Consider the following 55,625-nt stretch of genomic DNA (forward strand, 5'->3'; position numbering starts at 1 on the left):
CGTTCGGCGCGCGAGGACGAAGCTGCGCCGTCGCGCGCGCCGCACGCCGCCAGCAGCAGGCACAGCGCGATCAGGGAAAACCAGGCGACTAGCGTCTTCTTCATGGATCGATTCGGAGCAGGAGGGTCCCGGCCATTTTAGGCCGGGACCGCCGCAATTACTTGACCGATTTGTCGCAGTCGCTGATGTCGCTGGCGTCCAGGCTGGCGTAGGGGCGGAACGCCGGCACTTTCTGCGCCAGCGTGTCCTGCGCCTGGCGCAGCGTCGCCACCTGCGCGCAGATCTTCAGCGCTTCCTGCTTGAGCTTCTCGGCCTGCGCCTCGATGTGCTCGCCGACATGCTCGGTGTTGCCGCTGATGACCCCGGCCAGCGCGTCGCCGGCTGCCTTCACGCCCAGCGCCGCGCCTTGCTTGCCGACCTCCAGGCCCTGCATGCCGACCGCACCGAGTTGTTCGCGATAGCGAGCCAGCACGGCGTGCTGTTCAGCGTCGAGCGCGACCTGCTTGCCGTCGATCAGCAACTCGCCAGCGCGGGTGATGGTCGCCGGCGGTTGCCCGGACACCTTCAGGGTGATGTCGCCATTGTCGAAACTCAGGCTGCGCGCGCTGGGCGTGTTGCTGGTCGTCCTGTCCGACTGCGGGGTCGAGGGCTGGCAGGCGGCCAGGGCCAATAGCGCGATCAGGGCGATGCCGGCTAACGGCAGGGAACGATGCTGCATGGGTGAGTCCTCGGTCGAAGCGAGAAGGGAAGGCCGCGGCTCAGCGCGGCTTGGGCACGTTGACGCTGCCGCGCACGCCGCTGTGGTGGATGTCGCCGCTGCCGACCCGCTCCACGGTGAGGTTGCCACCGACGCCGTTGACTTCCAGGTCGCCGGAGCCGATCGATTGCAGCGCCACGCTGCCGGTCACGTCGCGCAGCTGCGCATCGCCGGAGCCGATGCTGCCGATCTGCACCGCGCCGCGCACGCCGTGCACGGTCAGGTCGCCGGAGCCGACGGTGCCGATCTTGACGTCGCCGCCGACCTGGCTCGCCTTGACGTCGCCCGAACCCAGCGTCGGCAGGCTGAGGCTGCCGATGTCGCGCAGTTCGATGTCGCCCGATCCCACCGTGGCGCTGACCGCGCCGCGCACGCCGTGCGCATGCAGGTCGCCGGAGCCGACCGTGGCGTCGAGCGAGGCCACGCCGCCGATGTCGGCATCGCCGGAGCCCAGGCGCAACTGCACGGGCAGGGAACTCGGCACGCTGCCGGCCAGGTCCAGGTAGGCGTAGCGGGTGCCCGAACTGATGCCGTGGATCTTGCCGTCGTGCTGCAGGGTCACGATCAGCGTGTCGCCTTCGCGGCGCTGGCGCACGGTCAGCTCCTTGAGCATGTCCGCATCGGAGGCGCAGGCGCGGCCGCGCAGCTCGAACGCGGCACCGCTGGCGCCGGTCAGCTTGAGGTTGTTCTGCTGCGCGTCGAAGATCACATTCTTGGCGCCCGCCAGGTCCAGTTTCAGGTTGCGCGGCTCGGAATGCCGGCATTCGTCGGCCAGGGCCAGGGCCGGTACCAGCAGCAGCGCGGACAGCAGCAAGGTCTTGCGCATCATCGTGAACTCCATATGCAAAGAGGGAATGGGGAAAGGGAGAACGCTGCGGATCAGGCTTCGTCGCGCCAGCGGCGCAGGTAGATCGCCGCGACGATGAAGGCCACGCCGATCGCCGCGCCGATCCAGATGTCGGCGCTCTGGAAGATGCGCCAGGCGTCGCTGAGTTGGATTGCGTTGGCCAGGTCCTGGGCACCGTCGATCTGCATTGGCGGCGCGCTCTCGCTGAGTACCGGCAGCCAGGTGCCGGGCAGCACGCTCAGCAGGCCGCGGTAGACCACCGTGTACCAGATCGCGTTGTGGTTCACGTGCAGCATCGGCAGGATGCCCATCATGCTCGCCATCACACAGCCCAGGACCGGGATCAGCACCGCCCACAGGAACGGCTTGGTGCGCGCCCAGGCCGAGCAGAACATCAGCCAGCCGATGGTCGGCAGCGACCACATTACGTAGATCGGCAGGTTCGACAGCACGCCGCCGATGATGCGCAGCGGATGCGAGTGGGTGAACACCGCGCTGCTCTGGCTGACGCCGTTGACCGATAGGGTCAGCGCGGTGACCAGCCACAGGCAGATGCCGATCAGCAGGCCGATCCCGATCGCCACGATCGGCGCCAGCAGCAGCGCCCAGGCGGCCTTGGACAGCACCGTGTTCACGTCCGACAGCGGCAGCGACTTCCAGAACAGCACGCTGCGGTCGCGGCGGTCGTCGTACAGCGAACCCAGCGCGTAGAAGAACACCACGAACCCCAGCACGACGCAGGCCAGGACCACGCCGGCCAGCAGGGTGCCGTCGCCGACCGCACCGATGATCTCGTACAGCTTCTCCGGTCCGCCGTCGATGTTGAAGCCGTTGCTGCTGTCGCCGCGACCGGCCACGGTGCCGATCAGCGCGAGTATCGCGTACAGCACGGTGATCACGCTGCCGGCGATGACCGGCGCCCACAGGAAACCGCCGCGGTGTTCCCAGAATTCGCGCTTGAGCAGCCACTTGAAGGTGGACAGCGGCGAGATGGACTTGGCGGGTGCGTTCATGCGTAGGTCCCCTTCATGATGGCGACGAACAGGTCGGCGAGGCCGGGGTTGCGGGTTTCGCCGAGCGCGGCCAGCTGCGCCTGCGGCACGCCGTCGTACAGGAACACGGTCTTGCCGAACGGAAGACCGCGCTCGTCGATCGGCTGCAGCGCGCGCGCCGCGTCGATGCGTTCGGCCGGCACCAGCAGTTCGGTGTAGCGGGTGGCCATGTGTTCCATGTCGGCGCTGAGCACGATGCGGCCGTCGCGGATGAACAGCACGTCGGTGAGGATGTGCTCGATCTCCTCGACCTGGTGGGTGGTGATGATGATGGTCTTCTGTTCGTCGAAGTAGTCCTCCAGCAGGCGCTGGTAGAACTCCTTGCGGTACAGGATGTCCAGGCCCAGGGTAGGTTCGTCGAGCACCAGCAGGCGCGCGTCGATGGCCATCACCAGCGCCAGGTGCAGCTGCACGATCATGCCCTTGGACATTTCGCGCACGCGCAGCTTTGGGGTGAGCTTGGTGTTGGCCAGGAAACGCTCGCACTTGGCGCGGTCGAAGCGCGGATGCACGCCGGCGACGAAGTCGATCGCCTCGCGCACCCGCATCCAGCGCGGCAGCACCGCCACGTCGGCGATGAAGCACACGTCGTTCATCAGCTCGTTGCGTTGCTTGCGCGGGTCCATGCCCAGTACGCGCAGTTCGCCCTCGACCGCGGTCAGGCCGAGCACCGCTTTCAAGGCGGTGGTCTTGCCGGCGCCGTTGGGACCGATCAGGCCGACGATGCGGCCCGGCGCGATCGCAAAGGAGGTGTCGGCCAGCGCCGGCTTGTGGTTGTAGGTCTTGCGCAGCGAGCGCGCGGAGACGACGGATTCGGATGCGGCGACAGCGGCAGTCATGGTGTTTTCCCCGGTGGCAACAAGTCTTCCAATGTCAGGCCCAGGCGCTGGATCCGTTCCAGCACCAGAGGCCACTCTTCGTTGAGAAAGCGGTCGCGTTCGCTGCCGCGCAGCTTCTTGGCCGCTTCCTCGGTCATGAACATGCCCAGCCCGCGGCGCTTCTCGACCAGGGCCTCGTCGGCCAGTTCCTGGTAGGCACGCGACACGGTGATCGGGTTGAGCTGGTATTCGGCGGCGACCTGGCGCACCGAGGGCAGCGCGTCGCCGGGCTTGATGATGCCGTCCAGCATCATCGCGATCACGCGATCCTTCAGCTGGCGGTAGATCGGAGCGCCATCGCTCCATTGGATATCGCTCATGGTCAGCTCCGTGGGCGCAGCGTGTGCGCGAAGGAGAAATAGGGCATCGACAGCGATGCGCGCATCCGCCGTACCGGCGCGGGCGCGGCGGGAGGGGCGCGGCTGTCTTCCTGCGGCTCGCTGGCGCCATAATCGGGCGACCGTCCCTGGCTACCTTGGGCGCCGACCCAGCTCACCGAGAACAGGGCGCCGACGATGACCATGGCCGGAAGGCTGCGCTGCATGCGTTGGAGGTTCATCATTTCCCCTGCTCTGGGTGAGTGGTGTTGTATTTAACTATAACACCGTCACACGTCATGTCAACACAGCGACCACCCCAACTCATGGCCTAGTGCCTGCGCGTTTCCCTTTCTCCTTACGGTGCCCCGATGAAACTATCCAAACGCTTGTTTTTCCTCGCGATCCTGGCCGCTGCCGGCACCGTCGGCAGTGCCTGGGCGGCGTCGCTGCTGGACCAGGACTACCGTCCGCTGGCCGGCAAGGACAAGGTGAATCTGAACAAGACCTACGGCGGCAAGGTGCTGCTGGTGGTCAATACCGCCAGCAAGTGCGGCTTCACCCCGCAATACGACGGCCTGGAGCAGCTGCAGCAGCGCTACGCCGCGCAGGGTTTCAGCGTGCTCGGTTTCCCGTCCAACGACTTCAAGGGGCAGGAGCCCGGTTCGGAGAAGCAGATCCAGGAATTCTGCACGCTGACCTACGGGGTCAAGTTCCCGATGTTCGAGAAGGTGCATGTGCTCGGCGCCGAGGCGACGCCGCTGTACCAGCAGCTGACCAAGGCCACCGGCGTGGCGCCGGGCTGGAACTTCCACAAGTATCTGATCGCGCGCGACGGACGCGTGGTCGCGCAGTTCCCCAGCAAGATCGCGCCGGACGATCCGGCCCTGCGTGCGGCCATCGAACGCGAACTGAAAGCGCAGTCGGGATCACATTGAATCCGGGTCGATATCGTTGCCGCGCATGCGACAATGCGGCCTCTGCGCCATGGCGGCGCCTCTAATTCACTTCCAGGAAAGTAGCGAATGAAGATGGGAATGCGCGGCGCCGTGGCGTCGCTGTTGATGGGGATGGCGATGGTGGCGGGCAGCGCGTCCGCGCAGGCCCCGGCTGCGGCCAAGCCGGCGGCGCTGAGCAGCGAGAAGCAGAAGGTCAGCTATGCGATCGGCATGGACGTGGCGCGCTCGTTCGAGCCCATCGCCCAGGACATCGATCTTGACGCCATGCAGCGCGCGATCGAGAACGCGTTCAAGGGCGGCAAGCCGTTGTTGTCCGACGAGCAGGCACAGGCCACCGATACCGCATTGCGCACGCAGATGGCCGCGCGCGCCGGGCAGCCGATTCCGGGCATGGCGCCGGGCAGCCAGCCGCCGCCGGTGTCCAAGCAGAACGTGGGCCTGATGCTCGGCGATCGTGCGGTCGGCCCGTCGCTGGCGCGGATCCAGAACGAGATCGATCTGGCCACCTTGATGGGCGCGGTACGCACCGTGTTCGCCAAGGGCGACACCGCGATGACCCAGGAGCAGGCGGCCGCCACGCTGCAGGCCTACAGCGCCTCCAAGCAGGCCGCCGCGTCGACCGAGAACCGTGAGAAGGGCAACGCCTTCCTGGCCCAGAACAAGACCCAGAAGGGCGTGGTCACCACGCCGTCGGGCCTGCAGTACATGGTGCTGCGCCAGGGCAGCGGCGAACGGCCGATGCCGACCAGCAAGGTGCGGGTGAACTACGAAGGCAAGCTGCTCAATGGCGAGGTGTTCGACAGCTCGTACAAGACCGGGCAGCCGGCCGAGTTCTCGCTCAGCCAGGTGGTGCCGGGCTGGAGCGAGGGCGTGGCGCTGATGCCGGTCGGCTCCAAGTACCGTTTCTGGATTCCGTCGAACCTGGGCTACGGCCCGCAGGGCACGCCGGGCGGCCCGATCGGCCCGGATTCCATGCTCACCTTCGACGTCGAACTGTTGGGCATCCTTCAATAACCGAAAGGAGATTACATGCGCGTAGCGATATTCGGCACCGGCTATGTCGGGCTTGTCACCGGAACCTGTCTGGCCGAGGTAGGCCATCACGTGGTGTGCGTGGACATCGACCAAGCCAAAGTGGATGGGCTCAACAAGGGCGTGGTCCCGATCTACGAGCCTGGCCTCTCGCCGATGGTCAAGGCCAATCACGCCGCACGGAGGCTGTTCTTCACCACCGACGCGGCCAGCGCCATCGCGCATGGAGATATCGTGTTCATCGCCGTCGGCACGCCGCCGGACGAGGACGGTAGCGCCGATCTGCAGTACGTGCTGGCGGTGGCCCGCACCATCGGCCAGCACATCCAGGGACCGACCGTGGTGGTCAACAAGTCGACGGTGCCGGTCGGGACCGCCGACAAGGTGCGCGCTGCGATCGCCGCCGAGCTGGACAAGCGCGGCGAGACGATCGAGTTCGACGTGGTGTCCAATCCGGAGTTCCTGAAGGAAGGCGACGCCGTCGCCGACTGCATGCGTCCGGACCGCATCGTGATCGGCAGCAGCAAGCCGGGCACCGCCGCGCGCCTGCGCCGCCTGTACGCGCCGTTCAACCGCAACCACGACCGCATCGTGGAGATGGACGTGCGTTCGGCCGAGCTGACCAAGTACGCGGCCAACGCGATGCTGGCGACCAAGATCAGTTTCATGAACGAGATCGCCAACATCGCCGAGCGGGTCGGCGCCGACGTGGAGAAGGTGCGCCAGGGCATCGGCTCGGATCCGCGCATCGGCTGGCACTTCATCTACCCGGGCGCCGGCTACGGCGGCTCGTGCTTCCCCAAGGACGTGCAGGCGCTGGCGCGCACCGCGCAGCAGTACGGCCACGAGGCCAAGCTGCTGGACGCGGTGGAAGCGGTCAACGAGGCGCAGAAGGGCCATCTGTACGAGCTGATCCAGCGCCACTACGGCGGCCAGAGCGTGGCCGGCAAGACCTTCGCGGTGTGGGGCCTGGCGTTCAAGCCCAATACCGACGACATGCGCGCCGCGTCCAGCCGCCGCCTGCTGGCGCAGCTGTGGGAGGCCGGGGCGACGGTGCGTGCCTACGATCCGGAGGCCACCGAGGAAGCCAAGCGCATCTTCGGCGAACGCGACGACCTGAGCTTCTGCGAGGATGCCTTCGCGGCGCTGGAAGGCGCCGACGCGCTGGTCGTGGTCACCGAGTGGAAGCAGTTCCGCAGCCCGGATTTCACCCGGATGAAGGAACTGCTCGGCGACGCGGTGGTGTTCGACGGCCGCAATCTCTACGATCCGCAGGAAATCGAGACCTTCGGCCTCGCTTACTATGGCATCGGCCGCGGGCGTTCGATCAGTGAAACATGATTTCTCCACCCAGGATCGACTGCTGGAGAATCGGTTGATCGAGCTGGAGACGCGCCTGTCCTTCCAGGAGCAGGCGCTGTCCGAGGTCAGCGATGCGTTGGCCGAGGCGCGCGCCGAAAGCCAACGCAACGCCGTGCTGCTGCGCCACCTGCTCGAAGACCTGGGCAAGGTGCGCAGCACGCTGTATGCCGACGCCGCCGACGAACCACCCCCTCCGCATTATTGATACCGATCCGATCCTGCCACGATGAGCGATACCCTCCGCGACCAGCTGCTGGGCCTGGGCTTCAAGCCTGTGCCGAAACCCGAACGCCCAGAGCGCAACGCCACGCCCGCGCAGCCGTCGCGCGGGCGGCCCGGCCAGCATCCGGCGCATGGCCACAAGCCGGCCGGCGCGCGTGGCGAGCGCCCGCACGCCGCCGGCAAGCCCGGTGGCGGACGCGCGCATGACGGCGCCGGCCGTCCGCGTGGCGACGGTGCCGCTCGTCCTCCGCATGCGGCAGGCGACGGCCGCGGCCGTCCGCAGGGTGCGGGCAGGCCGCAGGGCGCGCCTGGCCAACAGCCGGCGCGGCCGCATGCCGCACGGCCGCCGCGCACGCGCGAGGACATCGACCTGGCCAAGGCCTATGCGATCCGTGCGCAGCGCGAGAAGGACGAGCGCATCGAGGCCGAACGGCTCAAGCAGGAGCAGGCGCGGCTGCGCCGCGAGGCGCGGGCCAAGCTCGACGAACTGGTGAAGGACCAGGCGCTGAATCATGCCGAGGCCGACATCGCCCGCCACTTCCCCTATGGCGGCAAGATCAAGCGCATCTATGTCACCGCCGAGCAGCTCAAGGCGCTCAATGCCGGCGAGCTGGGCGTGCTGCAGCAGAACGGCCGCTACCTGCTGGTGACGGCGGCGCTGCTGGATCAGGCCGAGGCGATCTTCCCGGCGTCGGTGGCGTTGCGGGTCGATCCGAACGCCACAGCCGAAGAAGATCCCTACGCCGATCCGAAGTACCAGATCCCCGACGATCTGGTCTGGTAAGCATGGCTTTCCCAGGGATGGGGAGCGCAGGGAACGAGCGCCTGCGCACGTCATCGCCCGCACACGCGGCGGGCGGCTATCTGCCGTATATCGATGGACTGCGCGCGCTCGCGGTGCTGGCGGTCATCGCCTACCACCTGGATCCGGCCTGGCTGCCGGGCGGTTTCACCGGCGTCGACGTGTTCTTCGTGATCTCCGGCTTCGTGGTCAGCGCCTCGCTGCAACGCTTGCCCACAGCCGGCAGCTTGGGCGTGTTCGCGCAGTTCTATGCGCGGCGCATGCGCCGCATCGCGCCGGCGCTGGTGGCCTGCCTGCTGATCACCGCGCTGGCCAGCGGCCTGTTCATTCCCGACTCCTGGTTGAGCGAGACCAGCGCCAAGACCGGGCGCATGGCCTTCGTCGGCCTCAGCAACTGGGTGCTGGCCGCGACCGGCAACGATTATTTCTCGCCGAAGGCCGAGTTCAATCCGTATACGCATACCTGGTCGCTGGGCGTTGAAGAGCAGTTCTACCTGCTGTTCCCGTTGCTGTTCCTGGCCTGGAACCGTGGCGGCCGCGGCCGCGTGTGGTCGACGCTGCTGGTGGCGCTGGCCTCGGCCGGCTCGCTGGCGTATGCGCTGCTGCGCAGCCGCGGCGGCGGCGAGGCCGGCGATGCGTTCTACCTGACCACCGCGCGCTTCTGGCAACTGGGCAGCGGTGTGCTGCTGTACCAGGCACTGGCGCTGAGCGGGCGTTTCGATGCCGGCGCCGCGCCAGCGCCGCGTGCGACCTGGAACTGGCGTTCGCCGCTGCTGGCATTGGCGCTGGGCTTGGTCGGTTACGGATTGTGGCGTGCGCGCCCCGGGTACTCGCCGTGGCCCGATGGCCTGTGGCCGGTGTTGGGCACGCTGGGCCTGCTGGGATTGCTGCATGGCGCGCCGGCCGGCTGGATCAAGCGGGCGCTGTCGCAGCGCGCGGTGGTGGCGATCGGCCGCGTCTCGTATTCGCTTTACTTGTGGCATTGGCCGGTCTTCGTGCTGTTCCGCTGGACCGTCGGCCTGGAGTCGGCGCTGGCCAAAGCGCTGGCGCTGCTGCTGATGGCGGCGCTGGCGATCGCGTCGTACCGCTGGGTGGAACTGCCGTGGCGCAGCGGCCGCATCGGCAGGATGCGCACCCCGGCACGGACCATCGCCGCCGGGCTTGGCCTGATCCTGCTCGCCGCGGGCGTGCATGCGCTGCTGCTGGACACGCAGCGCTACTACTCGTTGAGCACGGTGAGCCGGCATCCGCTGGACTGGTACGCGTATGCCAAGGGCATGCGCAAGGAGTTTCCGCATTGCACGCTGAAGACCGGACGCGCGGAGCTGCAGGTCGGCAGCGCCAAGCTGTTCGAGCGCGGCGATTGCGACTTGCATAACCGCGATGGCGGGCAGCTGTTCGTCGCCGGCGATTCGCATGCGCTGGCCTACAACGAACTGCTGCGCCGCTTCGCGTTGCAGAGCGGCGTGGCGGTGCGCCTGTACGGCGTCGGCGGCTGTCCGATCGTCGGCCTGCAGGCCTGGCAGGCGACGCATGCCGGTTGCCAGGCCTACGAGCGCAGCACCCTGGCCGACGTGCAGGCGCAGGCGCGCGACGGCGATGTGCTGTTCCTGCCCGCGCTGCGGCTGCTGCGCCTGGCCGAGCAGACCCAACTGTTCGACGAGGCGGCGGTGATGGCCGAGCAGGACAGTGCGCAGGCGCAGGCGGTACGCGCCTCCGGCGAGGAGGCGGCGGTGGCGCTGCTGCAGCCGCTGGCGCAGCGCGGCGTGCGCATCGTGTTCGAAGCGCCCAAGCCGTTGTTGCGCGCGCCGCCGTATCGCTGTTCGGACTGGTTCAACCGCGGCAACGCGATCTGCGCGCGTGGCGTGCAGATCCAGCGCGACACGATGGAACGCTACCGCGCACCGGTGCTGCAGAGTCTGCAACGGATCGCCGCGCGGTTGCCGCATGCGTCGGTCTGGGACCCGTTGCCGGTGTTGTGCGAGCCGCAGCGTTGCGCCGGCATGCGCGACGGGCACCCGCTGTTCTTCGATGCCGATCACCTCAGCGGCTACGGCAATCGGCTGCTGTTGCCGAGCTTCACGGCGCACTTCAAGGCAGTGCAGGCAGAATCGGGCACGACGCCGTGAGTGTCGGCGCTCGCTCTTGCGGAGGCAGTCCATGACCACAGGCATTCCGGTTGCGCCGTTGCGCGCGCAGGTCCGCCGCCGCGGCGCGTGCGCAACTCAGCGTGCGGCGGCGCTCATGCTGGCGCTCGGCGCTTTGGGTGCAACGCGCGTCGCTCATGCCGACGATGCGCCGGCATTCGACCGCCCCGGCATCGGCTTCGCATCGCAGACCCTGCCGGCTGGCAGCGTCGCCTGGGAGCAGGCGCTGTCGGACGTGAGCTACGACCGCAGCGGCGGCGTGCGCAGTACCGAATATGTGGCCGACAGCCGGCTGCGGATCGGCCTGAGCGCGCAGGCGGAACTGCAATTGGCCATCGACAGCCAGGTCTGGCAGCGCGTGCGCGGCACCGGCCAGGATTTCCGCGGACATGGCGGCGGCGATGCCAGCGTCGGTTTGAAATGGGCCTTGCCGAGCACCCGCGACACGTTTTCCTGGGCGCTGCTCGGTACCGCCGCCGTGCCGGTGGGACGCGCGCCGTACGGCGACGACGGGCATCGCTACGACCTCGGCGTCAGCGCCGGCTGGGACCTGGACGGCGGCCGCAATGTCGCGCTGTACGCCAACCTCAGCGACAGCGACGACGGCCACGGCTGGACCGTGTCGCCGAGCTACACGTTCTACGCGCAGGGCAACCTCAGCGCCTATGCCGAAGCCGGCATCGGCGGCGGCGAGGACGAGATGCGCGCGCTCGGCACCGGACTGACCTGGTTGATCGCCCAGCGCGTGCAACTGGACCTGTCGGTGCTGCGCGGCTTGTCCGCGCCGACCTCGGATTGGCAGGGCGGACTCGGCGTATCGGTGCTGCTGCGCTGAGCGCTGTAAGCCCCTCTCCCGGCGGGAGAGGGGTTGGGGTGAGGGTGCGGCGCGCAGCGTCTCGCTGAGTTTAGGTATGCGAGGCTGCGCCCGTACCCTCATCCGGCCCTTCGGGCCACCTTCTCCCGATGGGAGAAGGAACAGCCGCTGCCCCTCTCCCGTCGGGAGAGGGGTTGGGGTGAGGGTGCGGCGCGCAGCGTCTCGCTGAGTTTGGGTACGCGAGGCTTCGCCCGTACCCTCATCCGCCCCGGCGGGGCACCTTCTCCCGGTGGGAGAAGGAAACACTGCGTGGCATGCGTCCCGGTGGGGTAGGGACCTACACCCCTCACTCCGGATCGTAGTCCAGGTTCGAGGCCAGCCAGCGCTCGGCCTGCAGCAGCGGCACGCCCTTGCGCCGCGCGTAGTCGGCGACCTGTTCCTTGGTCAGACGCCCGACCACGAAATACTGGCTCTGCGGATGGCTGAAGTAGTAGCCGGACACCGCCGCGGTCGGCAGCATCGCGAAGCTTTCGGTCAGCGACATGCCGGCATTGCGTTCGGCGTCGAGCAGCGCGAACAGGGTCTTCTTCTCGCTGTGCTCGGGGCAGGCCGGATAGCCGGGGGCAGGGCGGATGCCGCGGTACTTCTCGGCGATCAGCGCCTCGTTGTCCAGCGCCTCGTCGACGACATAGCCCCAGAATTCGCGGCGCACGCGCTGGTGCAGGCGCTCGGCCAGGGCCTCGGCCAGGCGATCGGCCAGGGCCTTGAGCAGGATCGCGTTGTAGTCGTCGTGCTCGGCCTCGAAGCGCGCCACGTGCGGCTCGATGCCGATGCCGGCGGTGACCGCGAACGCCCCGATCCAGTCCTGCTTGCCGCTGTCCCTGGGCGCGATGAAATCGGCCAGGCAGAAATCGGGTCGCTCGACGGGTTTGTCGACTTGTTGGCGCAAGAAATGCAGGAGGTGCCGGGACTCGGGACCCGGGACTCGGGACTCGATAGCAGCATCCGCGGCGGTTTCGGCGGTCAAGACGGGCGCTTCCGAGTCCCGAGTCCCGAGTCCCGAGTCCCGCCCCAGCACCACCTCCACATCATCCCCGACCGCATTCGCCGGCCACAGCCCGAACACCGCCTTGGCGGTCAGCCACTTCTCGGCGACGATGCGCTTGAGCATCGCGCGCGCGTCGCGGTACAGCTCGCTGGCCTGGCTGCCGACGACCGCGTCGCTGAGGATCGCCGGAAACTTGCCGGCCAGTTCCCAGGCCTGGAAGAACGGGGTCCAGTCGATCAGCTCGATCAGCTCGGGCAGCGGATAGTCGTCGAACACGTGCAGGCCCGGCTGCTTCGGCACCGGCGGCGTGTAGGTGTCCCAGCCGCCGTCGAAGCGCTGCGCGCGCGCCTTCTCCAGCGACACCAGGCGCTTGGCGTCGCCACGGTTCTTGTGACGCTGGCGGATCTCGGCGTAGTCGGCGTCGTTGGCGGCGACGAACGCGGCGCGCAGATCCTTGGAGATCAGCGACTGGGCCACGCCGACTGCGCGCGAGGCGTCCTTGACCCACACCGTCGGCGCGCCGTAGTGCGGGTCGATCTTCAGCGCGGTATGCGCACGCGAGGTGGTGGCGCCGCCGATCAGCAGCGGCATCGAGAAGCCCTGCCGCTGCATCTCGCGGGCGACGTGGCTCATCTCCTCCAGCGACGGGGTGATCAGCCCGGACAGGCCGATGATGTCGGCGTTCTCGGCGCGCGCACGGTCGAGGATGGTCTGGGTCGGCACCATCACCCCCAGGTCGATCACGTCGAAGTTGTTGCAGGCCAGGACCACGCCGACGATGTTCTTGCCGATGTCGTGCACGTCGCCCTTGACCGTGGCCATGACGATCTTGCCATTGGACTTGCCGGTGTCGCCGGTGCGCAGCTTTTCCGCCTCGATGTACGGCAGCAGGTAGGCCACCGCCTTCTTCATCACTCGCGCCGACTTGACCACCTGCGGCAGGAACATCTTGCCGGCGCCGAACAGGTCGCCGACCACGTTCATGCCGTCCATCAGCGGGCCTTCGATCACGTCCAGCGGACGCGTGGACAGCTGCCGCGCTTCCTCGGTGTCGATCTCCACGTAGGCGTCCACGCCGTGCACCAGCGCGTGCGCCAGCCGCGCGCGCACCGGCTTTTCGCGCCAGGCCAGGTCCTCGACGCTGCTCTGGCCCTTCTTGCCCTTGTAGCGCTCGGCGATCTCCAGCAGGCGCTCGGTGCCGTCGCGGCGGCGGTTGAGGATCACGTCCTCCACCCGCTCGCGCAGGTCCGGGTCCAGGTCGTCGTAGATCGGCATGCCGCCGGCGTTGACGATGCCCATGTCCATGCCCGCGGCGATGGCGTGGTACAGGAACACCGAGTGGATCGCCTGGCGCACGGTCTCGTTGCCGCGGAACGAGAACGACACGTTGGACACGCCGCCGGACACATGGCAATGCGGCAGGGTCTTGCGGATGATGCGGGTGGCCTCGATGAAGTCCACCGCGTAGTTGTCGTGCTCCTCGATGCCGGTGGCCACGGCGAAGATGTTCGGGTCGAAGATGATGTCTTCCGGCGGGAAGCCGACCTGCTCGGTCAGCACCTTGTAGGCGCGGCTGCAGATCTCGACCTTGCGCGCGCAGGTGTCGGCCTGGCCCTGCTCGTCGAACGCCATCACCACCGCGGCGGCGCCATAGCGCAGCACCTTGCGTGCGTGCTCGACGAACACCGCTTCGCCTTCCTTCAGCGAGATCGAGTTGACCACGCTCTTGCCCTGCAGACACTTCAGCCCGGCCTCGATCACGCTCCACTTGGAGGAGTCGACCATGATCGGGATGCGCGCGATGTCCGGCTCGGACATGATCAGGTTGAGAAAGCGGGTCATCGCCTTCTCCGAATCGATCAGGCCCTCGTCCATGTTGACGTCGAGGATCTGCGCGCCGCTGGCGACCTGCTGGCGCGCCACCTCCACCGCCTCCTCGTAGCGTTCTTCCTTGACCAGCTTGCGGAACTGCGCGCTGCCGGTGACGTTGGTGCGCTCGCCGACGTTGACGAACAGCAGGTCCGGGGTCAGCAGCAGCGGCTCGAGGCCGGACAGGCGGGTAATGCGCACGGACATGGTCAGTCTTCCAGGATCGTTGCGGTGGACGCGCAGGCGCGGCCGGCGGGCGCAGCGCACGCCATGCGGCGCGCCTGCGCTGCGAATGCGTAGCGGGGCAGGGGATGCGCGCGCATCTCAGGCCGCCTGTGCCTGCGCCGCCAGCGGCGTGCGCGGACGCAGCCCACGCACCGCCTCGGCGATCGCCTGGATATGCGCCGGGGTGGTGCCGCAGCAGCCGCCGACCAGGTTGAGCAAGCCGGATTCGGCGAACTCCTTGAGCGTCGCCGCCATTTCCTCGGGGGTCTCGTCGTACTCGCCGAACGCGTTGGGCAGGCCGGCGTTGGGATGCGCGCTGACGTAGCCGTCGGCGATCCGCGCCAGGGTCTCCACGTGCGGGCGCAGGTCGCTGGCGCCGAGCGCGCAGTTCAGCCCCACCGACAGCGGCCGGCCGTGCGCGACCGAGGCGTAGAACGCTTCGGCGGTCTGCCCGGACAGGGTGCGCCCGGAGGCGTCGGTGATGGTGCCGGAGATCATCACCGGCAGGCGCCCGCCGCGCGCGTCGAACACTTCCTCGATCGCGTACAGCGCCGCCTTGGCGTTGAGCGTGTCGAAGATGGTTTCCACCATCAGCGTGTCGGCGCCGCCGTCGATCAGGCCTTCGACCGCTTCGCGATAGGTGCCGCGCAGCTCGTCGAAGCTGGTGTTGCGGAAGCCGGGATCGTTGACGTCGGGGCTGATCGAGGCGGTGCGGCTGGTCGGGCCGAGCACGCCGATGACGAAGCGCGGCTTGTCCGGGGTGAGTGCCTCGACCGCGTCGCAGCAGTCGCGCGCGACCTGCGCGCCGGCCTTGTTCAATTCGTAGACCAGGTGTTCCAGGTGGTAGTCGGCCTGGCTGATCGAGGTGGCGTTGAAGGTGTTGGTTTCCAGCAGGTCGGCGCCGGCGTCGAGGTAGGCGCGATGGATGCCGGCGATGACTTCCGGCCGCGACAGCAGCAACAGGTCGTTGTTGCCCTTCAGATCATGGCCCTGCGGCGCGTGGTCGCAGCCGGGTCCGTGCACGTGCGTGCCGTCGTAGCCGTCGGCGAAACGCTCGCCGCGGTAGTCGGCCTCCTGCAGGTCGTGGCGCTGGATCATGGTGCCCATCGCGCCATCGATGATCAGGATGCGTTCGGACAGCGCCTGCAACAGCTTTTGCGTGCGCTGCGGATGCAGCCAGGGAATCTGGGACTGAGAAGAACCGTAAGAGATGCTCATTCGCTTGCTCCTGCTTTTGCCTTTGCGATTTCCGAATCCCCATTCCCGAATCCCGGCTTCACCGCAATCAACGAAATCACCTCGAAGTGCGGCGGCCGCTTTTCGCGGGTCACGGTTTCCAGGCTGGACACGTCCAGTCCGGCCTTGTCGACGAACTTGCGCAGCTCCTTGGAGGCGAAGCCCAGGTTGACGTGGCCGTAGGCCTGCACCGCGGCCTTGTGTTCGTGGCGGGCGAGGCTGCACAGCAGCAGGCGCCCGCCGGGGCGCAGCACCCGCGCCGACTCGGCCACCGCCTGCGCCGGCTTGGCCGCGTAGGTCAGCGCGTGCATCATCACCACCAGGTCGAAGCTGGCATCGGCGAACGGCAGCGCGTGCATGTCGCCTTCGCGTACTTCCACGTTGCTCAGGCGGCGCAGGCGTTCGCTGGCCGCGGCCACCACCCGTGCGCTGGTGTCGATGCACACATAGCGGCGCGCATGCGGGGCCACCAGCTCGGCCAGCACGCCGTCGCCGGAGGCGATGTCGAGCACGTCGCCGGTTTCCAGCAGCGGCAACGCGGTGCGCGCCAGCGCTTCCCAGGTGCGCCCGGGCGAGTAGTGGCGTTCCATGTCGCCGGCCACCGAATCGGCCCAGTTCTGGTCGGCGGCGCGGTTGGCCAGCACCGCGGCCACGCGCTCGGCGTCCTGGCGCAACAGCGGATCGTCGCTGCCGGTGCTCAGCGCCAGCCACAGCGCGCGCTGCGCCGGGTCCAGCTGCGCCTCGTCGAAGCGGTAGTAGGCCGACACGCCGGCGCGGCGGTCGCGCACCAGCCCGGCCTCCTTCAGCTTGGCCAGGTGGGTGGACACGCGCGGTTGCGCCAGCCGGGTGATCGCCGACAGCTCGGCCACGGTCAGCTCTTCCTGCTCCAGCAAGGCCAGCAGGCGTACCCGGGTCGCATCCGCGAACACCTTCAGCCGGGTCGACCAGTCCTCCAGATCCATTAATATCTTCCTATCGCGATATAGAGATATTCTGTTCCCGCGGGCGCATCGGGTCAAGTCGTGCACACGCCTGCGTATGGTCTGGGTGGCTACAATGGCGCACCAGACAGCCCGGGAGGGGTTCTACGTGGATTTCAGCTTTACTGAAGAACAATTGATGATCCAAGACGTGGCGCGACGCATCGCCCAGGAACGGATCGCCCCGAGCGCCGAGCATCACGACCGCACCGGCGAATTCCCGTTGGAGAACATCCGCCTGCTCGGCGAGAACGGGCTGATGGGCATTGAGGTGCCGGAGGAATACGGCGGCGCCGGCATGGACCCGATCGCCTACGTGCTGGCGATGGTCGAGATCGCCGCCGGCGACGCCGCCCATTCCACTATCGTGTCGGTCAACAACTCGCTGTTCTGCGCCGGCATCCTGAAGAACGGCAACGAGGCGCAGAAGCAGAAGTACGTGCGCGCGATCGCCGACGGCAGCCACATCGGCGCGTTCGCGTTGACCGAGCCGCAGTCCGGCTCCGACGCCACCGCGATGCGTTGCCGGGCGGTGCGCCAGGACGACGGCAGCTTCGTGATCAACGGCAAGAAGAGCTGGATCACCTCCGGCCCGGTCGCCAAGTACATCGTGCTGTTCGCGGTGACCGATCCGGAGCAGGGTTCGCGCGGCATCACCGCGTTCGTGATCGACACCGACAAGCCCGGCTTCCATCGCGGCAAGACCGAGCCCAAGCTCGGCATCCGCGCCTCGGCCACCTGCGAGATCGAGTTCCAGGACTACGTGGCGACCCCGGAGGAGGTGCTGGGCGCGCCGGGCGAGGGCTTCAAGATCGCGATGAGCGTGCTCGACGCCGGCCGCATCGGCATCGCCTCGCAGGCGATCGGCATCGCCCGCGCCGCCTACCAGGCCACCCTGGACTACGTGAAGGAGCGCAAGGCGTTCGGCTCGCCGATCGGCGCGTTCCAGATGACCCAGGCCAAGATCGCCGACATGAAGTGCAAGCTCGACGCGTCGCTGCTGCTGACGCTGCGCGCGGCATGGGTGAAGGGGCAGGGCCAGCGCTTCACCACCGAGGCCTCGGTGGCCAAGCTGACCGCGTCCGAAGCGGCGATGTGGATCACCCACCAGGCGGTGCAGATCCATGGCGGCATGGGCTACTCCAAGGAAATGCCGCTGGAACGCTATTTCCGCGACGCCAAGATCACCGAGATCTACGAAGGCACCAGCGAGATCCAGCGATTGGTGATCGCCCGTAACGAGACCGGGTTGCGCTGAGGCCGGGATTGGGGATTCGGGATTGGGGATTCGCCAGTTCCTGATCCGGTGAGGAACACGAAGAAGCGGCCGCAAGGCCGCTTTTTTTGCGGGAGGATAATGGTGGGTTCCAACCGGAGTGCATCGGGGTGGAAGCCCTGTGACGTCGCCAAGGCTTTTCACTAGAGGCTCGCGCCCCGAACCGTCCTGCCGAAATCCGACCAACAAAAAAGCGGCCTTGCGGCCGCTTTTTTGTAGCGATGAAGCGCGGGGTGTGCAAGGCGTGGAGATCCAATCCCGAATCCCCACTCCCCAATCCCGGCTCCTCACCTGTCCGGCTGGTTCCGGTTCTGCCCTTCCTGCTGGATCGCCACGTATTCCTTCGACGGCTCGTCCAGCTTGTCGCCGAGCATGCGCCGCACCACCACGAAGAACAGCGGGATGAACAGCACGCCGAGCAGGGTGGCGAACACCATGCCGCCGATCACGCCGGTGCCGATCGAGTGGCGCGCGTTGGCGCCGGCGCCGGTGGAGATCGCCATTGGCAGCACGCCGAGGATGAACGCGAACGAGGTCATCAGGATCGGACGGAAGCGCAGGTGCGCCGCCTCGGTGGCCGCTTCGCGCAGGGTCTTGCCCGCCGCACGCTGCTCCACCGCGAACTCCACGATCAGGATCGCGTTCTTCGCCGCCAGGCCGATCACCGTGATCATGCCGATCTTGAAGTAGATATCGTTCGGCAGGCCGCGCAGCAGCGAGAAGGTGATCGCGCCGAGCACGCCGATCGGCACCACCAGCAGCACCGACACCGGAATCGACCAGCTCTCGTACAGCGCCGCCAGACACAGGAACACCACCACGATCGACAGCACCAGCAGCAGCGTGGCGCTGTTGCCGGCGATGATCTCCTGGTACGACATGCCGCTCCAGTCGAAGCCGAAGCCCGGCGGCAGGTCGTTGTTGACGATCTCCTCCATCGCGCTCATCGCCTGGCCGGAACTGCCGCCCGGAGCCGGGTTGCCGACCACGTTGACCGCCGAGTAGCCGTTGTAGCGGCTCAGCGACGGCGAGCTGTAGATCCAGTTCGACTTCACCACCGTGCTCAGCGGGATCATCTGCGGCAGGCCGTCGCTGTCGGTGGCGCTGCTGCTGGGCACGTAGAAGTTGCGCAGCGACTCCGGGCCAGTGCGGAACGGCGCGTCGGCTTGCATGTTGACGCGCTTGATGCGGCCTTCGTAGAAGAAGTCGTTGACGTACACCGGCGCCAGCATCATCTGGATCGACTGGTAGATGTCGCTGACCGACAGGCCCATCGACTGCGCCTGTACCCGGTCCACGCTCAGCTGCAGCTGCGGCGCGTTTTCCAGGCCGTTGGGGCGTACCCCGGCCAGCGCATCCTGGCGCGCGGCGGCCTTGCCGAGCAGGATGTTGCGCGCCTGGGTCAGCGCCTCCTCGCCGGCACCGGTGCGGTCCTGCAGCCACATGTCGAAGCCGCCGAACTGGCCCAGGCCGTTCACCGTGGGCAGGTTGACCACGAAGATCTGCGCGCCCTTGATGCCGTAGAACATCCCGTTCAACTGCTGGATCAGGTCGGTGGCAGTGACGTCGCGGTCGGCCCACGGCTTGAGCCGGATGAAGCCCATGCCGACGTTCTCGCCGCGGCCCAGGAAGCTGAAGCCGGCCACCTGCAGCATGCCTTCCACGGCCGGCTGCTGCTGCAGCACGCCGCGCATCTGCGCGAACACCTCATTGGTGCGGCCGACCGTGGCGCCCGGCGGCAACTGCACGATCGCCAGCGCGAAGCCCTGGTCTTCCTCGGGCAGGAAGCTGCCGGGCATGCGCGTGAACAGGAAGCCGCACAGCACCACCAGCAACGCGAACACCGCCATCCAGCGCGGCGCGCGGCGAATGGTGCCGCCGACCGCGCCGACGTAGCGGTTGGCCAGCTTGTCGTAGTACTTGTTGAAGTTGCGGTACACCCAGTTCGGGTTCTCGTTGTGGGTGGCCTTCAGGAACGCCGCACACAGCGCCGGGGTGAAGCTCAGCGCCAGGAACGCCGAGAACCCCATCGCCATGGCGATGGTGATCGCGAACTGCTTGTAGATCGCGCCGGCCGCGCCGGGCTGCATCGCCGAGGGGATGAACACCGCCGCCAGCACCACGGTGATCGCCACCACTGCGCCGGTGATCTGGGTCATCGCCTTCTGCGTGGCCGCCTTCGGCGCCAGGTGCTCTTCGGACATGATGCGTTCGACGTTCTCGATCACCACGATCGCATCGTCGACCACGATGCCGATCGCCAGCACCATCGCGAACAGGGTCAGCTGGTTGATGGTGAAGCCGATCACCCACATGCCCAGGAAGGTGCCCAGCAGCGCCACCGGGATCACCAGGGTGGGGATGATGGTGGCGCGGAAGTTCTGCAGGAACACCAGCATCACCAGGAACACCAGCACGATCGCCTCGGCCAGGGTCTTGACCACCTCCTCGATCGAGATGCGCACGAAGGTGGTGCTTTCGTACGGGGTGAACCAGCTCACGCCCTGCGGGAAGCTCGGCTGCAGTTCGTCCATCTTGGCCTTGACCGCCTCGGACACGCTCAGCGCATTGGCGCCGGGCAGCAGCTGGATCGCGAACGCGCCGGTCGGCTTGCCGTTGTACTGCGTGTCGAAGCCGAAGCTGGTCGGGCCGAACGCGACCCGCGCCACGTCCTTCAGCCGCACCACGCTGCCGTTGCCGTCCGCGCGCAGGATGATGTTCTCGAACTGCTCGGGCGAACTGAAGCGGCCTTCGGCGGTGACAGTGGCGGTGAACGACTGCCCGGACGGGGCCGGATCCGAACCGATCGAGCCGGCGGCGAACTGCACGTTCTGCGCGCTGATCGCGTTGTACACCTGGCTCGGCGACAGGTGATAACCCTGCAGCTTTTCCGGGTTCAGCCAGATGTCCATCGCGTATTCGGCGCCGAACTGCTGGGTGCTGCCGACGCCGGGCACGCGCGAGATCTGCTCCAGCACGCGCGAGCCGACGATGTCGTTGAGCGCGCTGCGGTCGATCGACGGGTTGTCCGAACGCAGCGCGATCACGCTGAGGAAGCCGGCGTTGGCCTTGGCCACCACCACGCCCTGCGCGGTCACTTCCGAGGGCAGGCGCGGTGTCGCCAGCGACACCTTGTTCTGCACCTGCACCTGGGCGATGTCGGCATTGGTGCCGGTCTCGAAGGTCAGGGTGACGGTGGCGGTGCCGCTGGAGGAGGACGAGGAGCTGAAGTACAGCAGGTGATCGATGCCGGTCAGCTGCTGCTCGATCACCTGGGTGACCGAGCGTTCGGTGGTGTCGGCGCTGGCGCCGGGGTAGGTCGCGGTGACGGTGACCTGCGGCGGCGCGATCGAGGGATAGGACTCGACGCCGAGGTTGAGGATGGCGATCACGCCGCTGAGCGAGATCAGGATCGCCACCACCCAGGCGAAGACCGGGTGTTCGATGAAGAACTTAGGCATGGCGGGGGTCCGTTACTGCTGCTCGGGCTTGGAATCGGCCGCGGCGGCCGGCGTGTCGCCGCTCGCTGCGCCCTGCGGTTGGCCGGCGGCCTTGTCCTGCGGTGCGGCACCTGCGGCGGGCGCCTGGCCCTGCGGCGCGGCGCCACCCGGCGCCTGGCCCGGTGCTGCGCCCGGGGTCCACGGCGTGGCCTTGGCCGGCGCGCCTTCCTTGGCCTTCTGCAGGCCGGAGACGATGACCTGGTCGCCGGCGGCCAGGCCGGAGCCGACGATCCACTTGCCTTCCTGCTGGCCGACGGTGACCACGTCCTTGCGCAGCACCTTGCCGTCCTTGCCGACCAACAGCGCGTAGGCGCCCTTGGCGTCGCGCTGGATCGCTTCCTGCGGGATCAGGTAGGCGTTGTTGCGCTGGCCCAGGTTGGCGGCGAAGCTGACGAACGCGCCGGGCAGCAGCACCCGGTCCGGGTTGGGCAGCAAGGCGCGCAGGGTCACCGAGCCGGTGCTCGGATCGACCGCGGTGTCGGAGAAGTCCAGCGTGCCGGACTGGGCATAGACGCTGCCGTCGCCGAGCTTGACCTGCACGGTCGACTTGCCCTCGTCGTTCAGCGCCACGTTGCCCTGGGTCTGCGCCTGGCGCAGTTGCGCCAGTTCGTCCGAACTCATCGAGAAGTTCACGTACAGCGGGTCGAGCTGGTCGATCGTGGTCAGCAGGGTGGTGTCGCCCTGGCCGACCAGTGCGCCTTCGGTGACCTGCTGCTTGCCGGCGCGGCCGGCGATCGGCGCGGTGACGGTGGCGTAGCCCAGGTTGATGCGTGCGGTGTCCACCGCGGCGCGCGCCTGCTGCACCGACGCGGCCGAGGTGCGTTCGGTGGCCTCGGCGGTGTCCAGGTCGGATTTGGACACGTAGGCCTGCGGGGCCAGGCTGCGCGCGCGGGTGGCGGCGACCTTGGCGTTGGCGTAGGTCGCCTCGGCCGCGGCCAGCTGGCCCTGCGCCGACGCCAGCGAGGCGCGCAGCGGCGCCGGGTCGATCTGGAACAGCGGCTGGCCTTCCTTCACGTCGGTGCCTTCGGTGTACAGGCGCTTTTCCAGCACCCCGGCCACGCGGGCGCGCACGTCGGCGCTGCGGTAGGCGGACAGGCGCCCGACCATGTCGCGCTGCAACGGCAGCGTCTGCGGCTTGGCTTCCAGCACGCCCACTTCCGGCGGCGGCATGGCCTGCTGTTCCTCTTGTTTCTTGCAGGACGCCAACACCACCACGACGGCGCAGGCCAGGGCGAGAGAACGCAACGGGGAGGTCATCGGGTGGTACTCCGGTCTGGTATCGAAAACGAAAGGGAAGGGGCAGGGGGCGCGGCGAACGCGCGCAGAAAACCGTCGACGGCGAATTCGGCCCAGGCGCGCTGCGCGGCGGCATCGCTGCGATGGGCGGTATGGAAGCGTTGGCGCTCGAAATCCATCCCGACGATCATGCTCAACAGCAGTTCGGCCATGAAGTGCGGATCGTCATGGCGCAGCTGGCCGGCGGCCACCGCCAGTTGCAGGCGCTCGCTCAGGCGCTGCATCAGCGCCTCGGCGCTGTCGCGGAACAGCGCGCGCACCTGCTCGGGAAAATGCCGCGATTCGGCGGCGATCAGCTGGCAGCTCTGCAGCACGCTCGGCTCGGACAGCTGCTCCAGGTACTCGCGGGCGAAGCGCAGCAGGCTGCCGCGCAGCTCGCCCTGCGCCGGACCCAGGTGCGTGGCGCTCAGTTCGGTGTGGTCCTGCATCACCCGCTGCAGCAGGTCCTGCTTGCTGCGGTAGCGGCTGTACAGGGTCTGCTTGGAGCAGCCGGCGCGCGCGGCCACCGCATCCATGCTCAGGCGCATGCCGGCTTCGGCCAACAGTTCGCGCACGGCGGCGTACACGCGCTGATCGCGCGCCTGGGGCAGGCGGGACGGGGCAGGGGAGGCGGTCATTGAATGTGGACTATACCGTCCAGTTTAGAATTGGAACAGCCTTGACATCGGCGCGCCGATCGCGACAAGTCCCCGGCATCGGCGACGCTCCGCCGTACGAAGTTAGGACAGCGTGACGGCGGTGCGCGCGACTTTGCCCGATATGGCGTGTCGTTTCGTTCCCCGGCCCGGTTTGCGCCATGCAGCAAGGTAGTTGAACGCGCCACCGGTACAATTCTGGCTTTCCCAACGAGCATCGTTGTTGCTCCCCGTCATGAAACCCAAATCAGACGCTTCCCGTTCCAGCACGTCCTCGGCCGGATCCTCCAGCAAGTCCGCGTCCAAGCCCGCTTCCTCCTCGTCCAAGGCATCGGCCAAGCCGTCCGCCAAGCAGGCCAAGGCCGCCCCGGTCGCGAGCAAGCGCGGCGCGGCGCGCGCCACCGCCAATTCGCGGGTGATCGACGCGGTGCCGGCCACCGCCGGCGGCGGCTTCAGCCTGGAGCCGGTGTACGCGGCCCTGCGCCAGCGCTACCCGGGCGGCCGCCAGGCCGAGGCGCAGGCCTTCGCCGAGGAGTTCTACAAGCGCATGGAGGAGGACGAGTTCCCCCACCACAGCGCGCAGGAATGGGCGGCGCTGGCGGCGTCGATGCTGGAGTTCGCGCGCAAGCGCAAGCCGGGCACGTTCAACGTGCGGGTGTTCAATCCGAGCCTGAAGGAAGACGGCTGGGAGTCCTCGCGCACGGTGCTGCAGATCGTCAACGACGACATGCCGTTCCTGGTGGATTCGGTGAGCATGGCGCTGTCGGAGTTGGGCATCGGCGTGCACGTGCTCGGCCATCCGGTGCTGCGCATGAGCCGCGACAAGAGCGGCAAGCTGGAGACGGTCGGCGAGGGCAAGCCGGAATCGCTGATGCTGCTGGAGATCGACCGGCAGCCGCCGGAAGACATGCCGCGGGTGGATGCGGCGATCCAGCGCATTCTCGGCGAAGTGCGCAACATCGTGCGCGACTGGAGCGGCATGCGCGAAAAGATGCTGACCCTGGCCGACGACCTGACCACGCGGCGCCTGCCGGTGGACGACAAGGGCCGGCGCGAAGCGCAGGAGTTCCTGCGCTGGGCCGCGGCCGACCATTTCACCTTCTTCGGCTACCGCGAATACCGGGTCGAGAAGCAGGGCGGCGAAGACGTGCTGGCGCCGCTGGATGACAGCGGCCTGGGCCTGCTGCGCGGCCACGACAAGTCGCCGTCGCGGCCGGTGCGCACGCTGGCCGCGCACGGCCTCAGCGAATCGGGGATCAAGGAAGCGCTGATCCTGACCAAGACCAATGCGCGCTCGCGGGTGCACCGCAGCGGCTACATGGACTACATCGGCGTGCTGGAATTCGACGCCAAGGGCCGCATCGTCGCCGAGCAGCGTTTCCTCGGCCTGTTCACCTCCAGCGCCTACAACCGCCGCCCGTGGGAGATCCCGCTGGTGCGCGAGCGCCACGACTACGTGATGCGCAAGTCCGGGCTGACCCCGAGCAGCCACAGCGGCAAGGCGCTGCGCCACATCCTGGAGACGCTGCCGCGCGAGGAACTGTTCCAGTCCAACGAGGAAGAGCTGTACCGCACCGCCATGGGCATCCTCGGCCTGCAGGAGCGGGTGCGCAGCCGCCTGTTCCTGCGCCGCGACAAGTACGGCCGCTTCATCTCCGCCTTGGTCTACATCCCGCGCGAGCGCTTCAACACCGATGTGCGCCTGCGCATCGAGGCATTGCTGAAGGACGCGCTGCACGGCGAATACATCGACTCCAGCGTGGTGCTGGGCGAATCGCCGCTGGCGCAGCTGCATCTGATCGTGCGGCCCAAGCCCGGCGAAGCGCTGGAATTCGATACCACCGAACTAGAAGCGCGCCTGGCGCACCTGCTGCGCAACTGGCAGGACGACCTGCGCGAGGCGCTGGTCGCCAGCCACGGCGAGCGCGACGGCCTGCGCCTGGCCGCCAACTATGGCCGCGCGCTGCCGGCCGGCTACATCGAGGAATCGACCGCGCAGATCGCCGCGCGCGACGTCGAACGCCTGGCCGCGCTGCGCGGTCCCGACGACCTGCACCTGAGCCTGCAGGCGCTGCGCCGCGACGGCGCCGACAGCCTGCGCCTGAAGCTGTACCGCCAGCACGACGACCTGCCGCTGTCGGACGTGCTGCCGATGATGGAGAACCTGGGCCTGCGGGTGATCTCCGAGCGCCCGTACCGGCTCACCGTGGACGGCACGCTGCTGTACATCCAGGACTTCGAAGTGGAGCCGCTGGCCGGCAGCATCGATGTCGAGCGCGCCGATGCGCCGCTGTGCGAGGCGTTCGTGCGCATCTGGCGCGGCGATGCCGAGAACGACGGCTTCAACCGCCTGATCGTCGGCGCCGGGCTGGGCTGGCGCCAGGTGGCGATCCTGCGCGGCTACTGCAAGTACCTGCTGCAGACCGGGGTGCCGTTCTCGCAGGCCTACGTCGAAGAGACCTGCACGCGCTATCCGCTGCTGGCGCGGCTGCTGGTGGAACTGTTCGAGGCGCGCTTCGATCCGGCCACCGGCAGCGAGAGCAAGGCGCAGATCGCCGACGGCCAGGCCGTGCTGGCGGCGCAGCTGACCCTGCTGGCAGGCGGCGACGAAGGCGCGCTGAAGGCGCTGCAGCCGGTGATCGAAGCGCGCCGCGGCGACCGCGCCGCGCAGCTGGATGCGGCCAATGCCGCGCTGCTGAAGCTGTTCGACCAGGTCGCCAGCCTCGACGAGGACCGCATCCTGCGCAGTTTCAAGGGCGTGATCGAAGCGACCCTGCGCACCAGCTACTACCAGACCGGCAAGGATGGCGGCCTGGGCCATTGCATCAGCTTCAAGCTCGATTCGGCCAAGGTGCCGGAGCTGCCCAAGCCGCGTCCGTACCGCGAGATCTTCGTGTACGGCCCGCGCGTGGAAGGCGTGCACCTGCGCTTCGGCGCGGTGGCGCGCGGCGGCCTGCGTTGGTCGGACCGGCGCGAAGATTTCCGCACCGAGGTGCTGGGCCTGGTCAAGGCGCAGATGGTCAAGAACACGGTGATCGTGCCGGTCGGCGCCAAGGGCGGCTTCTTCTGCAAGCGTTCGCCGGCCGGAGGCGACCGCGACGCGGTGCTGGCCGAAGGCATCGCCTGCTACAAGCTGTTCATCCAGGGCCTGCTCGACATCACCGACAACATCGTCGGCGGCAAGATCGTGGCGCCGCCGCAGGTGGTGCGCCACGACCAGGACGATCCGTACCTGGTTGTCGCCGCCGACAAGGGCACCGCCACGTTCTCCGACATCGCCAACGGGCTGGCGATCGACCACGGCTTCTGGCTCGGCGACGCGTTCGCCTCCGGCGGCTCGGTCGGCTACGACCACAAGGGCATGGGCATCACCGCACGCGGCGCCTGGGAGTCGGTCAAGCGCCACTTCCGCGCGCTGGGCCGCGATTGCCAGAGCGAAGACTTCAGCGTGGTCGGCATCGGCGACATGTCCGGCGACGTGTTCGGCAACGGCATGCTGCTGTCGCGGCACATCCGCCTGCTGGCCGCGTTCGACCACCGCCACATCTTCCTGGATCCGACCCCGGACCCGGCGGCCTCGTTCGCCGAGCGCGAACGCCTGTTCAAGCTGCCGCGCTCCAGCTGGGCCGACTACGACGCCAAGCTGATCAGCGCCGGCGGCGGCCTCTATCCGCGCACGCTGAAATCGATCGAGATCAGCGCGCCGGTGCGCGAGGCGCTGGGCCTGGAGCCGGGCGTCAAGCAGCTCTCGCCCAACGAGCTGATGAACGCCATCCTCAAGGCGCCGGTGGACCTGTTCTGGAACGGCGGCATCGGCACCTACGTCAAGGCCGCCAGCGAGACCCATGGCGACGTCGGCGACCGCGCCAACAACGGTCTGCGCGTCAACGGCGGTGAGCTGCGCTGCAAGATCGTCGGCGAAGGCGGCAACCTGGGCCTGACCCAGCTCGGCCGCATCGAGGCCGCGCAGGTCGGGGTGCTGCTCAACACCGACTTCATCGACAACTCGGCCGGTGTGGACACCTCCGACCACGAGGTCAACATCAAGATCCTGCTCAACGACGTGGTGCAGGCCAAGAAGCTGACCGTGGCCGCGCGCAACACGCTGCTGGCGTCGATGACCGACGAGGTCGCCGAGCTGGTGCTGTGGGACAACATCCGCCAGAACCAGGCGCTGAGCCTGATGGAGCGGATGAGCGTCAAGCGCCTGGGCTCCAAGCAGCACTTCATCCGCACCCTGGAAGCGCAGGGCCTGCTCGACCGGCAGATCGAATACCTGCCGTCGGACGCGGAGATTTCAGCGCGCAAGGCCCGCGGCCAGGGCCTGACCCGGCCGGAGCTGGCGGTGCTGCTGTCCTACTCCAAGCTGGTCGCGTTCCAGCAGCTGCTGGAATCGGACATCCCCGAGGACCCGTACCTGTCCAAGGAGCTGCAGCGCTACTTCCCGCAGCCGCTGCAGAAGAAGTACGCCGATGCGATGGAGCGGCACCGGCTGAAGCGCGAGATCATCGCCACCGCGGTCACCAACACCACCATCAACCGCATGGGCGCGACTTTCCTGATGCGCATGCAGGAAGACACCGGGCGCAGCATCGGCGAGGTGGCCAAGGCGTACACCATCAGCCGCGAGACGCTGGATGCGCGCGCGCTGTGGACGCAGATCGACGCACTGGACGGGCAGGTGCCCGAGTCGGTGCAGATCGATGCGCTGGAAGTGATCTGGAGGCTGCAGCGCGCATTCGTGCGCTGGCTGCTGTTCCGGCCCGGCCCGATGCCCGGCATCACCGCGGCGGTGGACCGCTATCACGAGCCGTTCAACGACATCCGCGTCGCCTCCGGCGTGCTGTCGGACTCGCAGCGTCCGCTGTACGAGGCGCTGGTGCAGGAATGGCAGGACAAGGGCCTGCCGCCTGCGCTGGCGCAGCAGCTGTCGGAACTGCGCTTCCTGGAGCCGGCGTTCGACATCATCGAGATGGCGCGCACCCGCAAGCTCAAGCCGGTGGAGGTGTCGAAGGTGCATTTCCGCCTCGGCGAGGCCTTGCAGCTGCCGTGGCTGTTCGAGCAGATCGACGCGCTGGAGGTCAATGGCCGCTGGCATGCGGTGGCCCGCGGCGTGCTGCGCGACGAACTGGCCAAGCACCACGGCGCGTTGGCCGGGCAGGCCCTGGCGTTGCCGGGCGGCAATGCCGAGGCCAAGGTGCAGCAGTGGTTGCAGCGCGACGACAGCAGCCTGCGCTTCACCTTGAACATGCTGCAGGAACTGTCGGCGCAGAAGACGCTGGACTACCCGACCGTGTCGGTGGCGGTGCAGCGGCTGGGCCAGCTGGCGGCGCACGGCGTGTGATCCTCCGTGCGCGGGCCCGCGTTGCGGGCCCGGTGCGGAGGTCGGCAGCGCCGGGCCGTGTGGTCCGGTCGCTGCGGTTGTCGCCATGCCCCTTCCGGCGGAGCGGACATGGCGTCTGCCGCCATGCCGGCGCACCTCGCATGGTGCCGAAGGCCACGCTTGCGGCTGCGGCGCCGTTCGCCCTGGCGCCGAGCTGTCCGATACTACGCGTGCCGTCCGCGCCGCGTTCCGCGGCTTCGCGCCGGCACAGACCATGATCTACCTTCTCATTCCCGCGTTCGTCGTGCTGCTGCTGGTGCTGCTGGCCCGGCGGCCGTCTTTGGAGGTGCGGCTGCAGCGTGCGCTGCAGGAACAGCGGCAAGGCAACCTGGCGCCGCTGCGCGCGCTGTCCAAGGCGTCGTTCGGCGAGGCCGCGTATGCGTGGTTTCTGCACCTGGACGCCAGCGGCGAGCAGGCCGCGGCGCTGGCCGCGTTGAAGCGCGCGGTCTACGCCCGCACCTGGCTGGGCAATGGCTTCAGCGTCGCCTACCGGGAATACGGCTGCCGCTGTTTTCTGGGCGTGGGCACCGAGCCGGATCATGCCGCGCTGCTGGCGCAATGGGGCGAGCGCGGCTGGCGCGAGGGCGCCGGCTGGGAACCCGAACTAGCCTGGATCCAGGCCTTTGGCCCGCCTTCATGCCGGGATGTCGCACGCGCCTGGTACTGGTTGTGCCTGGCCGAGGCGCGGCAGAGCGAGGGCATGGGCGACATCAAGTCCGCGCCGCTGGCACAGCAGGTCCGCGAACGCCTGCTCGCCGTCGTGCCGGAGTCGGTGCGCCAGGACATGCAGGAACAGGCTGCGCGCACCGTCTACGACGATTACGCATCCGGACGCTAACGCCGGCGGCGCCTGCGTGGCCGCGCGCGCGTAACGGCGTGCCGGGTATGATCGCGGCATGAACGTTCCCGTCCTGCCGTCTTCTCCCCGCATCTGTTTCCTCGCCAGCACCGCGCCGGCCGCGCTCGCCGCGCGCGATCAGCTGATCGCACGCTATGGCGACCATGCGCCGGCCGACGCCGATGTGCTGTGCGCGCTCGGCGGCGACGGCTTCATGCTGCAGACCCTGCATCGCCACGGCGGCCTGGGCAAACCGGTGTTCGGCATGAAGCTGGGATCGGTCGGTTTCCTGATGAACCAGCATCTGGACGACGACCTGGTGGTACGCCTGGCGCAGGCCGAGCCGGCCAAGCTGCGGCCGCTGGAGATGCTGGCGCAGACCGAGTCCGGCACCACCACCGGCTCGCTGGCCTACAACGAAGTGTCGCTGCTGCGGCAGACCCGCCAGGCCGCGCACGTCAGCATCGACCTCAACGGCCAGACCCGGGTCGACGAACTGATCTGCGACGGGGTGATGGTGGCCACGCCGGCCGGCAGCACCGCCTACAACTCCTCGGCGCACGGGCCGATCCTGCCGCTGGGTTCGCATACCCTGGCGCTGACTCCGATCGCCCCGTACCGGCCGCGGCGCTGGCGCGGCGCGATCCTCAAGGCCGACACCGAAGTGCGCCTGCGCGTGCTCGATCCGTACAAGCGCCCGGTCAGCGTCACCGCCGACTCGCACGAGACCCGCGACGTGGTCGAAGTCACCATCCGCGAATCGCGCGATCGCCTGGTCACCCTGCTGTTCGATCCGGAGCACAACCTGGAGGAGCGGATCTTGAGCGAGCAATTTATGGTTTAGAGGCGGGGATTGGGGAGTCGGGATTGGGGATTCGCAACGGCGGGTCTGCCGCTTCGACGCCTTACTCTTTTACGTTCCGATCCAGTACGCCGCTTTTGCCAATCCCGAATCCCTAATTCCGAATCCCTGCTCCCATGTCCGACAACTCCCCCCGCCTGCTAACCGTCGCGATCACCTCGCGTGCCCTGTTCGATCTGGAAGAGGGCCATGCCCTGTTCGAGAAGGAAGGGGTGGAGGCGTACAGCGCGTACCAGCGCGAGCGCGAGGACGATGTGCTGGCGCCGGGCGTGGCGTTTCCGGTGGTGCGCAAGCTGCTGGCGCTGAACCAGGGCACGCCGCCGGAGACGCCGCCGGTGGAGGTGATCCTGCTGTCGCGCAATTCCGCCGACACCGGGCTGCGCATCTTCAATTCGATCCAGCACTACGGGCTGGGCATCGTCCGTGCCACCTTCACTTCCGGCGAGGCCACCTGGCCCTACGTCAAGCCGTTCGGCACCGACCTGTTCCTGTCGGCCAATCCGGAATCGGTGCGGCGCGCGCTCAGCCACGGCATCGCTGCGGCGACGATCCTGCCCAAGCCGCCGGGCGAGCGTGCGCAGGAAGCCGCCGCCGCGGCCGGGGCGATCGATTCGGAGCGGTTGTCCACGCAGCTGCGCATCGCCTTCGACGGCGACGCGGTGATCTTCGGCGACGAAGGCGAGCGCTTCTCGCGCGAGCAGGGCGTGGAAGCGTTCGGCCGCTACGAGCGCGAGAATGCGCGCGAACCGCTGACCGGCGGTCCGTTCCGCAATTTCCTGTCCGCGCTGCATGCCTTGCAGTCCGCGTTCCCGGCCGGTGAGGCCTCGCCGATCCGCACCGCGCTGGTCACCGCGCGTTCGGCGCCGGCGCATGAGCGGGTGATCCGCACGCTGCGCGAGTGGGGCGTGCGCCTGGACGAGGCGCTGTTCCTCGGCGGCCGCCACAAGGGGCCGTTCCTGCAGGCGTTCGGCGCCGACATCTTCTTCGACGACTCGCAGCACAACATCGACAGCGCCGCACGCGAGCGGGTGGCCGCCGGGCACGTGCCGCACGGCGTGGCCAACGTCATCGCCAAGCCGTGAGCGCGGCCTCCGGCGGCAACCGCGGCGCAGGCGGTCGCTGGGCCACGCTGCGCCAGCTGCTGCGGCCCGACCGTGCGCAGGCGCCGCGTCCGGGGCGGCCGTACGTGGAGCGCGGCTGGCGCTACACCAGCCTGCAGTTCAAGGGCGAGGTGACCCAGAGCCGGATGCTCACCTGGTGGCCGCACCTGCTGGAGGTGGGCTATACCCGCAGCATGCTCGGCGCGTTGCTGCTGCGGCCGGAGCCGCGCTGCATCGGCATCGTCGGCCTGGGCGGCGGCTCGCAGGCCAAGTTCTGTTATCGGCACCTGCCGCAGGCGCGGATCGAGGCGATCGAGGCCGATGCCGACGTGCTGGCGCTGCGCGACGCGTTCCATATCCCGGCCGACGACGCACGCTTCCAGGCGCTGCACGGCGACGGCGCGCAGATGCTGCCGCAGCGCCGCGGCCGCTACGACCTGTTGCTGCTCGATGCCTACGATGCCGACGGCATCCCAGCGGCAATGCGCACGCGCGGTTTCTACGACGCTTGCCATGCCGCGCTGACACCCGGCGGCGTGCTGGCGGTGAACCTGTACGACACCGACACCCGGCAGCATGTGGCGCACCTGCGCAAGATCTTCGACGGCCGCGTGCTGCGCATGGACGAGCCGGAGGGGGACAACCATGTGGTGTTCGCCTGGACCGGCGATGTGCAGGCGCTGGATGCGCGCGCCGCGCTGGCGCGCCTGTCGTGGCCGGCACGCTGGCAGTTGCGGCCGACGTTCCGGCGCCTGCAGCGGGCACTCGAGACGACCGCCTGGCGCCGCTGAGCGGCGCTGCTGCCGCATGCCGCCCGTCACTGCGGGAGTGGTTTCAGTCGCGACGAGCAGAGGCGGACACCATCTTGGTTCCGGTGCTTTGTTGGGCGGATGCATCGAGCAGTCGGGACTGAAGTCCCTCCCACAGTGCAGTCAGCCGGCTTGCCGCAAGTCCTTGTGGGAGCGACTTCAGTCGCGACTGGCGGAGGCGGATACCATGTTGGTTCAGGTGCCTTGTTGGAGCGGATGCATCGAGCAGTCGGGACTGAAGTCCCTCCCGCAGTGCACCCAGCCGGCTTGCTGCAGTTCCTTGTGGGAGCGGCTTCAGCCGCGACGGGCGGAGGCGGTTACCATCTTGGTTCGGGTGCCTTGTTGGGGCGGATGCATCGAGCAGTCGGGACTGAAGTCCCTCCCACAGTGCACCAGCCGGCTTGCCGCAAGTCCTTGTGGGAGCGACTTCAGTCGCGACGAGCGGAGTTGGAAGCCGCTATGGTTTCGGCAATCTGTGGGTGGGGTGTAAAGCCTGCACCGACCGGGTTGGTCGCAAGCTTCCTGTAGGGACTCCGGGTGGCCTCGTGTCATCAGTCGCGATGATGCTTCTTCCGACGCCGATGTCGCGGCTGAAGCCGCTCCTACAGGGGCAGCAGGATGTTGCTTAGCTTCCAGCGCAGTCCGTCGCGGGTGAAGACGCAGGGCACCGCGGTGCCGTCGGCGGTGTGGATGGTGGCCACGAAGCGCGAGGTCGATTCGAAGCGGTGTTCGGCCTGCCGCAACGGTTGCGGCGGACGTGGCGCGGCGTAGGTGTCGCCGCCGACGGTGTCGCCGCTGGCGCGTTTCCACAGCGCATCGCCCTGCAGCAAGGCGCCGATCCCGGCCGGGGTGACCATCGCATCCACGCCCATGCCGCTGACGCTGCCGGCCAGCGACAGCAGCGCGCCGCCGAACAGGCCGGCCTGCAGGTCCGGCCCGGCGCGACGCACTAGCGCATCGTCGACCTGCGCCTTCAGGTTGACCCGCAGGGTGGGGAAGTCGACGTAGCGCTCCAGCGCCGCCGCATCGCGCTGTTCCAGCGCCTGGCTGATGCCGCGGATCGCCAGGTAGGGTCCGGCGACGACATAACCGCCGAGGGCGAGCAGGGCGAGGAACAGCAAGGCCAGCCATTTTTTCATCGTGTGCCTCGTTGGGTAGCAAGCTTTTGTAGGAGCGGCTTCAGCCGCGACAGGCGTCATCGGTAAAGCCGTCGCGGCTGAAGCCGCTCCTACAGTGAAGCGTTGCCTGTCTAGAATTCCAGATCCAGCGCCGCGCACAGGTAGTCCACGAACGGGGCCAGCGTCTGCAGGTCGGCCGCCACCAGCGAGCGCAGTTTCGGCCCGGTCATGGTGGCGTCGTCGAGCTGGCGCCAGAACACCCAGTTCTTGTGCTTGAGGTCGTCGATGAACTCGAACTCGGCGGGGAAGCCGCGCGGCGGCCGCACCAGCACTTCCGTTGCCTCGAAGTCGAAGCGGCGGCGCAGCTTCGGCGCGTGCGCGGCGGCTTTCCAGCTGCCTGGGTTGTCGAAGATGAACTGGCGCACCTTGCGCTGCGTGTCCGGTTCCGGATGCCACAGGCCGGCGCCGACGAAGCTCTCGCCCGGCTGCAGATGGATGTAGAACGACGGCGCCGGCACCTGTTTGCGCCGCTCGTGGAACAGGCGCGCGCCCTGCCAGGTCTTGTACGGCGACTTGTCGTGGGAGAAACGCGCGTCGCGATGGATGCGGAACAGCGAGCCGCCGACCCCACGCGGGTCGGAGCGGAAATGTTCGCTGACCTGGGCCAGGTCCGGCTGCAGGTCGGTGATCAGGCGCAGGAACGGCTGGCGCACGTGCTCCTCGTACTTGTGCCGGTTGTCGTTGAACCAGGCCTTGTCGTTGTGCCGCGCCAGGGCACGCAGGAACTTGAAGCTGGCGTCGCTGAAATAAGAGGTCATAAGGTACGTTGCAGGTCTTGGCCCCAGGCGGCCAGCTGATCGAGCAGAGCCTGCTTGGTAGCATCGTCGGGGTGAGCCAGGCGTAAATCCGCGAGCTGCGCGTAGTAGCCGTCGAAGCCCAGTTCCGCCAGGCCGCTGTCGCCGTGCAGGCGCTGGCGCCGGTAGTCGTCCCAGCGGCTCTGCTCAACGATGGACAGCGTCTGCGGCCAGTTGCGCGCGCGGTAGCGGAACAGCAGCTCGGGCAGGCGCGGATCTCGGAAGCCCGATTCCAGCGGCGCCAGCTGTGCCGGCGGGGTCGCCCGCACCTGCGCCATCGCGCGCTTGTCGGTGTCGGCCAGGAAGCCGTCGTACAGCGAGGCGTCCACGTCGGCCGGGGCCGATGCGCGCTCGTTGCCGAACACGCGGCGAACCTTTTCGGCCAACTCCGGCCCGGCCTCGCGCAGGCGCGCGGCCTTGGCCAGGATCTGCGCCGGGTCGAGCTGCAGGCGGGCGAAATCCCGATCGCGCAGATGCGACCAGGCGACCAGCGCCGGCGCCTTGTTCAGGTGCACTTCCTTCAACGGAATGCGCTGCTCGCCCTCGGGCAGGTCGGCCTGCGGCGTGTACAGGCGGTCGGCGATCTGCTCCGGGGTGTAGCGCAGCAGCGGCTCGATATCGCCTTCCAGGTCGAACACCAGCACCCGGCTGTCGATGCGCGGATGCCGCGCCAGCGGCAGCACCGGCGCCGCGCACAGGCGTGCGGCCGGATAGCGCATCGATACGTGCAGCACCGGCTGCATCGCCACCACGTCGAGCAGGCCGCCGCAGAAGCGCTTGTCGCGCAGTTTCAGCGCGTAGTCCCACAGCCGCGGTTGCCGCTCGCGGAACAGCCGCGCCATGCCGATGGTGGCGTAGACGTCGGACAGCGCCTCGTGCGCGTCGCCGTCGCGCACGCCGTTGGCCAGCGCCAGCTGCTCCAGCTTGAACGAGGTGGCGCCGTCGTCGCGCTGCGGCCAGACCACTCCGTCCGGGCGCAGCGCGTGCATCAGCCGCAGCATGTCCAGCAGGTCCCAGCGCGAATTGCCGCCGCGCCACTCGCGTTCGTACGGATCGTGGAAGTTGCGGAACAGGCCGTGGCGCACGAACTCGTCGTCGAAGCGCAGCGAGTTGTAGCCCAGCGTGCAGGTCTGCGGCCGCGCCATCTGCTCGGCGATGCGCGCGAACGCATCGGCCTCGTTGACCCCGTCGCGCAGCGCCTGCTGCGGGGTGATGCCGGTGATCAGCGTGGCGATCGGCGAGGGCAGCAGGTCGTCGGCCGGCTGCACGAAGAAGCTGACCGGCTCCTCGACCACGTTCAGCGCCGCATCGGTGCGCACCGCCGCGAACTGGGCGATGCGCGTGCGCCGCGGATCGGCACCGAAGGTTTCCAGGTCGTAGAAGAGAAAGCTGTCGGGCATGGGAGATTGGCGGTGTGTGGTGGCAGAGCATCGGCCGCGGCTGCGTCGCCGCTTGCGTTACGCATGGGCCGGCTTGTGTAGGAGCGGTTTTAACCGCGACAGGCTTTATCGGTAATGCCGGTCGCGGCTGAAGCCGCTCCTACAGGGTAAGGCAAGATGCTTCAATGCGCGCCGTCCAGCGGCGCCAGGCGTTCGTGCACCATGCGTTCCAGCCAGTCCCAGTCGATCCGCGACAGGTCGCTGTGGCCCTGCGTGGCCTGCACCAGGATCTGGCGCTGGATCTCGCTGCGTTCCAACGCCAACGCATACGGCGTGCGCAGGAAGGTGACCATGGTGTAGTGCGGTACGAAGCGGGTCGGGTGGCGCTCCTGCAGCGCCTGCTCCAGCTCGCGCTGCAGCAGGAAGCCGGCATCGCCGACGCGGTCGCGCATCTCGATGTAGTTCTCCAGCGCCATCTGCTGGATCGCGCTGGCATTGGGTTTGCGCTCGGCCTCGAATGCGGCGTAGGCGCGGCCCAGGTCCGGCTCGCGCTGCAGGTGCGCGGCCAGGGCCACGCAATCCTCGAACGCGCAGTTCATGCCCTGGCCGTGGAACGGCACCATCGCATGCGCGGCATCGCCGAGCAGCACCGCACGCCCGTCCAGGTGCCAGCGTTCCAGGCGCAGCGTGCCGAGCAGGCCCGGCGGGTGCTGTTCCCAGTGCTCGGCCAGTTGCGGCATCAGCGGCAGCGCATCGGCGAAGTCGCGTTGGAACAACGCCAGGGCTTCATCGCCGCTGCGGGTGGTGGCGAAACTGGGCTCGCCTTCGTTCGGCAGGAACAGGGTGACGGTGAAGGTGCCTTCGTCGTTGGGCAGGGCGATGCACATGTAGTGCCCGCGCGGCCAGATGTGCAGCGCGTTGGCCTCGATGCGGAAGCTGCCGTCGGCGTTGGGCGGAATCTCCAGTTCCTTGTACGAATGGTCCAGGAACTCGGTGTGCTCGGCCATCGGCGACTTGCGCTGCATCGCCGCGCGCAGCGCCGAGCCGGCGCCGTCGGCGCCGATCATGCTGCGGAAGCGGATGTCGTGCGGCTGGTCGTCGCGGTCGTCGATGAAGCGCGCGTAGCCGGCGTCGAAGTCCACCGTGTGCAGGCGCCGGTAGAAGTGGATCTGCGCGCCGGCCTGTTCGGCCAGCTGCAGCAGGGTGATGTTGAGATCGTTGCGGTGCACCGACCAGATCACTTCGCTGTCGTCGCGGCCGTAGCGCTGCAGCTGCTGGCGGCCATCGGCGAAATGCACCATGCGCCCGCGCATCATCACCGCCTTGGCCATCACCGCGGCATCGGCGCCGGCTTGGCGCAGCGCATGCAGGCCGCGCTCGGCCAGCGCCAGGTTGATCGAGCGGCCGCGCTCGTAGTCCTGGATGCGCGGGTCGCCGCGGCGCTCGTAGACGGTGACGCGCCAGCCCTGGCGCGAGAGCAGGATGGCGAGCAGGGAGCCGGCCAGGCCGGCGCCGATCAGGGTGATGCTGCGGGGGGAGGCGCTCAAGGAAAAGTCCGGCATGACGCGCGGCCGTGGCCGCGCAGGAGGGGGCGGCTCAGACGCCGGCCCAGGTTTCCACTTCCTCGACGAAGCGGTAGACGTCGCGATAGCGGGTGTACAGCGGCACCGGGCTGATCCGGATCACGTCCGGCTCGCGCCAGTCGCCGAGCACGCCGACCGATTGCAGGTACTCGAACAGCGCGCGGCCGCGTTCGCGCCCGCCGATCACGCGCAGCGACAGCTGGCAGCCACGCTGCGCCGGGTCGGCCGGGGTGACGATCTGCAGGGTCTCGGCCAGGCGCGCGCGGATCAGCGTCTCCAGATAGCCGGTGAGCTGCAGCGACTTGCGCCGCAGCGCCGGCAGTCCGGCGCGCTCGAACAGCTGCAGCGAGGCGCGCAGCGGCGCCATGCTCAGGATCGGCGGATTGCTCAACTGCCAGCCGTCGGCGCCGGGCGCGGCGACGAACTCCGGGCGCATCTGGAAGCGGGTGCGCTTGTCGTGGCCCCACCAGCCGGCGAAGCGCGGCGTGTCGCCGTGGCCATGGCGCTCGTGCACGAAGGCGCCGGCGACCGCGCCGGGGCCGGCATTGAGGTACTTGTAGTGGCACCACACCGCGAAATCGGGCGCGGTGTCGTGCAGGGTCAACGGGATGTTGCCGACCGCATGCGCGAGATCGAAACCGACCGCGGCGCCGGCCGCGCGCGCCAGCCGCGTCACCGCGTCCAGGTCGAAGGCCTGCCCGGTGCGGTATTGCACGCCCGGCCACAGCACCAGCGCCAGGTGCGGGCCGTGTTCGCCGATGGCGCGCTCGATCGCGGCCAGCGACACGGTGCCGTCGGCGCCGTCGGGCTGCACTTCGATCAGCTCGGTGGCCGGATCGAAGCCGTGGAAGCGGATCTGCGAGGCCAGCGCATGCTGGTCGGACGGGAACGCGCCGGCCTCGATCAGGATCGCCGGGCGCTCGCGGGTGGGGCGGTAGAAGCTGACCATCAGCAGGTGCAGGTTCACCGTCAGCGTGTTCATCGCCACCACTTCGTGCGGTAGCGCGCCGACCAGCTGCGCCAGCGGCGCGGCCAGCAGCTCGTGGTAGGTCATCCACTGCGTGTCGCCGGTGAAGTGGCCTTCCACCGCCAGCGTCGACCATTTGTCCAGCACCTCCTGCACCGCGGCGCGCGCGCCGCGCGGCTGCAGGCCGAGCGAATTGCCGACGAAGTAGGCCTGGTCGGCGCCCTGGTGCTGCGGGAACAGGAATTCGCGGCGCAGCTCGCGCAGCGGGTCGGCGGCGTCGAGCGCGGTGGCGTGGTTGCGGGTCAGGATCTCGTTCATCGGCAGTGGGTGACAGGACGAGCGCACAGTCTACCGGTCGCGGCGTAGCGCTTCGTCGGCGACCGTGGCGGTGGCCGGCAGCATGGCGCTGCGCAACAGGTGGGTGAGGGTGCCGACGCTGTCGGCGACGCGGTCGCCGGTGTCGGCCAGCGCGGCCAGCGCCGAGCCGTCGTTGGCCTCCTGCAGATGCGCGGCCAGCGCCTCGGCCAGGCGTCGTTCGTCGTTGCGCAAGGTCGCCTGCGCCGGCGGGGTGCCGCTGTGCAGGCTGTCGGCCAGTTGGGTCAGCGCCGCATGCGCCTGGCCCCGGAACTGTTCCAGCTCCGGCAGCGGCGGCAGCGAAGGGCTGTCGCGCAGCACCGCTTCCAGCGCCAGCGAAGCGCGGATCAGGCGGTTGCCGTTGGCCAGCACCGATTCGGCCAGCTTCAGTTCGCGCAGGTTGCGCTTGCGCCGCGGCTCGCCGCGCAGGCGCTCGATCGAGGCCTGCACGTTGGTGCGCGCGGTACGCGACGCGGCGCGGGTCTCCGGCAGCGCCTGCAGGCGGCCTTCGAGCAGCGCGGCGAGGTGGTCGCGATACGCGAGCAACAGCTGCGCCAGGGTGGCGCGGATATGCCGCCGCTCCCAGGTCGGCCACAGCGCGTAGGCGACCAGCGCCAGCGCGCTGCCGAGCACGGTGGCCTGGATGCGTTCGCCGATCGCCTCGCCCGGGGCCATGCCCTCGAACGACAGCAGCAACACCAGCATGCCGGTCAGCGAGGCGACGCCGAGGCCGTAGTTGACCTGGGTCAGCAGGCGGAAGCCCAGGCAGAACACGGTCAGCAACAGCAGCCGCACCACCACGCCATCCATCGTGAAGTGGGCCAGCACGGTGGCCAGCACCAGTCCGGCGAAGGTGCCGGCCACGCGCAGCGCGCCGAAGCTGAGGGTGCCGCCGAAATCCGGTTTGAGCACGATCGCGGTGGTCATCGGTATCCAGTAACCGTGCGGGATCGCCTGCCAGCGTGCGAACAGCACCGCCAGGCTCAGGCACACGCCGCAGCGCAAGGCATGCCGGAACGCGACCGAGGAGAAGCCGAGGTTGGCGCGCAGGGTCTGCAGCGGCGCCAGCGGGCGCAGCGCCGCCGGCAACCGGGCCTCGGCCAGTTCGGCCTGGATCTCGCCGCGGCTGCTGGCCCAGTGGCCGTTGCGCACCAGCGCGCGCAGCTGCCCGCCCAGGCCCTGCGCGCGGGCCACGGCGATACGCATCAGGCGCCGTTCGCGGGTGTCCTGCGCTTGCGCCTGGGCCTGCGCCAGCGCCTCGGCCAGATCGTCGAAGCCGGTCATCGAGGCCTCCGCCGCGGCCGGGTCTTCGGCGTTGTCCAGCGCGTAGGCGAGCTGGTCCAGCACCACCGCGCTGCGTTCCAGCACGCGCTCGATCGGCAGCCGCGCGCCGGCGGCCTCGTCCAGGCGCCCGTGCAGGTCGGTCAGGGTCAGCAGTTCCAGCCGCGCGCGTTCGCACAGCTCGGCGATGATCCGGAACGACTGCACCGCCAGCCCGCGCGAACGGTGCTCGCCGTGCAGCATCACCATCGCCTCCAGCACCGCCTCGGTGGCCGGCGGCGCCAGCGTCGCGCTCGGCCGCTGGCGGGCGATGCCGGCCAGCTGCCGCATCAGTTCGGCCAGCGCGAACCGCTCCGGGCGGTAGCGCTGCAGCGGCCAGGCGGCCAGCGCCATCAGCATCTGCAGCACGCCGCCGGCGAAGATCAGCGCGGCCACGCCGACGCTCTGCGCCGCCGGCAGGCGCACGTCGGCGCTGACCACCAGCAGGATCATGCTGGTCAGCCCGACCCGCGCCGCGACCGGACCCAGCGCCACCAGCAGGCCGCCGCCCAGGCCCAGCAGCAACGCCGCCAGCGCCAGCGCCGGGGTATGCGCGCCGATCAGCATGCCCAGCAGCGCCGCGCCGCCGGCGGCCAGCGCGGCCATCAGCATGCGCTGCATGCGCGCCCGGTACGGCCCGGGCTGGTCGGAGAACATGGTGTTCAGCGCGCCGGTGGCCATTGCCAGGCCGAGTTCGGCATGGCCGCCGGCCACGCCCACGGCGAGCGGGGCGACCACCGCGAAGGTGTTGCGCAGGGCGACGCGCAGCGGGACGTCGCGCGGCTTCAGCGCGATCAGGCTATGCAGCATCGCAGCCCGGCGCGACGGTCGGCGAGGGTGCGCTCACGGCGCGGCGACGGGTGCCGGCAGCGGGTGCAGCTGTCCGCAACGGACGCAGGTGCGCAGCGCCTCGGAGGCGTAGAAGCGCGCGAACACCGGCGGGAAATCGGTCTCGATGTTGCGCAGCGGGAAGTATTCTTCGTACAGCAGGTGGTTGCAGTGTTCGCAATACCACTGCAGGCCGTCGTTTTCGTGCGGCAGGCGGCGGCGCTCGATCACCAGGCCCACCGAATCGGGTCCCCGCTGCGGCGAATGCGGCACCTTCGGCGGCAGCAGGAAGGTCTCGCCGGCGCGGATCGGGATCTCGCGCACCGCACCGTCTTCCTGGATCCTCAGCACCATCTCGCCTTCGAGCTGGTAGAACCACTCCGGGCCTTCGTCATAGTGGAAGTCCGAACGCGCGTTCGGCCCGCCGACCGCCATCACGATGAAGTCGCCGGAATAGATGCACTTGTTGCCCACCGGCGGCTTCAGCAGGTGCCGGTGTTCGTCGATCCAGGCGTGCAGGTTCAGCGGGGCGGGGAGCATGCGGTGTCCTTGGGTGGTCGCGTCGGCGCGGGCGCCGGCACCGGATCAGCGATCCTCGCGGTCCTGGCAGATCCGCGCCAGTGCGGCATCGTAGCGCGGCGCCAGGTCCTCGATCCGCTCCAGTCCCATGCCCAGGTCGTGCACGCGGCCGTCGCGCAGGCTGTAGACCCAGCCGTGCACGGTCAGCTCCTGGCCGGCGGCCCAGGCGTCGCGCACGATCGAGGTGCGGCTGACGTTGACCACCTGCTCGAGCACGTTGAGTTCGCACAGACGCGCGTGCTGCAGGCTCAGGTCGCCGGCCTGCTGCAAGCAGCCTTCGTGCTTTTCGGCCACGTCGGTGACGTGGCGGATCCAGTTGTCGACCAGGCCCAGGCGCGCGCGGGTCAGCCCGGCATGCACGCCGCCGCAGCCGTAATGGCCGACCACCAGGATGTGCCGCACCTTCAGCACCTCCACCGCGAACTGGATCACCGACAGGCAGTTGAGGTCGGTGTGCACGACCACGTTGGCGATGTTGCGGTGGACGAACACCTCGCCCGGCGCCATGTCGATGATCTGGTTGGCCGGCACCCGCGAATCCGAGCAGCCGATCCACAGGTATTCCGGGGTCTGCTGCTTGGACAGGCGGCCGAAGAAGTCCGGATCCTCGCGATTGATCCGCTCGGACCAGGCGCGGTTGTTGTGCAGTAGCTGATCGATTTTGCTCATAGCCGCGCATTATTCCAGAAGCCGGCGTGAGGATGCAGCCGCCGTGGCGCCGCCGCGCGCGCCGATTCATCGGCCAGCCTGACGGGTGCCGGCACACACGCCTGCGTATGGCGGTCGATGCGCTTTTTGCGACGCGCGCAGCCCCGCGTCGTCGTGGCGTGCAGCCTCAGTTTCTGCGCGCCGCCGTATCGGGTTTTTGCCGATCCCGCCGCCGGTGCCGGCTCGCCACACTTCCTCCAAGCCCGCTGACGGGCGCACTTCCGGAGGATCGCAATGGCCGACTTCAACGCGTTTTTTCCCACCTTGCTCAAGCACGAGGGCGGCTTCGTCAACGACCCGGTGGATCCGGGCGGCGCGACCAATAAGGGCATCACCCTGGGCACGTTCCGGCTGTATGCCAAGAGCCTGCTGCAGCTGGAACCGACCCTGGCCAACCTGCGCGCGCTCAGCGACGCGCAGGCCGCGGTGATCTACAAGGCGTGCTACTGGAACGCGGTGCATGGCGACGAGATCGCGCTGCAGCCTCTGGCCGACATCCTGTTCGATTTCCAGGTCAACGCCGGAAACAACGCGACCAAGCTGCTGCAGCGCGTGCTCAACGACCAGAAGCCGGCGCTGCAACTGACCGCCGACGGCAAGTTCGGCGCGACCACCCTGGCGGCGCTGCTGGCCGCCGACCAGCGCGACCTGTACGCGCGCTACAAGCAGGGCCGCCGCGACTACTACCGGCGCCTGGTCGATGCCAAGCCCGCGCTCGGCAAGTTCCTCAAGGGCTGGCTGGCCAGGGTGGACGCGTTTCCCGACCTGAGCTGAGCCGGCGCCGCCACGCCGCCGCCCGCGCCTGTCGCTGCCGGCGCGGCGGCAGCTGCCCGGATCTGCCGGGCGACACCGATCCGCTGCCGTCGCCGACGGCAGTCCCTTTCTCCAGGAGCGAACATGGCTGGGCAGACCGCATTGAATGACCTGATCGAAGCGTTGGCCGGTGCGGTGATCGAGGCGCAGGACCGCATCGAACAGCACCAGATGGCCAACCTCGGCGACTACTTCGACGAGTTCCATCGGCCCAAGAGCGTGATCATCCGCCTGCCGTCGCAGCACCCGCAGGCCGGCGAGGACGACGAGGATTACTACCGCGCACCGCTGCTGCCGCTGGTCTCGACCAACGTGCTGCGGATCAAGGACGTGGAGATCAGTTTCGACGCGCAGCTCGGCGACATGGGCGGGCTGCAGTCCAGCGAAGGCTTCTTCGCGCCGCCGCCGGACCCCGCCGCGCCGCAAGGCGCCTGGCAGGCCAAGCGCACCGCGGCCAAGTCCAGCGTGCGCGTGGATACCAGCGCAAGCGCGAAGAGCCAGCGCCAGAGTGCCGTCCACGTGGTGTTGCGCGTGGAGGGGACCGAACCAACTGACGGAGCGGCCAGGCTGATGAATCACCTGGCGCAGACGCAGGGCGTGTTCAAGACGGTCATGGCCGACAGGCCGGCCGCCGCGGGCACGGACGATGTCACCAATCCACCTACCTAAGGAGTTACTGCAATGCCTGACGAACTCGTAAACATCTCCAGTCAGTTCAAGGGTCTGCCGATGGCCGACCTGATCGGCGGTCCGCTGGATGCGGCCTGCAACGCGCAGGTCAAGCTGGCCCGCGCCACCGCCGATTTCATCCGCGTCATCGGCTTCCTGCCGCCGGACGCCGGCAGCGCCGATCCGCAAGCCCTCGGCGCCACCCGCACCGCGAGCTTCCGCTTCAAGCGGCCGGTCGACGACCCGACCACCGCCGGCGGCATCGCCGAAGAAGAAGTGGAGCTGGAAGTGCCGTTGCTGGCGATCGTCAACGTGCCCAGCCTGAGCATCCGCACGGTGGACGTCACCTTCGACATGGAAGTGAAGTCGTCCTTCTCCGAGAAGTCCTCCACCGACGCGTCGGCCTCGCTGTCGGCCGACATGGAATTCGGCTGGGGCATGTTCAAGGCCAAGGTGCACATCCAGGGGTCGGTGGCCACGCACAAGGAAAACGCGCGCAGCTCCGACAACTCGGCCAAGTACCACGTCTCGGTGCACGCCGAGGACCGGGGCATGCCGGAAGGGCTGGCCAGGGTGATGGACATCCTGCAGAGCTCGGTGGCGCCGCGCAAGGTCGGCGCGCCGGTACCGGTCGCCGCGTAAGCCACTAGTTGGACCATCTCGTCGGGGGACTCGTCAACGATGTTCGACCTCACTGAAGTCAAGTTCGTCAAGCGGGTCGTGGTCGGCAGCGACAACCCGACGCAGATGCAAACGCCCGAGCAGGTCGAAGCGGCCCGGGCCTTGCTCAACCGCTGCCTGAGCGATACGCCGAAGGGCGCGATCATCGGCACCGAAAAGAATTTCGCCGTGCTCCAGGTCGGCGAGCACCAGGTGGTGATGCAGTGGCTGTGCTACCACGTGGGATTCCCGCGCAGGCCGGCCTGGCTGAAGGACGAATGATGCGTGCGCTGCGCTGCGATTTCGACCTGCTGCTGCATGGACTGTCGGCGGCCTTGCTGGATGCGCAACAGCGCTGCCGCGCCCGCCACGACCGGCTGTTGCGGGCCTGCTTCGGCGGCGAAACCACGCTGCCGGTGGCGGCGGCCACGGCCGATGCGCCATCGCTGCAGATCCCGTTGTGGGAACTGCGCGCCTGGCAAACCCCGCAGATCGGGCAACTGACCCTGGCATTCGAAGTCGAGCTGGATGTGCTGGATATGCCCGACGAAGCGCCGCGCCTGCTGTTGCGGGTGTTGCCGCGCAAACCGCGGCGGCCCGGCCACCGCCTGCAGATCGTGTTCCAGGGCGCGCACGCGCCGCTGGGCGAAGTGCTGTTCGACGGACAGCTGCTGAAACTCTGGAACCTGCAGCGCCCGCCCGGCACGCAGGAACCGCATACGGAGCCAGACCATGCGTAGACACGGTTTTGTCCTGTCGCGGCGCGACACCGACCAATGGTGCCGGGACCTGCGGATCGACCTGCTGTCGCTGGCCCGCGCGCAGCGTCGGCGGCGGCGCCGGCGCATGGCGTCGGCCTTGCTCGCGGTACTGTCGGCATGCGCCGCGTTGCTGGCCATCGTCTATTTCCTCGAGCTGCCCTGGTGAACGGCCGCAGATAAGCGCCATCCACATCCAATCCAACAGGAGAGTCGCATGCCCATCCGTTCGCAGCGTTTCCCGCGCCCATGCCTGTGGCCGTCGCTATGCCTGGCGCTGGCGCTACCGCTGACCGCCGCCGCGGCCCCGCCTTCGGCCCCGGCCGCGCTGCCGGGCGGCGACTGGCGCGGCAGCCTGGCGCTGGATGCCCGGCGCATCGCCGCGGTGCGTCTGGACCAAGCCGCCGGCAAGGCCAGCCTGCAGTTCGGCGCGCCACTGAACTGCACGCTGGCGTTGCTGCCGCAGGAGGCCGGCGCCTATCGCCTGGACTCGATCAACGGCGGCATCTATTGCGACCGGTTGCTGGGCCGGCGCCTGACCGCGCAGCGCAGCGCCGCCGACGACCTGCAACTGAGCATCGACGGCACGCCGCTGCCGGTACTGTTGCATACCGCGCTGGGTCCGGTGAGCGCGCTGCAGGGCAACTGGCGCCTGGCAGGCGGCAGCGGCGGCGGCCGCAACCCGGTGGCGTTGACGCTCGCGATCGCCGCCACGCCGCTGTCGCCCGGCGCGCCGCTGGCCAAACTGCGCTACGGCAGTCCGCGCGATTGCCAGCTCGACGCGCGCTACGCCGGCATGCGCGACACCACGCTGGTGCTGTCGCTGACCGTGAACGACGCCGGCTACTGCGGCCGTCTCAGCGATGGCCAGGCCGAGCTGCAGCCGCAAGCGGACGGCAGCGCCACCCTGCGCATCTTCGACCGCCTCGGCACGCGCGCCGACGCCGGCACCCTGCAGCGCATTCCGTAAGGGCGGCAGCGCCGCCATTTGTGCGGCATCGGCATCGGTGCCGCCATCGCCATCGTTCGCGTCCAGGAGTGTTGCGATGAATGCAGGGATTCAGGCGCTGGGCACGGCCGTGAGGCGCTGGCTAGCCGGTCCGGGCATCGCGCCACGGCTGCCGCCGCCGGGCATCCTGCCGCAGCTGCGCGTGGAGTGCGAGGCGATGACGCGCTATGCGCTGGAGCAGGGCATGGCGGTGCCGCCGGAGCTGGTCGCGCGCCTGTCGGTGCTGTTGGACGGCAGCGTGCCTGGTGCCGCCGGCAGCGAACACTGTGCGCACGAACTGGCGGTGAGCCATCGCCGGCTGGCGCAACTGATTCGACCGGCGACGCCGCAGGCGGTGTTCCTGCTCGATGCCGAGCGCCGCCGCCGACACTGGGCGACCCTGCTGGGACCGCTGCCGCTGGTGCGCGCGCTGACCGCGACCTCGCTGCTGTTCCTGTTCTCGGTGGTGGCCTCGGCCTTGTCCGATGAGGTCAGCGCGGACAACGTACGCCTGGGATTCCTGGATTCCTCCGGCAGCGTGCTGCTGTGGAACGCCTTGTTCCTGCTGTCCTGCGCCGGCCTGGGCGCCTCGTTCTCGTCCCTGTTCCAGGTGCATCGCTACGTCGCCAATGCCACCTACGATCCCAAGTTCGACGCGTCCTACGGCGCGCGCATGATCCTGGGCCTGATCGCCGGGCTGATCCTGGTCGAAGTGCTGCCCGGCGACCTGTTCGAAAGCGGCGGCATGCGCACTTTCGGCAAGCCGACCCTGGCGATGCTGGGCGGCTTCTCCGCGACCGCGGTGTACCGGCTGCTGCAGCGCCTGGTCGATTCGATGGAGACGCTGGTGCGCGGCGACGCCGCGGCGCAGACCCAGGCGACGCTGGAGGTGCAGCGCGCCGGCAACGACGCCGAACGCATGCGTTGGCAGGGCGAACTGGCCGCTCAGCTGATGGCCCTGCAGCAGTCGATCGACGCCGGCACGCCGCCGGCCGCGGTGCAGCAGCGGCTCGCCGATTTCGCCCGCGCCATGCTGCAGGCGGACAACCCGGCGCTTCCGGCCGCGCTGCCGAAGCCGGACTGATCGCCACCTTCGCCGCGCTGCCGCCGGTACATGCCACGGCGTTTGTGGCGTGTTCTCGGATGTGCCGGCGGCGCGACAGCCAGCGTGTTTTTCTCCGCTGCGCAGTACGCATTGCTCGCCGTTTCTACAGGGCCTGTCTACGCAGCGAGACGAATGCGCGAATCCATGCAAGTTCAGGTATGGCCGCCATCCATATCAGCCTGAGGCCGATGGCTGCGATTGCGCGGCGTGACAAGCTGATTGCGCCACGCAAGTGACGTAACGCTGTCGCATCGGTTCAAAAGGGGCGTGTCGCGCCGCGGGGAATGCGTGTTTTCGCGCGGCGGCGAGCGTAGGGAGATCCATGGCGAGGACAACGGGTAGAGAATGAACACACGTATCGTGATTGCCGCCGACCGCAGCATCGTGCTGGAGGGCATGGTCGCCCTGTTGAACAACACGCCCGACATCGACGTGGTCGGCCATGCCGCCGATGGGTTGGAATGCGTACAACTTGTGACCAGGAGACAGCCCGACATCGTGCTGATGGACGTGATGCTGCCGGGCCTGAACGGGATCGAGGCCACGCGCCGGCTGCTGCAGCGCAGCCCGCAGAGCAAGGCGATCTGCATCGCCGCCTCCGATGCCGCGGCCAACGTGCGCGTGGTCATCGATGCCGGCGCAAAAGGCTACCTGGCCCGCAACAGCACCTTCCACGAACTGCTGCGGGCGATCCAGCAGGTCAGCAACGATCAGTTGTACATCAGCCCGGGCCTATCGCAATCGCTGGTCAGCGAGTACCGCCGCCCGCAGGGCGACGCCGTTTCCGCCTATACGCTGCTGACCTCGCGCGAGCGCGAAATCGTGCAGTTGCTGTCCGAAGGCCTGTCCACCAAGGAAATCGCCGCGCGGCTGCATATCAGCGTCAAGACCATCGGCACCCACCGCGAGCACATCATGCTCAAGCTCGGCATGCACGGCATCGCGCAACTGACCCGCTATGCGATCCGCGAAGGCTTGTCGCCGCTGGACGGCGGAATGGCGAACACCCGGCGGGCGGACAGCGACCGGCAGCGGCTGGTCAGCAATTGCGGTTGAGCGGCGCAACCGGGTGCAGGGGAGGGGTGCTGGCGCCCTGCCTGCGCGCGCAGGCAGGGCGCATGGCGACGTCGTGGTCGAGTTTCAGTGCACCTTGCGAGGTGGATTCCAGATAGTCGCGTTCTCATCCTCGGCCGCTGATCGATGGCCGAGCATGCAGTGCAGCTGTTGAGTTGTCGGAACGCCCGCTTCAGCCCCTCTCCCATCGGGAGAGGGGTTGGGGTGAGGGTACGCAGCGAAGCCCTCGCGATGTTCGCTTGCGCGAAGCTGCGCACGTCCCCATGCGCCCCTCTAAAGGGAGCTATGGTCGCGACGGGAGAAGAACGATTGCAGTGTCGTGTGCAGCCGCGTGCACCGACGGCAACGCCGCATGCGCAAGGCGCCTGCGCCGCTCAGCCGTACGGCAGGCGCTCGCGCATCAACGCGGCCACCGCCTGCGCGCCAGGATCGGCCTGCGCCTGCAAGGCCTCGCTCACCGCCATCACGTTCGCGGCCGGGTGGTTCTGGCTGAGCTTGAACTTCAGTTCCACCCGCTCCGGTTCGAAACGGAAGCCGACGATGCCGCGCAACTGGCGCCGGTGCGCGTCGTTGTGCGGCTCGTAGCGCCAGTCGCTGCCGAGCGCGCGCTCGTGGCGTTCGCTGAGCCGCGCCACGATGTCGGCCAGCAGCGCTTCGTCGTCGCTGACCTGCAGTTGGCCGTGCAGGTGCGCAGTGGCGTAGTTCCAGGTCGGCACGCGCGCCATCGCCTCCTTGTCCGGATACCAGCTCGGCGACACGTAGGCCTGCGGGCCATGCACGATCAGCAACGCAGGACCGGCATGGCGCGACTGTGGATTGGCGCGCGCCCAGTGGCCTTCGATCACGATGCGCGCGCCGTTGCGCCGGTAAAGCACCGGCAGAGGTGTGGCGCAGGGAAGGCCGTCGGCCACGGTGACCAGGGTCGCGAACGGGTCGCGCGCGATCAGCGCGTCGAGCGCGCTCAGGTCGGTTTCGGCGAACGCCGGCGGGACGTGCATCGGCCGCTCAGGCGCGTGCGCCGAGGGTCTGGGTCATGCGTCCGCGCAGCGCGGCATCGTCGTCGGCCTGCGGCGGCGCCACTTCATGCAGCGAGAAGCCGCGCGCCAGCGCATCGTCCTCGTCCAGGCCGTCGAAGGCGACGAACTCGGCGTCGAACAGCGCCGCCTGCGCGGTGTCCTCGCTGTCGTAGCTGAGCGTGTTGCCGTCGCTGTCCAGCACCTCGGCGGTGCCGGCGTCGCGCACGCGCAGGCGCGCCCACACCAGGATGCGGCCGAGGCTGGCCAGGTACCACCGATCGGCGGCGGATGCGTCTGAAGTCATGGAATCACCAGGGAAAGCAGCCAGAGCAGGGCCGCCATGCCCAGGCCGAAGAAGATGGTCAGCAGCGACAGCCAGGCCGGCGTCGCCAGCCCGGACAGCGAGCGATCGCCGAGCGGGCGGTAGCGCCGCGCCAGCAACCAGCCCAGCGCTATCGGCTTGAGAAACGCGCCGGGGCCGAACACCGCGACCAGCGGCGGATGCCGGTCGCGGATATGCACCAGGGTCAGCGGCCAGAAGATCAGGAACGCGCTGAACCCGGCGATGGCCACGCCGACGAAGCACAGCGCGAAGAACAGGATCATGCCGACGTCTCCTCAAGCGGTGCATCGAAGCGCGCAACGATCTCGATGAGACCGACGATATTGTCGTTCAGCGTTTCCAGCACATCGGCCGGGATCCACCACTCGGTGTGCTGCGCGCCGCCCACTTTCTGGATCGGGTAGGGCGCCAGGAATGCCGCGCGCACCGCGAACCGCGCCACGTAGCCGACGCCGCTGTCCTTGACGTTCCAGCGCCCGGCGATCTCCTCGGCGTAGCGCTGGTTGGTCACCGGATAGAAGATCGGCTGTTCCGGCAGCCGCGGCGGCCAGCGCCGGAACCCGGAATCGCGCACCAGCGCGAATTCCTCCGGTCCCAGCGGCCGGTACATGGTCACCGTGGCGTTGGCGTCGGCGTCGGCCATGTCCTCAGAACTCTGCGCTGCCCGGCGCGCGCGGGTAGGGGATCGCATCGCGGATGTTGCTCAGCCCGCAGATGTAGACCACCAGACGTTCGAAGCCCAGGCCGAAGCCGGCGTGCGGCACCGTGCCGTAGCGGCGGAAGTCGCGGTACCAGCCGTAGTGCTGCGGGTCCAGGCCGAACTGCACCATGCGCGTGTCCAGCACGTCCAGGCGCTCCTCGCGCTGGCTGCCGCCGATGATCTCGCCGATGCCCGGGGCCAGCACGTCCATCGCCGCTACGGTCTTGCCGTCGTCGTTCAGGCGCATGTAGAAGGCCTTGATGTGCTCGGGGTAGTTGGTCACCACTACCGGGCGGCCGACGTGCTGCTCGGTCAGCCAGCGCTCGTGCTCGGTCTGCAGGTCCAGGCCCCATTCCACCGGGAACTCGAACTTGTGCCCGGACTTCTGCAGCAGCGCGATCGCGTCGCCGTACTCGATGCGCTCGAACGGCGAGTTGATGAACGCCTCCAGCTTGCTGATCGCGGTCTTGTCCACGCGCTCGGCGATGAACGCCAGGTCGTCGCCGCGCTCCTCGAGCACCGCGCGGAACAGGTACTTGAGGAAGTCCTCGGCCACCCGCGCGTCCTCGGCCAGGTCGGCGAAGGCGATCTCCGGCTCGATCATCCAGAACTCGGCCAGGTGGCGGGTGGTGTGGCTGTTCTCGGCGCGGAAGGTCGGGCCGAAGGTGTAGACCTTGCTCAGCGCCAGGCAGTAGGCCTCCACGTTGAGCTGGCCGGACACGGTCAGGAAGGTTTCCTTGCCGAAGAAGTCGCGGCCGAAATCGACCTGGCCCTGGCCGTCGCGCGGCAGGTTGGCCAGGTCCAGGGTCGACACGCGGAACATCTGCCCGGCGCCTTCGGCATCGGAGGTGGTGATGATCGGGGTGCTGATCCAGTTGTAGCCGTTCTGGTGGAAATAGCGGTGCACCGCCTGCGCCAGGCAGTTGCGGATGCGGGTGACCGCGCCGAACAGGTTGGTGCGCGGGCGCAGGTGCGCAACCTCGCGCAGGAATTCCAGCGAATGCGCCTTGGGCTGGATCGGGTAGGTCTCCGGGTCCTCGACCCAGCCCACCACCTCGATCGCCTCGGCCTGGATCTCGAAGCTCTGGCCCTGGCCCTGCGAGGCGACCAGGCGCCCGCGCGCGATCACCGCGCAGCCGGCGGTCAGCCGCTTCACCTCCGCCTCGTAGTTGGGCAGCTCGGCCGGCGCCACCACCTGGATCGGCGCGAAGCAGGAGCCGTCGCTGACGTTGACGAAGGACAGCCCCGCCTTGGAATCGCGCCGGGTGCGGACCCAGCCGCGTACCGTCACTTCGCCGCCCGCCGGGATCTTCCCGGCCAGCGCATGCTCAACGCTCACCACCGTCATGACTTGAATCCTCGCCGCAGCGACTCGATATGGAACGGGCAAGTGTACTGGCTGAACCGCGGCGCTTGCGAGGCGTGGCGCGCATCCGCCGCCGCGCTTCCTCCCTATAATGACCGTTCGCTGTTCCCGGAGTCGTTCGCCATGGCCATCCATCTCACTCCCGTCGCCTTCGAGCGCGTGCAGCGCTTCGTCGCCCAGACCCCTGGCGCGCTGGGCCTGCGCTTCGGCGTCGAACGCACCGGTTGCTCGGGCTGGGGCCACGTCACCGACCTGGCGCGCGAGGCGCATCCGGACGATGCGGTGTTCGAGCAGGATGGGGTGCGCATCTACGTCAACGCCGCCAGCCTGCCGCTGGTCGACGGCACCGAGATCGACTTCGCCAAGCAGGGCCTGGGCGAGACCTTCATCTTTCGCAATCCCAACGCCACCGCCGAATGCGGTTGCGGCGAGAGCTTCACCACCGATGCAGAGCATGCGGCGGCCGCCGCGGGCTGAGCGCCGGCGCCGCGCTCACCACGCGTAGTGGGTCAGCACCAGCTGCGGATCCAGGTCCAGGCGCGCGAAGCCGATCTCGCAGACCTGTCCTTCGGCGAACTGCGCGCATAGCGTCTCGGTAAGCCGCAGGCGCAGCCGCTGTCGCGCCAGGTCGACCGCGCATACGCGCGCCGCGGCGAAGTCGAAATAACGCCCGACCACGCCGAACGCGGCCTTGAACAGGCTTTCCTTGGCTGAGAACAGCGCGGTCAGCAGCGCATCGTGCGACCACTGCGGATCGGCCGCGGCGGCCAACAGATCGGCTTCTTGCGCATCGATCGCCATGCTCAGCACGGCCTCGCGCGCGGCGGGCGCGAGCAGCCGTTCCAGGTCGATGCCGATGCCCTGGGCCTGGCCGGTCGGCAGCGCCACGGCCGCCGCGCAGCCGCCGCTATGGGAAATGCTGCCCAGGCTGCCGGCCGGCCAGCGCGGCTCGCGCGCCGTACCGATCGCGATCTCCGCCTGCGCCTGCGCCGGGCCGAGCGCCTCGCCCAGCGCCAGCCGCGCGGCCAGGCGCCCGAACAGGAATTCCGCCTGGCGCTTGCGCACGCTGCGCGCGACGCTGTCCGGGCAGGCGATCGCCGCGGCGGCGAAGGCCTGCGGCTGGAAGCGTTCGGCATCGAACGCCAGCGCGTACAGCGGCGTGCCGTCGTCCAGCAGGTAGCGGCGTGCGCTGCGCAGCGCGGTGGCGACTGGCGGCGGCAGGTCCAACTGCAGCGGCTGGCCGCCGCGTAGGGGAGGGTGGGCGTGCGGGTGGGCGCTCAACGCGCGTCCCCGGTCGCCATGCCGCAGATGCGGCAAGGGCGCGCGGCGCCGCGTACTCGCGCTGGCCCGGCTGCAAGCTCACGGCCTGGGGCAGCGGCCAGGACGGGCCATCGCGCGGAAAGCGGCGTGGCTTCGGTGGCTGGGAGTGCGGGCTGTCTACGGTTCATCCGGCGAGTGTCGCAAACCGGCGCCCATGCGGCGACAGCCTGGGCCGCCGCATTGTCTGCAGCAGGTGGTGCCCGCCATACATGCGCGTACGGCCGCCAACTTGCGGTGCGGCCCCTGCGCTGCCATACTTTCCGGCTTCCTGCGCCCGTCGTGGCGGGATCCCTTGCCCCACCGCACCCGTTTTGGGCCTCGCGGGGGGCTGTCCGGCCCTCGGGCCACATCCGAAAGGTATAACCACATGAGTCGTCATTACGAAATCGTGTTCCTGGTCCATCCGGACCAGAGCGAGCAGGTCCCGGCCATGATCGAGCGCTATAAGTCGCTGGTCGAGAACGGCAGCGGCACCATCCACCGTCTGGAAGACTGGGGCCGTCGCCAGCTGGCGTACCCGATCCAGAACCTGGTGAAGGCGCACTACGTCATGCTCAACATCGAAGTGGACCAGGCCATCCTCGCCGAACTGGTCGAGAGCTTCCGCTTCAACGACGCCGTGCTGCGCCACCTGGTGATCAAGCGCGACGGCCCGGACACCGAGCAGTCGCTGATCATGAAGAGCAAGGACGAGAAGGGCGACAAGCCCGAGCGTAGCGAGCGCCGTCGCCGCGACGACGAGGAAGGCGATGCGCCTGCCGCCGCCACCGAAACCGACGGCGACGCCGCCGAAGCCGCCTAAGGAGCACTGCCATGTCCAAGTTCTTCCGTCGCCGCAAGTTCTGCAAGTTCACCGCCGAGGGCGTCAAAGAGATCGACTACAAGGATCTCAACACCCTGCGCCAGTACCTCACCGAGAACGGCAAGATCGTGCCGAGCCGCGTGACCGGCACCAAGTCCAAGTACCAGCGTCAGCTGGCTACGGCGGTCAAGCGCTCGCGTTTCCTGGCGCTGATCCCGTACACGGACAACCACGATATTTGATGTGAGTCCCTCACAAGAGCCCGCACATCCATGTGCGGGTTGTTGAAGGAACAGCTTGGCTTCGGCGGGATTTTTCCATTCCCGATTCCCGGCAATCCCATCCCCGTCCTATTCGGACAGCAAGCGTTGCGGGCGCCTTCGGGCGTGCGCTAACGAATAACGGAGCAACACCATGCAACTGATTCTTCTGCAGAAAGTGACCAACCTGGGCGGCCTCGGCGACAAGGTCGACGTCAAGCCGGGCTATGGCCGCAACTTCCTGGTGCCGCAGGGCAAGGCCGTGCCGGCCACCGCCGCGAACATCGCCGAGTTCGAAGCCAAGCGCGCCGACTACGAAGCCAAGGCGCAGTCGATCCACGCCGACGCCGAGGCCCGTGCGGCCAAGCTGGAAGGCGCCAGCGTGACGGTCAAGGCCAACGCGTCCACCGAAGGCAAGCTGTACGGCTCGGTCGGCCCGCGCGATATCGCCGAGGCGTTCACCGCCGCCGGCCTGCCGCTGGAAAAGGGCGAAGTGGTGCTGGGCGAAGGCGCGTTCCGCAACATCGGCGAGTACGAGGTGCTGGTGCGCCTGCACGCCGACGTCGAGACCACGGTCAAGGTCGTGGTCGAAGCCGAAGCCTGATCCACGGCTTCATGCTGTACCGAAACGGGCACCGCAAGGTGCCCGTTTCGTTTGCGGCCTCCGGCCCCGGCCCCCGCCGGGTGCCGTTATACTCATCGGTTCGTGCCTGTTTCCTGTCCGGCGATCGTAGTCGTATCAAGGGCTTGAAAGCGGGACTTCACCTGGATATTCATTAGCGGCAGCGCGTGCCGGCCCGCCGGCCGCCGCCTGCCATGGATTGCCTGCCCCATGCGCCTGTCGACCATCAAGCTGTCCGGCTTCAAGTCCTTCGTCGATCCGACCACGCTGCACCTGCCGACCAACATGACCGGCATCGTCGGTCCGAACGGCTGCGGCAAGTCGAACATCATCGACGCGGTGCGCTGGGTGATGGGCGAAAGCTCGGCCAGCCGCCTGCGCGGCGACTCGCTGACCGACGTGATCTTCTCCGGCTCCTCGGCGCGCAAGCCGGTGTCGCAGGCCACGGTGGAACTGATCTTCGACAACTCCGACCACACCATCTCCGGCGAGTACGCCTCGTTCAACGAGATCTCGGTCAAGCGCCAGGTCAGCCGCGACGGCAGCAGCAGCTACTACCTCAACGGCACCAAGTGCCGGCGCCGCGACATCACCGACCTGTTCCTGGGCACCGGCCTGGGCCCGCGCAGCTACTCGATCATCGAGCAGGGCATGATCAGCCAGATCATCGAGGCGCGCCCGGAAGATCTGCGTGTGTACCTGGAAGAGGCGGCCGGCATCTCCAAGTACAAGGAACGGCGCAAGGAGACCGAAACTCGCATCCGCCATACCCGCGAGAACCTGGAACGCCTGGGCGACCTGCGCGAGGAGATCGGCAAGCAGCTCGAGCACCTCAAGCGCCAGGCGCGCCAGGCCGAGCAGTACCAGGCGCTGCAGGAGGAACGCAAGGTCAAGGACGCGCAGTGGAAGGCGCTGGAATACCGCGGCCTGGACGGCAAGCTGCAGGGCCTGCGCGAGGCGCTGGGCCAGGAAGAGACGCGCCTGCAGCAGTTCATCGCCGAGCAGCGCGAGGCCGAGGCGCGGATCGAAACCGGCCGCGTGCGCCGCGAGGAAGCGGCCGACGCCTTGAGCAAGGCCCAGGCCGAGGTCTACCAGGTCGGCAGCACGCTGGCGCGCATCGAGCAGCAAATCCAGCACCAACGCGACCTGTCGCAGCGCCTGCACAAGGCGCGCGACGAAGCGCAGCTGGCGCT

At 68.6% G+C, this 55,625-nt stretch carries 54 protein-coding genes (2 of these 54 running past the window's edge); 27 read left to right on the forward strand and 27 right to left on the reverse strand.

The genetic code is table 11. The features are described from left to right. The 7 genes in view from HEP74_RS09360 to HEP74_RS09390 are tightly spaced (at most 53 nt apart) and all read right to left on the reverse strand, a layout consistent with a single transcriptional unit that may run on beyond the window. Positions 1-104 carry the beginning of a hypothetical protein gene (locus HEP74_RS09360; protein ID WP_185816195.1) on the reverse strand. Its footprint begins 337 nt before the window's first position, so 104 of the gene's 441 nt are visible here — the first part of the coding sequence; its start codon is at positions 102-104; its stop codon lies off the left edge, out of view. A gap of 53 nt (positions 105-157) precedes the next feature. Further along, on the reverse strand, positions 158-718 hold the full coding sequence (locus HEP74_RS09365) for a DUF2884 family protein (RefSeq protein WP_185816196.1): 561 nt from the start codon (positions 716-718) through the stop codon (positions 158-160). 40 nt (positions 719-758) lie between these two features. After that, positions 759-1,583 (reverse strand): GIN domain-containing protein, encoded by an 825-nt coding sequence (locus HEP74_RS09370; RefSeq protein WP_185816565.1) that lies wholly within the window; start codon positions 1,581-1,583, stop codon positions 759-761. A 53-nt stretch (positions 1,584-1,636) separates the two neighbouring features. After that, on the reverse strand, positions 1,637-2,617 hold the full coding sequence (locus tag HEP74_RS09375) for an ABC transporter permease (protein WP_185816197.1): 981 nt from the start codon (positions 2,615-2,617) through the stop codon (positions 1,637-1,639). Then, complete coding sequence (locus tag HEP74_RS09380; protein WP_185816198.1) at positions 2,614-3,495, reverse strand: ABC transporter ATP-binding protein; 882 nt, start codon at positions 3,493-3,495, stop codon at positions 2,614-2,616. The genes HEP74_RS09375 and HEP74_RS09380 overlap by 4 nt, the downstream gene beginning before the upstream one ends. After that, complete coding sequence (locus HEP74_RS09385) at positions 3,492-3,854, reverse strand: GntR family transcriptional regulator (RefSeq protein WP_046980357.1); 363 nt, start codon at positions 3,852-3,854, stop codon at positions 3,492-3,494. Before HEP74_RS09385 ends, HEP74_RS09380 begins: the two co-directional genes overlap by 4 nt. 2 nt (positions 3,855-3,856) lie before the next feature. Next, positions 3,857-4,093: a hypothetical protein gene (locus tag HEP74_RS09390; protein WP_185816199.1), complete on the reverse strand. Its 237-nt coding sequence runs from the start codon at positions 4,091-4,093 to the stop codon at positions 3,857-3,859. A gap of 129 nt (positions 4,094-4,222) precedes the next feature. Between HEP74_RS09390 and HEP74_RS09395 the strand changes: the two genes are divergently transcribed. The 7 genes from HEP74_RS09395 (at position 4,223) to HEP74_RS09425 (ending at position 11,210) form a co-directional block, all read left to right on the forward strand. Then, positions 4,223-4,789, forward strand: coding sequence for a glutathione peroxidase (locus tag HEP74_RS09395; RefSeq protein WP_255427922.1), 567 nt, complete (start codon positions 4,223-4,225; stop codon positions 4,787-4,789). Positions 4,790-4,876: 87 nt separating this feature from the next. Continuing rightward, on the forward strand, positions 4,877-5,824 hold the full coding sequence (locus HEP74_RS09400) for an FKBP-type peptidyl-prolyl cis-trans isomerase (protein WP_185816200.1): 948 nt from the start codon (positions 4,877-4,879) through the stop codon (positions 5,822-5,824). A 15-nt stretch (positions 5,825-5,839) separates the two neighbouring features. Next, positions 5,840-7,183: a UDP-glucose dehydrogenase family protein gene (locus HEP74_RS09405; protein WP_185816201.1), complete on the forward strand. Its 1,344-nt coding sequence runs from the start codon at positions 5,840-5,842 to the stop codon at positions 7,181-7,183. Continuing rightward, the gene (locus tag HEP74_RS09410; protein WP_185816202.1) at positions 7,146-7,409 is read left to right on the forward strand and encodes a SlyX family protein; all 264 of its coding nucleotides are present in this window, start codon (positions 7,146-7,148) and stop codon (positions 7,407-7,409) included. The genes HEP74_RS09405 and HEP74_RS09410 overlap by 38 nt, the downstream gene beginning before the upstream one ends. Positions 7,410-7,430: 21 nt before the next feature. Next, positions 7,431-8,210 (forward strand): DUF2058 domain-containing protein, encoded by a 780-nt coding sequence (locus HEP74_RS09415; RefSeq protein WP_185816203.1) that lies wholly within the window; start codon positions 7,431-7,433, stop codon positions 8,208-8,210. A gap of 2 nt (positions 8,211-8,212) precedes the next feature. Next, the gene (locus HEP74_RS09420) at positions 8,213-10,357 is read left to right on the forward strand and encodes an acyltransferase family protein (RefSeq protein WP_524540778.1); all 2,145 of its coding nucleotides are present in this window, start codon (positions 8,213-8,215) and stop codon (positions 10,355-10,357) included. Positions 10,358-10,388: 31 nt separating this feature from the next. Further along, positions 10,389-11,210, forward strand: a complete 822-nt coding sequence (locus HEP74_RS09425; RefSeq protein ID WP_185816205.1) for a transporter — start codon at positions 10,389-10,391, stop codon at positions 11,208-11,210. A 325-nt stretch (positions 11,211-11,535) separates the two neighbouring features. Here the strand turns inward: HEP74_RS09425 and metH are convergent, their stop codons facing one another. The 3 genes from metH to HEP74_RS09440 form a co-directional block, all read right to left on the reverse strand. Further along, positions 11,536-14,313, reverse strand: coding sequence for a methionine synthase (gene metH / locus HEP74_RS09430; RefSeq protein ID WP_185816206.1), 2,778 nt, complete (start codon positions 14,311-14,313; stop codon positions 11,536-11,538). 117 nt (positions 14,314-14,430) lie between these two features. After that, complete coding sequence (locus tag HEP74_RS09435; RefSeq protein WP_185816207.1) at positions 14,431-15,549, reverse strand: homocysteine S-methyltransferase family protein; 1,119 nt, start codon at positions 15,547-15,549, stop codon at positions 14,431-14,433. Further along, the gene (locus HEP74_RS09440; protein ID WP_185816208.1) at positions 15,546-16,529 is read right to left on the reverse strand and encodes an ArsR/SmtB family transcription factor; all 984 of its coding nucleotides are present in this window, start codon (positions 16,527-16,529) and stop codon (positions 15,546-15,548) included. Before HEP74_RS09440 ends, HEP74_RS09435 begins: the two co-directional genes overlap by 4 nt. Positions 16,530-16,623: 94 nt before the next feature. Between HEP74_RS09440 and HEP74_RS09445 the strand changes: the two genes are divergently transcribed. Further along, a complete protein-coding gene (locus tag HEP74_RS09445) occupies positions 16,624-17,805 on the forward strand; it encodes an acyl-CoA dehydrogenase family protein (protein ID WP_185816209.1) in 1,182 nt (393 codons plus the stop codon). 305 nt (positions 17,806-18,110) lie between these two features. On the opposite strand, the gene HEP74_RS09450 is transcribed toward HEP74_RS09445, so the two are convergent. Genes HEP74_RS09450 through HEP74_RS09460 form a run of 3 tightly spaced genes read right to left on the reverse strand, consistent with a single transcriptional unit; the run spans position 18,111 to position 23,236 of the window. Beyond that, positions 18,111-21,284: a multidrug efflux RND transporter permease subunit gene (locus tag HEP74_RS09450; RefSeq protein WP_185816210.1), complete on the reverse strand. Its 3,174-nt coding sequence runs from the start codon at positions 21,282-21,284 to the stop codon at positions 18,111-18,113. 12 nt (positions 21,285-21,296) lie between these two features. Beyond that, positions 21,297-22,580, reverse strand: coding sequence for an efflux RND transporter periplasmic adaptor subunit (locus tag HEP74_RS09455; protein ID WP_185816211.1), 1,284 nt, complete (start codon positions 22,578-22,580; stop codon positions 21,297-21,299). Next, positions 22,577-23,236 carry a TetR/AcrR family transcriptional regulator gene (locus HEP74_RS09460; protein WP_053835690.1) on the reverse strand — a complete coding sequence of 220 codons (660 nt, stop codon included), beginning with the start codon at positions 23,234-23,236 and terminating at the stop codon, positions 22,577-22,579. Before HEP74_RS09460 ends, HEP74_RS09455 begins: the two co-directional genes overlap by 4 nt. A gap of 253 nt (positions 23,237-23,489) precedes the next feature. Here HEP74_RS09460 and HEP74_RS09465 point away from each other — a divergent pair, with 253 nt between their 5' ends. The 5 genes from HEP74_RS09465 to HEP74_RS09485 all read left to right on the forward strand — a co-directional run bounded on the left by HEP74_RS09465 (position 23,490) and on the right by HEP74_RS09485 (position 32,228). Next, positions 23,490-28,598 (forward strand): NAD-glutamate dehydrogenase, encoded by a 5,109-nt coding sequence (locus HEP74_RS09465; protein WP_185816212.1) that lies wholly within the window; start codon positions 23,490-23,492, stop codon positions 28,596-28,598. A 253-nt stretch (positions 28,599-28,851) separates the two neighbouring features. After that, on the forward strand, positions 28,852-29,475 hold the full coding sequence (locus HEP74_RS09470) for a hypothetical protein (protein WP_185816213.1): 624 nt from the start codon (positions 28,852-28,854) through the stop codon (positions 29,473-29,475). Positions 29,476-29,548: 73 nt separating this feature from the next. Continuing rightward, on the forward strand, positions 29,549-30,319 hold the full coding sequence (locus HEP74_RS09475; RefSeq protein WP_185816567.1) for an NAD kinase: 771 nt from the start codon (positions 29,549-29,551) through the stop codon (positions 30,317-30,319). A 134-nt stretch (positions 30,320-30,453) separates the two neighbouring features. After that, positions 30,454-31,419 carry a 5'-nucleotidase gene (locus HEP74_RS09480; RefSeq protein WP_185816214.1) on the forward strand — a complete coding sequence of 322 codons (966 nt, stop codon included), beginning with the start codon at positions 30,454-30,456 and terminating at the stop codon, positions 31,417-31,419. Continuing rightward, complete coding sequence (locus tag HEP74_RS09485) at positions 31,416-32,228, forward strand: spermine/spermidine synthase domain-containing protein (protein WP_185816215.1); 813 nt, start codon at positions 31,416-31,418, stop codon at positions 32,226-32,228. The genes HEP74_RS09480 and HEP74_RS09485 overlap by 4 nt, the downstream gene beginning before the upstream one ends. Positions 32,229-32,848: 620 nt before the next feature. Here HEP74_RS09485 and HEP74_RS09490 read toward each other — a convergent pair. From HEP74_RS09490 to can, 8 genes are all read right to left on the reverse strand, one after another. Continuing rightward, the gene (locus HEP74_RS09490) at positions 32,849-33,385 is read right to left on the reverse strand and encodes a DUF2939 domain-containing protein (RefSeq protein WP_185816216.1); all 537 of its coding nucleotides are present in this window, start codon (positions 33,383-33,385) and stop codon (positions 32,849-32,851) included. 110 nt (positions 33,386-33,495) lie between these two features. Further along, the gene (locus HEP74_RS09495) at positions 33,496-34,182 is read right to left on the reverse strand and encodes a DUF2461 domain-containing protein (RefSeq protein WP_185816217.1); all 687 of its coding nucleotides are present in this window, start codon (positions 34,180-34,182) and stop codon (positions 33,496-33,498) included. Further along, positions 34,179-35,618 carry an exodeoxyribonuclease I gene (gene sbcB, locus HEP74_RS09500; RefSeq protein WP_185816218.1) on the reverse strand — a complete coding sequence of 480 codons (1,440 nt, stop codon included), beginning with the start codon at positions 35,616-35,618 and terminating at the stop codon, positions 34,179-34,181. Before sbcB ends, HEP74_RS09495 begins: the two co-directional genes overlap by 4 nt. 161 nt (positions 35,619-35,779) lie before the next feature. Then, the gene (locus HEP74_RS09505) at positions 35,780-37,159 is read right to left on the reverse strand and encodes an FAD-dependent oxidoreductase (RefSeq protein WP_185816219.1); all 1,380 of its coding nucleotides are present in this window, start codon (positions 37,157-37,159) and stop codon (positions 35,780-35,782) included. Positions 37,160-37,193: 34 nt separating this feature from the next. Beyond that, positions 37,194-38,465 (reverse strand): kynureninase, encoded by a 1,272-nt coding sequence (gene kynU, locus HEP74_RS09510; RefSeq protein ID WP_185816220.1) that lies wholly within the window; start codon positions 38,463-38,465, stop codon positions 37,194-37,196. Between the two features lie 30 nt (positions 38,466-38,495). After that, on the reverse strand, positions 38,496-40,631 hold the full coding sequence (locus HEP74_RS09515; protein ID WP_185816221.1) for an FUSC family protein: 2,136 nt from the start codon (positions 40,629-40,631) through the stop codon (positions 38,496-38,498). 33 nt (positions 40,632-40,664) lie between these two features. Next, a complete protein-coding gene (locus HEP74_RS09520; protein WP_185816222.1) occupies positions 40,665-41,189 on the reverse strand; it encodes a 3-hydroxyanthranilate 3,4-dioxygenase in 525 nt (174 codons plus the stop codon). Positions 41,190-41,234: 45 nt separating this feature from the next. Beyond that, positions 41,235-41,897, reverse strand: a complete 663-nt coding sequence (gene can / locus HEP74_RS09525; protein WP_185816223.1) for a carbonate dehydratase — start codon at positions 41,895-41,897, stop codon at positions 41,235-41,237. Between the two features lie 273 nt (positions 41,898-42,170). Here can and HEP74_RS09530 point away from each other — a divergent pair, with 273 nt between their 5' ends. The 9 genes from HEP74_RS09530 to HEP74_RS09570 all read left to right on the forward strand — a co-directional run bounded on the left by HEP74_RS09530 (position 42,171) and on the right by HEP74_RS09570 (position 47,985). Further along, positions 42,171-42,710, forward strand: coding sequence for a glycoside hydrolase family 108 protein (locus tag HEP74_RS09530; protein ID WP_185816224.1), 540 nt, complete (start codon positions 42,171-42,173; stop codon positions 42,708-42,710). A gap of 123 nt (positions 42,711-42,833) precedes the next feature. Next, positions 42,834-43,418 (forward strand): DUF2589 domain-containing protein, encoded by a 585-nt coding sequence (locus HEP74_RS09535; protein WP_185816225.1) that lies wholly within the window; start codon positions 42,834-42,836, stop codon positions 43,416-43,418. Positions 43,419-43,430: 12 nt separating this feature from the next. Next, positions 43,431-44,060, forward strand: coding sequence for a DUF2589 domain-containing protein (locus HEP74_RS09540; RefSeq protein ID WP_185816226.1), 630 nt, complete (start codon positions 43,431-43,433; stop codon positions 44,058-44,060). A gap of 39 nt (positions 44,061-44,099) precedes the next feature. Further along, a complete protein-coding gene (locus HEP74_RS09545) occupies positions 44,100-44,360 on the forward strand; it encodes a hypothetical protein (RefSeq protein WP_003471826.1) in 261 nt (86 codons plus the stop codon). Next, a complete protein-coding gene (locus HEP74_RS09550) occupies positions 44,360-44,818 on the forward strand; it encodes a hypothetical protein (RefSeq protein WP_185816227.1) in 459 nt (152 codons plus the stop codon). Before HEP74_RS09545 ends, HEP74_RS09550 begins: the two co-directional genes overlap by 1 nt. Beyond that, positions 44,811-45,005 (forward strand): hypothetical protein, encoded by a 195-nt coding sequence (locus HEP74_RS09555; RefSeq protein ID WP_185816228.1) that lies wholly within the window; start codon positions 44,811-44,813, stop codon positions 45,003-45,005. The genes HEP74_RS09550 and HEP74_RS09555 overlap by 8 nt, the downstream gene beginning before the upstream one ends. A 48-nt stretch (positions 45,006-45,053) precedes the next feature. Next, a complete protein-coding gene (locus HEP74_RS09560; RefSeq protein ID WP_185816229.1) occupies positions 45,054-45,806 on the forward strand; it encodes a hypothetical protein in 753 nt (250 codons plus the stop codon). A gap of 196 nt (positions 45,807-46,002) precedes the next feature. Beyond that, positions 46,003-46,908 carry a hypothetical protein gene (locus HEP74_RS09565; RefSeq protein WP_221893186.1) on the forward strand — a complete coding sequence of 302 codons (906 nt, stop codon included), beginning with the start codon at positions 46,003-46,005 and terminating at the stop codon, positions 46,906-46,908. 366 nt (positions 46,909-47,274) lie between these two features. After that, entirely contained in the window at positions 47,275-47,985 is a 711-nt protein-coding gene (locus HEP74_RS09570) for a response regulator (RefSeq protein WP_185816231.1), read from the forward strand. 392 nt (positions 47,986-48,377) lie between these two features. Here HEP74_RS09570 and HEP74_RS09575 read toward each other — a convergent pair whose 3' ends face one another. Genes HEP74_RS09575 through asnS form a run of 5 tightly spaced genes read right to left on the reverse strand, consistent with a single transcriptional unit; the run spans position 48,378 to position 51,410 of the window. Then, complete coding sequence (locus HEP74_RS09575; RefSeq protein ID WP_185816232.1) at positions 48,378-49,001, reverse strand: FMN-binding negative transcriptional regulator; 624 nt, start codon at positions 48,999-49,001, stop codon at positions 48,378-48,380. 7 nt (positions 49,002-49,008) lie between these two features. Further along, positions 49,009-49,323, reverse strand: a complete 315-nt coding sequence (locus tag HEP74_RS09580) for a hypothetical protein (protein ID WP_185816233.1) — start codon at positions 49,321-49,323, stop codon at positions 49,009-49,011. Beyond that, positions 49,320-49,625 (reverse strand): hypothetical protein, encoded by a 306-nt coding sequence (locus HEP74_RS09585; protein WP_185816234.1) that lies wholly within the window; start codon positions 49,623-49,625, stop codon positions 49,320-49,322. The genes HEP74_RS09580 and HEP74_RS09585 overlap by 4 nt, the downstream gene beginning before the upstream one ends. Beyond that, a complete protein-coding gene (locus HEP74_RS09590; RefSeq protein WP_185816235.1) occupies positions 49,622-50,053 on the reverse strand; it encodes an ADP-ribosylation/crystallin J1 in 432 nt (143 codons plus the stop codon). The genes HEP74_RS09585 and HEP74_RS09590 overlap by 4 nt, the downstream gene beginning before the upstream one ends. Beyond that, positions 50,010-51,410: an asparagine--tRNA ligase gene (asnS, locus tag HEP74_RS09595; protein ID WP_185816236.1), complete on the reverse strand. Its 1,401-nt coding sequence runs from the start codon at positions 51,408-51,410 to the stop codon at positions 50,010-50,012. The genes HEP74_RS09590 and asnS overlap by 44 nt, the downstream gene beginning before the upstream one ends. 141 nt (positions 51,411-51,551) lie before the next feature. Between asnS and HEP74_RS09600 the strand changes: the two genes are divergently transcribed. Then, a complete protein-coding gene (locus HEP74_RS09600; RefSeq protein WP_185816237.1) occupies positions 51,552-51,905 on the forward strand; it encodes a HesB/IscA family protein in 354 nt (117 codons plus the stop codon). A 15-nt stretch (positions 51,906-51,920) separates the two neighbouring features. On the opposite strand, the gene HEP74_RS09605 is transcribed toward HEP74_RS09600, so the two are convergent. Then, positions 51,921-52,709, reverse strand: coding sequence for a 4'-phosphopantetheinyl transferase family protein (locus HEP74_RS09605; protein WP_221893177.1), 789 nt, complete (start codon positions 52,707-52,709; stop codon positions 51,921-51,923). A gap of 406 nt (positions 52,710-53,115) precedes the next feature. Between HEP74_RS09605 and rpsF the strand changes: the two genes are divergently transcribed. From rpsF to smc, 4 genes are all read left to right on the forward strand, one after another. Continuing rightward, complete coding sequence (rpsF, locus tag HEP74_RS09610; protein ID WP_003473337.1) at positions 53,116-53,550, forward strand: 30S ribosomal protein S6; 435 nt, start codon at positions 53,116-53,118, stop codon at positions 53,548-53,550. 11 nt (positions 53,551-53,561) lie between these two features. Continuing rightward, positions 53,562-53,792 carry a 30S ribosomal protein S18 gene (gene rpsR / locus HEP74_RS09615; RefSeq protein WP_003473336.1) on the forward strand — a complete coding sequence of 77 codons (231 nt, stop codon included), beginning with the start codon at positions 53,562-53,564 and terminating at the stop codon, positions 53,790-53,792. 172 nt (positions 53,793-53,964) lie between these two features. Next, positions 53,965-54,414 (forward strand): 50S ribosomal protein L9, encoded by a 450-nt coding sequence (gene rplI, locus HEP74_RS09620; protein ID WP_185816238.1) that lies wholly within the window; start codon positions 53,965-53,967, stop codon positions 54,412-54,414. A 228-nt stretch (positions 54,415-54,642) separates the two neighbouring features. Continuing rightward, positions 54,643-55,625, forward strand: the 5' portion of a protein-coding gene (smc, locus tag HEP74_RS09625; RefSeq protein WP_185816239.1) for a chromosome segregation protein SMC. The gene runs 2,521 nt beyond the window's last position; the window shows 983 of its 3,504 coding nt (coding positions 1-983); it begins with the start codon at positions 54,643-54,645; its stop codon lies off the right edge, out of view.

Origin of the sequence: Xanthomonas sp. SS, from assembly GCF_014236835.1 — a bacterium.
GTDB lineage: Bacteria > Pseudomonadota > Gammaproteobacteria > Xanthomonadales > Xanthomonadaceae > Xanthomonas_A.

Bases quoted from the DNA above. Each gene is read 5' to 3' on its own strand.
- HEP74_RS09565 (WP_221893186.1), top strand. From the start codon at position 46,003: ATGACGCGCTATGCGCTGGAGCAGGGCATGGCGGTGCCGCCGGAGCTG.
- can (WP_185816223.1), bottom strand. From the start codon at position 41,897: ATGAGCAAAATCGATCAGCTACTGCACAACAACCGCGCCTGGTCCGAG.
- HEP74_RS09445 (WP_185816209.1), top strand. From the start codon at position 16,624: ATGGCGCACCAGACAGCCCGGGAGGGGTTCTACGTGGATTTCAGCTTT.
- HEP74_RS09460 (WP_053835690.1), bottom strand. From the start codon at position 23,236: ATGACCGCCTCCCCTGCCCCGTCCCGCCTGCCCCAGGCGCGCGATCAG.
- HEP74_RS09590 (WP_185816235.1), bottom strand. From the start codon at position 50,053: ATGCGATCCCCTACCCGCGCGCGCCGGGCAGCGCAGAGTTCTGAGGAC.
- HEP74_RS09515 (WP_185816221.1), bottom strand. From the start codon at position 40,631: ATGCTGCATAGCCTGATCGCGCTGAAGCCGCGCGACGTCCCGCTGCGC.
- HEP74_RS09490 (WP_185816216.1), bottom strand. From the start codon at position 33,385: ATGAAAAAATGGCTGGCCTTGCTGTTCCTCGCCCTGCTCGCCCTCGGC.
- HEP74_RS09435 (WP_185816207.1), bottom strand. From the start codon at position 15,549: ATGAGCATCTCTTACGGTTCTTCTCAGTCCCAGATTCCCTGGCTGCAT.
- HEP74_RS09495 (WP_185816217.1), bottom strand. From the start codon at position 34,182: ATGACCTCTTATTTCAGCGACGCCAGCTTCAAGTTCCTGCGTGCCCTG.
- HEP74_RS09575 (WP_185816232.1), bottom strand. From the start codon at position 49,001: ATGCACGTCCCGCCGGCGTTCGCCGAAACCGACCTGAGCGCGCTCGAC.
- HEP74_RS09365 (WP_185816196.1), bottom strand. From the start codon at position 718: ATGCAGCATCGTTCCCTGCCGTTAGCCGGCATCGCCCTGATCGCGCTA.
- HEP74_RS09425 (WP_185816205.1), top strand. From the start codon at position 10,389: ATGACCACAGGCATTCCGGTTGCGCCGTTGCGCGCGCAGGTCCGCCGC.
- HEP74_RS09480 (WP_185816214.1), top strand. From the start codon at position 30,454: ATGTCCGACAACTCCCCCCGCCTGCTAACCGTCGCGATCACCTCGCGT.
- HEP74_RS09415 (WP_185816203.1), top strand. From the start codon at position 7,431: ATGAGCGATACCCTCCGCGACCAGCTGCTGGGCCTGGGCTTCAAGCCT.
- HEP74_RS09410 (WP_185816202.1), top strand. From the start codon at position 7,146: ATGGCATCGGCCGCGGGCGTTCGATCAGTGAAACATGATTTCTCCACC.
- HEP74_RS09585 (WP_185816234.1), bottom strand. From the start codon at position 49,625: ATGATCCTGTTCTTCGCGCTGTGCTTCGTCGGCGTGGCCATCGCCGGG.
- HEP74_RS09570 (WP_185816231.1), top strand. From the start codon at position 47,275: ATGAACACACGTATCGTGATTGCCGCCGACCGCAGCATCGTGCTGGAG.
- HEP74_RS09550 (WP_185816227.1), top strand. From the start codon at position 44,360: ATGCGTGCGCTGCGCTGCGATTTCGACCTGCTGCTGCATGGACTGTCG.
- HEP74_RS09390 (WP_185816199.1), bottom strand. From the start codon at position 4,093: ATGAACCTCCAACGCATGCAGCGCAGCCTTCCGGCCATGGTCATCGTC.
- HEP74_RS09405 (WP_185816201.1), top strand. From the start codon at position 5,840: ATGCGCGTAGCGATATTCGGCACCGGCTATGTCGGGCTTGTCACCGGA.
- HEP74_RS09535 (WP_185816225.1), top strand. From the start codon at position 42,834: ATGGCTGGGCAGACCGCATTGAATGACCTGATCGAAGCGTTGGCCGGT.
- kynU (WP_185816220.1), bottom strand. From the start codon at position 38,465: ATGAACGAGATCCTGACCCGCAACCACGCCACCGCGCTCGACGCCGCC.
- HEP74_RS09580 (WP_185816233.1), bottom strand. From the start codon at position 49,323: ATGACTTCAGACGCATCCGCCGCCGATCGGTGGTACCTGGCCAGCCTC.
- rpsF (WP_003473337.1), top strand. From the start codon at position 53,116: ATGAGTCGTCATTACGAAATCGTGTTCCTGGTCCATCCGGACCAGAGC.
- HEP74_RS09455 (WP_185816211.1), bottom strand. From the start codon at position 22,580: ATGACCTCCCCGTTGCGTTCTCTCGCCCTGGCCTGCGCCGTCGTGGTG.
- HEP74_RS09400 (WP_185816200.1), top strand. From the start codon at position 4,877: ATGAAGATGGGAATGCGCGGCGCCGTGGCGTCGCTGTTGATGGGGATG.
- HEP74_RS09440 (WP_185816208.1), bottom strand. From the start codon at position 16,529: ATGGATCTGGAGGACTGGTCGACCCGGCTGAAGGTGTTCGCGGATGCG.
- HEP74_RS09450 (WP_185816210.1), bottom strand. From the start codon at position 21,284: ATGCCTAAGTTCTTCATCGAACACCCGGTCTTCGCCTGGGTGGTGGCG.
- HEP74_RS09380 (WP_185816198.1), bottom strand. From the start codon at position 3,495: ATGACTGCCGCTGTCGCCGCATCCGAATCCGTCGTCTCCGCGCGCTCG.
- rpsR (WP_003473336.1), top strand. From the start codon at position 53,562: ATGTCCAAGTTCTTCCGTCGCCGCAAGTTCTGCAAGTTCACCGCCGAG.
- asnS (WP_185816236.1), bottom strand. From the start codon at position 51,410: ATGACGGTGGTGAGCGTTGAGCATGCGCTGGCCGGGAAGATCCCGGCG.
- HEP74_RS09375 (WP_185816197.1), bottom strand. From the start codon at position 2,617: ATGAACGCACCCGCCAAGTCCATCTCGCCGCTGTCCACCTTCAAGTGG.
- HEP74_RS09465 (WP_185816212.1), top strand. From the start codon at position 23,490: ATGAAACCCAAATCAGACGCTTCCCGTTCCAGCACGTCCTCGGCCGGA.
- metH (WP_185816206.1), bottom strand. From the start codon at position 14,313: ATGTCCGTGCGCATTACCCGCCTGTCCGGCCTCGAGCCGCTGCTGCTG.
- sbcB (WP_185816218.1), bottom strand. From the start codon at position 35,618: ATGCCCGACAGCTTTCTCTTCTACGACCTGGAAACCTTCGGTGCCGAT.
- HEP74_RS09395 (WP_255427922.1), top strand. From the start codon at position 4,223: ATGAAACTATCCAAACGCTTGTTTTTCCTCGCGATCCTGGCCGCTGCC.
- HEP74_RS09470 (WP_185816213.1), top strand. From the start codon at position 28,852: ATGATCTACCTTCTCATTCCCGCGTTCGTCGTGCTGCTGCTGGTGCTG.
- HEP74_RS09385 (WP_046980357.1), bottom strand. From the start codon at position 3,854: ATGAGCGATATCCAATGGAGCGATGGCGCTCCGATCTACCGCCAGCTG.
- HEP74_RS09520 (WP_185816222.1), bottom strand. From the start codon at position 41,189: ATGCTCCCCGCCCCGCTGAACCTGCACGCCTGGATCGACGAACACCGG.
- rplI (WP_185816238.1), top strand. From the start codon at position 53,965: ATGCAACTGATTCTTCTGCAGAAAGTGACCAACCTGGGCGGCCTCGGC.
- HEP74_RS09560 (WP_185816229.1), top strand. From the start codon at position 45,054: ATGCCCATCCGTTCGCAGCGTTTCCCGCGCCCATGCCTGTGGCCGTCG.
- HEP74_RS09545 (WP_003471826.1), top strand. From the start codon at position 44,100: ATGTTCGACCTCACTGAAGTCAAGTTCGTCAAGCGGGTCGTGGTCGGC.
- HEP74_RS09505 (WP_185816219.1), bottom strand. From the start codon at position 37,159: ATGCCGGACTTTTCCTTGAGCGCCTCCCCCCGCAGCATCACCCTGATC.
- HEP74_RS09370 (WP_185816565.1), bottom strand. From the start codon at position 1,583: ATGCGCAAGACCTTGCTGCTGTCCGCGCTGCTGCTGGTACCGGCCCTG.
- HEP74_RS09540 (WP_185816226.1), top strand. From the start codon at position 43,431: ATGCCTGACGAACTCGTAAACATCTCCAGTCAGTTCAAGGGTCTGCCG.
- HEP74_RS09420 (WP_524540778.1), top strand. From the start codon at position 8,213: ATGGCTTTCCCAGGGATGGGGAGCGCAGGGAACGAGCGCCTGCGCACG.
- HEP74_RS09600 (WP_185816237.1), top strand. From the start codon at position 51,552: ATGGCCATCCATCTCACTCCCGTCGCCTTCGAGCGCGTGCAGCGCTTC.
- HEP74_RS09555 (WP_185816228.1), top strand. From the start codon at position 44,811: ATGCGTAGACACGGTTTTGTCCTGTCGCGGCGCGACACCGACCAATGG.
- HEP74_RS09530 (WP_185816224.1), top strand. From the start codon at position 42,171: ATGGCCGACTTCAACGCGTTTTTTCCCACCTTGCTCAAGCACGAGGGC.